Source organism: Streptomyces actinomycinicus (assembly GCF_016741775.1).
Taxonomy (GTDB): Bacteria; Actinomycetota; Actinomycetes; order Streptomycetales; family Streptomycetaceae; genus Streptomyces; species Streptomyces actinomycinicus.
Genome location: NZ_JAERRK010000031.1, coordinates 1 through 57,671 on the forward strand (window position 1 = coordinate 1; position 57,671 = coordinate 57,671).

A 57,671-nucleotide genomic window follows, 5' to 3' on the forward strand; every position below is an offset into this window, starting at 1 on the left:
GAGGTCCTGGGTCAGGCGGGGTTCCTCAAGCCGTGACCTCCGTCCGCAGGACCGACGCCGCGGCCGGCCCCCGCACGGGTGGGCCGCGGCGTCGCCCGCGGGCTCCGGTGTCAACGGGCGCTCAGTTGCACGCCGAGGTGCGGGACGTTGGCTCCTGGAGATCCACCTGGTGGACGAACACCGGGGGCTTCGGCGGTTCGCACAAGGGGCTCCTGAATTTCGCGTGACGCCTTTCGCCGGGGAGTTTCAGTCCCGGCCGTCGGCGTGCTGCCAGGGGAATGGTGCGAGGTCGGGCTCGACCCAGCCGGTCCTGGCCGGGGCGCCGGCCAGTGTCGAGGGCCGGTAGAAGCGAGTGAGCAGCCTCTTGTCGAGCAGCGCAGGGTGCTGGTCGGCGAAGGCGTCGAAGTCGGCGGTGTCCCCCTCGGCCGCGTGGTGGCCCACCAGCTCGACCCATGCCCGGCTGACCGTGGCGTTGTACTTCTGCGGGACGCCTGCGTAGCGGGCGGTGCGCCGGATGCCGTCGGCGATCAGGTTCACCGCCGCGCCGGTCCCGTAGCGCCCAACGGCCAGCCAGGTCAGGTGGACGTGCTGGCGGTGCCCGAAGCGTTCGGCAGCGGCCATCACCTCCTCCATCAGCCCCGTGAACTCCGGAGTCTGCTCATGCGCGTCGTGTTCGTTCCCGCTCATGCGCCCTCCTCGATCAGCGCGTCCAGTACGGCGTGGAAGCCCGCGATCGCTCCGGCGGGCAGTCCGGCCAGCGCGCGGCTCTCGAGATCGGCCAGCGCCTGCCGGATCAGGGCCGCTGTGGCGCGTCCGGAGTCGGTGAGCTGGATCAGCACCGAGCGGCGGTCGCCGATGCGCGCGCCCCGGGTGATGTGACCGCGTCGCTCCAACCGGTCCAGCACGCCGGTGAGTGTGGTGGGGCGGGCGCCCACGGCGGCGCCCAGCTGGGACACGGTACGGCCCTTGCCGTCAGCGAGGTTGGCCAGTGCGTTGATCTCGGACGCGGTCAGATCGAGGTCGACGAGTTCGGCGGCGATCAGCTGCAAGGTGGCATGGGTGGCACGCTGCAAGGTCAGCAGCACGGACCGGTCAGGTGATACGGATTCGGACTTCACGGTTTCGGATATTACGGAATCGTATTAATGACTGGCAAGCGTCCGATGGCATCCTTCACCCATGGCCAGGCGTGTCAAAAGGGATAAACCACACAGGGAGGGGCACTCGGGGGGGCGCACATCACTACTCCCCGAGGAGCGTGCGCCCATGAGCACGGGAACGCTTCTGGCGATCATCATTCCCGTCGTGGTGGTGATCGCTCTTGCCGCTGTGGCGGTCTTCATGCTGACGCGACGCCGTCGCCTCCGTGAACGCTTCGGACCGGAGTACGAACGGACGGTCGAGGGATCCGACAGCCGGCTCGCCGCCGAGCGTGAGCTGAGGGAACGCGAGAAGCGTCACGACTCGCTGGACATCAAACCACTGCCCCCCGTCTCCCGGGACCGCTACACGCGCGAGTGGAGCAGCGTCCAGGAAGAGTTCGTCGACCGGCCGGAGGATGCGGTGCATGACGCGGACCGGCTGGTGACCTCCCTGATGCACGAGCGCGGCTACCCCACCGAGGGGTACGAGCAGCAGATGAAGGACCTCTCGGTGGAACACGGCGCCACGCTGGAGCACTACCGGGCCGCGCACGAGGTGGAGACCCTCTCCACCCGCACACAGGCGACCACCGAACAGCTGCGGGGTGCCATGGTGCACTACCGCGCCCTGTTCGAAGAATTGATCGCCGACGGCGGCGGCCGGGCACGGCCCGCCCGCACCTGACCGCGATCACGACCGGCAGAGGAACGCCATGCACACGAACGAGGACGCGGACCGCACGACCGGCGGTCTGTCCACCGAGGACCTGGCACAACCGGCCGGCACCGGCGCGCCGGCGGAGGCGGACTCCCCCAGAGCCCCCGTCTACCCCGGTGAGAGCACAGAGCCGGAGGCCGCCGAGGGCACTCCCGCCACCTCGGACGACGAAGTCCCACAGTTGCTGACGGACGAGGAGGAGCAGTCCTTCCGCGAGCGCTGGCAGAACACACAGAGCAAGTTCGTGGACGACCCCCGTGAGGCCGTTCACGACGCCGACGCCCTCGTGGCGGACGTCATGCAGACCTTGGCCGCCACCTTCGCCCAGCACAAGAAGGACCTCGAGGGCCAGTGGAGCCAGGGCGAGCAGGTGGACACGGAGGCACTGCGCGGGGCACTGCGCCGCTACCGCTCCTTCTTCAACCGGCTGCTCAGCACCTGATCACCGCCGGCACCTCGGCCCGGCAGGCAGCGGATCGTCCGTGCCTGCCGGGCCGAGAGCCGTACCGGAAAAGGAAACCGTCCCTTCCCCCGGGTCCGTCATAAGGAAGCCGTCCCTTCCCGCAGGTCCGTCATAAGGAAGCCGTCCTTTCGCCCAGGTCCGTCATGCGGGGTGTTCTGCGTGTTTCGCGGAGGTGTGGTCCGCGGTGCGCGACCATACGGAAGCGGCAGAAGGAACACCGAGACACAGGAAAACCGAGACAGGAAGAAGGACGGGCATGTCCGGCAGTGAAAGCGAGAACCCAGCAATCCCTTCACCGACGCCCACGCCGGCTCGGCGGCCCAGGACGAACCGGGACTGGTGGCCGAATCAGCTGGACCTCCAGGTTCTCCACCAGCACTCGCCACAGTCCAACCCGATGGACGAGGACTTCGACTACGCGAAAGAGTTCGCGACCCTCGACGTCGACGCGCTCAAGCGTGACGTCTTCGAGGTGATGACGGCGTCCCAGGACTGGTGGCCTGCCGACTACGGCCACTACGGGCCGCTCTTCATCCGGATGAGCTGGCACGCTGCGGGAACGTACCGCATCGCGGACGGCCGCGGCGGTGGCGGCAGCGGCGCTCAGCGCTTCGCCCCCCTCAACAGCTGGCCGGACAACGCGAGCCTGGACAAGGCGCGCCGTCTGCTCTGGCCGGTCAAACAGAAGTACGGACGGAAGATCTCCTGGGCCGATCTCCTGGTCTTCGCCGGAAACTGCGCCATGGAATCCATGGGGTTCAAGACGTTCGGATTCGGTTTCGGGCGGGAGGACATCTGGGAACCCGAGGAGATCTTCTGGGGGCCCGAGGACACATGGCTCGGAGATGAGCGCTACAGCGGCGACAGGGAACTCACCGGTCCTTTCGGCGCCGTCCAGATGGGACTGATCTACGTCAATCCGGAGGGGCCCAACGGAAACCCGGACCCGTTGGCCGCCGCGCGGGACATTCGTGAGACGTTCGGGCGCATGGCGATGAACGACGAGGAGACGGTCGCACTCATCGTCGGCGGCCACACCTTCGGCAAGTGTCACGGCGCGGTCGACGCCAGTTACATCGGCCCGGAACCCGAGGCCGCCTCCATCGAGCAGCAGGGCCTCGGCTGGCGGAACACGTACGGCAGCGGCGTGGGCCCGCACGCGCTCACCAGTGGTCTGGAGGGCGCATGGACCACCGAGCCGACCCGCTGGGACAACGGCTACCTGGACAACCTCTACGGGTACGAGTGGGAGCTGACGACCAGTCCCGCCGGCGCCCACCAGTGGACGCCCTCGGACCCGGCGGCCAGGAACTCCGTGCCCGACGCCCATGATCCGTCGAAACGGCACGCCCCCATGATGCTGACGACGGACCTCGCGCTGAAGGTGGACCCGGTCTACGGCCCGATCACGAAGAGGTTCCACGAGAACCCGGACGAGCTGGCGGTGGCGTTCGCCAAGGCGTGGTACAAACTGCTGCACCGCGACATGGGACCCCTCTCGCGTTACCTCGGCCCGTGGATCCCCGAGCCACAGCTGTGGCAGGATCCCGTCCCCGCCGTCGAGCACGAACTGGTCGGGGAGGAGGACATCGCCGCCCTCAAGTCCACGATCCTCGCCTCGGGCCTCTCCGTCTCCCAGCTGGTCACCACCGCCTGGGCGTCGGCGGCGAGCTTCCGCGGCACCGACAAGCGCGGCGGGGCGAACGGGGCACGGATCCGGCTCGCACCGCAGAAGGACTGGGAACTCAACGCCCTCCCCGAGGTGAGCGAGGTACTGGGCACGCTCGAGCGGATCCAGCAGGACTTCAACCAGTCCCAGGCCGGCGGGACAAGGGTCTCCCTCGCCGACCTGATCGTCCTCGGCGGGTGCGCGGCCGTCGAGCAGGCCGCGAGGACCGCCGGGCACGACGTCGCGGTCCCCTTCGCACCGGGGCGTACGGACGCCTCGCAGGAGCAGACCGACCCGGAGTCGTTCGCCGTGCTGGAGCCCAAGGCGGACGCCTTCCGCAACTACCTTCCCGGGGGCGAGAAGCTGTCACCGGAGACCCTGATGCTGGACCGCGCCAACCTTCTCACGCTGACCGCTCCCGAGATGACCGTGCTGATCGGCGGGATGCGGGCCCTGAACACCGGCTTCAAGGGGTCCCCGCACGGTCTCCTCACGCACCGGCCGGGCACCTTGACCAACGACTTCTTCGTCAACCTGCTCGACATGAGCACGGAGTGGAAGGCGTCGGCCACGGACGAGAACGTGTTCGAAGGCCGGGACCGCGCCACCGGAGAGGTCAGGTGGACCGCCACCGCCGTCGACCTGATCTTCGGTGCGCACTCCCAGCTCCGAGCCGTCTCGGAGGTCTACGCGTCCCAGGACGCGGGAGAGAAGTTCGTACGCGACTTCGTGGGGGCGTGGGACAAGGTGATGAATCTCGACCGGTTCGACCTCGCCTGAGCCCGACGATCCGGCCGGCCCTCCGCAGTACCTGCGCTGACGGCCGGCCCTCCGCAGTACCTGCGCTGACGGCCGGCCCTCCGCAGAGCCTGCGCTGGCGGCCGGCCCTCCGCAGAGCCTGCGCTGACGGGGGGCCGGCCGTTCCGGCGTGTCATCGGGCCGGGACCGGTCCGCCGCCGCACGGCACCTGCCTCCAGTTGCCCGCCTCTGTACTGCCTTGGGCTGAGTACCCGTGCGGCGGCGGGGATTCCACGATGCGAGGAGCCACAATCCTGATCACGGCCGTTTCGGTGGCGGTGCCCAGAAAGGACAGGTCATGGATGCCAGGCTCGCCCTCCGGATCCGGACGTTCCGGGACACCGGTCAAGTAAGCCCGCAGGTGGCCGACTTCGTCACCACCGAGCTTGAGGCGCTGGCGGCCGAGGGTGCCACCGTCACCGAGGACACCGCCGGCATGCTGACCAGCCATCTCATGATGGCCCTCACCCGGTTGCTGGACGGCCGGCCGGTCGAGCGGTTCCCCACCGACCGGCAGGTCGCCGCCGAGCTGGACCGTCACCCCGAGGCGGCCTCCCGCGCCCGCTCCGTGTCGGAACGGGCGAAGCTCACGCTCGGCGCCGCGCTCCCGGAAACCGAGATCAACTTCCTGGGCATGCACCTCGCCGTCCTGGCGCAGCACTCGCCCGCTTCCTGAGGGCCCTCCGCATCCCGTCCCCGCCCCACCCTCTCCCCATCCGCTTCAGCGCACGAGAACAGGACACACCATGGCGAAGATCCTCACCGGTGGCGTCGGCAAGGTCGAGGTCGCCCGGACCGCCCATGAGCTGGCCCTGGGTGGCGTCGAAGTCAGCGTCTCCAACGACATGGACGCGGCCGTGAAGCTGCGCTCCGGCCAGGCCGACTACTTCCTCGGGACCTGCCACACCGGAGCCGGCGCCTCCTTGGGTGTGCTCGTCGGCCTCATGGGCCAGCAGACCTGCCACACCTTCGGGCGCTCCGTCCCCACCGCCGACGAGGTGCAGGACCTGCTCGCCGGCGGCAAGAAGGTCTTCGGGTTCGCCGTGGACCAGATCGATCTGATCGCGCCCGTCCTCATCCACGCCATCGCGGCGAGGACCGCATAGCCGCCCACGGGCGCACACCCCTCACGAAGGCCCGTCACCGTGCACCCATCGGCGTCCCCCGTCACCGGCGGCCCCGGTTCCCTCCACCTCACGCCGCTTCAGATCGCGCTCGTCGTCGCGGTCTGCGCCCTGTCCGCGCTGCTGGTCAACATGGCGGTCGCCGTGTTCCACGACGGCGTGCGCCCCTTCATGCTCGACCACCGGCAAGGGCGGATGAAGCGGCGGGAGATCACCCCCCTGGCGTTCAGTCTCTCCGCGGGGTTCGTCTTCGGCCTCGGTGCGCCGATGGCCTTCTCCACCGGCGTGCTCAACCCGTGGATCCTCTTCCTTCCCACCGACGTCCTCGGCCTGCTGGCGGCCAGGCGATGGCTGGCAGTCGTGCTGGGCGCGGTGTGGGCGTTGCTGGTGGTGTTCGGTCTCTCCCGAGCGACGCAGGCGGCGCAGTCACTGCCCGTGGATTTCCTCACGGCGATGCAGTCGCTGTCCGACCCGGTGATGTACCTGTTCGCGTTCTTCCCGGCGGTCGCCGTCGCCTACCAGTTCGGCAGGGCGCGTGGGGCGATCGCCTTCGCCGTCGAGGGCGTTCTCATGCTCGCCTCCGCGCACGTCTGGAAGGGTGTCTTCCCCGGTGCGCTCTCCATGGCCGTCGGGATGCTGCTGCTCGTGGGCCTCGCCCTCCACCACGACCTGGTGAAGCGGCGCGCGGCACGCGAGGAGGCACGGGCCCGGGGCGCTCGGCCGCCGGTTCCGGACACGTCCGCCGACTCCCTCTTCGGCGCCAACGCCAAACGCCTGCGCACCCACCTGCCCTGGCTGATGGCGCTGGGCGGGCTGGTCGGAACACTGTGCGCGACCGGCGCTTTCGCGGGCGGTGAGGCCACCAGCTACCTCGTGCAGCACGGTGACATGGTCAATGCGGCCCAGGTCGACTTCTACCGCACGTTCGGCTTCGTCCCGCTGATCGGCCTGACCTCCCTCGCCTCCGGTACCTTCGCGACCAATGGCGTCAACTTCGTGTACGCCGTGGGGTACATCGCACCGAACGTGGCCGTCGCCGCGCTGGCCGGAGCCGCCGTCTTCACCGTCGAAGTGCTGGCCCTGACGCAGCTGGGAAAGCTCTTCGCCCACGTTCCCTCGGTCCAGGACGCCGCCGACCACATCCGCCATGCGATCAACCAGGTGCTGGAGCTGGGGATTCTGTTCGGCTCGGTCCTCGCGGGGATGCGGATGGCCGGAGGGACGGGGATCGCCCTGGTCGGAGGCATGTACGTACTGAACGAGGCCATGGGCCGGCCCGTGATCCGGCTGGCCGCCGCGCCCGTCGCCGTCATCTGCACGGGACTCCTCCTCAACGTCGCGTACTGGTCCCACCTGTTCACGCCGCTCAAGGGCTGAGGGATGCCGGCCACCGAGAACCTCCACCCCACGACGGCACGGGGACGCCCCTCCACCGGCCACGTCCGTACCGTCACCGGACCGGTCCCCCTGTCCCGCATCCGCGGCCCGGTGCTCGCGCACGAACACCTGGCCCTCGACCTCGGCCGCGACACCGACCCGGACGCGGTGCTGCTCCCCGCCACGCACGGCCCGCACGTCGTCGCCGAACTCGCGGCACTCCGGGAGGAGTTCGGCCTCGCCCTCGTCATCGAGCTGACCTGCCGGGGCATGGGGCGCGACGCGCGCGCACTGGCCCGGATGTCCGCCGCGTCGGGAGTCGCGGTGGTCGCCGGCACCGGCTGGTACTACGGACGGTTCCACCCGGACGGTCTCGGCCGTGCCGGCGTCGGGGAACTCACCGACGTGCTGGTGCGGGACATCGAGCACGGGATCGGGCCGCTCGCCGTCCGGCCCGGCGTCATCGGCGAGGTCGGCAGCCACGGCGAACGGCCCGCCGCGGGCGAGGCGCGGGTCCTCGTCGCGGCTGCCCGCGCTGCCGTGTCGACGGGGCTGTCGGTGGCCACCCACGCGCAACTGGGCGTGGGCGGTCCGGGCCAGCTCGAGCTGCTCATCGGCGCGGGTCTGCCCGCCCACCGGGTGAGCATCGGACACCAGGACCTGCTCGACGACCCCTGCGTCCACCGCCGATTGGCAGCCTCCGGCGCCTACGTCGCCTTCGACACCATCGGGAAGCGGACCTACCGGAGCGACGAGACCCGGCTCCGGCTGGTGCTCGCCCTGCTGGAGGCCGGGCACGCCGACCGGGTGCTGCTCAGCTGCGACATCTCCCGGCACCGCTACCTCCTGAACGAAGGAGGCCACGGGTACGGGCACCTGTTCCGCTCCTTCCTGCCCGCTCTGCGCGCGAGAGGCGTGGACGACGAGCTGATCGACCTGATGACCCGCCGCAATCCGCTGCGCTTCCTGACCGGCGCGGCGAAGGGAGGTGCCTGATCCGGTGGACGCGGACGAGCTGACACGAGGGACGGACAGAGCTGGGATGCAGCGCACCCACGTCGGTCTGCCGCAGACCTCCCCCCTGCCCACGGTGCCGTTGCCGGACGCGACGGCCACACAGTTCCGGCTGCTGGAATGCACCGCACGCCACTTCGAGGGACAGCAGCTCTTCGCGGCCGACTCGGGCGTGGTACCGGGTCTGGGCCGGCCCCGCACCACCGCGAAGGTGGAAGCCGTCCTGGCCGATTTCTTCCGCTGCGATGCGGCGGCCCTCGTCCAGGGCGCCGGCACCGGTGCCATCCGCGCCGCCCTCGGCGCCGCGGTCCGGCCCGGGGATCCGCTGCTCGTCCACCGCGCACCGGTCTACCGCAGTACCGGGGTCACGCTCCGCGGGCTGGGCGTGGAGACGGTCGAGGTCGACTTCAACGACCGGCAGGCGCTGACCGCGGCCCTCGCTTCGGCGCGGTTCTCCTGGGCGTACGTCCAGCACACGCGTCAGCGCCTGGCCGACTCCTACGATCCGGCCGCGGTGCTGGCCGCCTGCCGGACGAGGGGCGTGCGGACCGTCGTCGACGACAACTACGCGGTGCTGCGGGTTCCCGCCTGCGGTGTCGAACTCGGCGCCGACGTCTCGTGCTTCTCGCTCTTCAAGCTGCACGGCCCGGAGGGCATCGGCGTGGTGGCCGGCGCCCAGGACGTCGTCGACCGGGTCCGCGCCGACAACTACTCCGGGGGCGGACAGGTCCAGGGCCACCAGGCACTCGACGCTCTGCGGGCGCTCACCCACGTCCCCGTCCTGTGGTCGGTGCAGTCCCAGGTCGTCACCGATGCCGCGCGGCGGCTGGCCGCGGGCGAAGTGCCGGGCGTCGCCGAGGTCCGCATCGCCAACGCGCAGGACCGCTGCCTGCTCGTACGCCTCGACCGGCCCGTCGCCCGTCGCCTTCCCGCGACCGCGGCCCGCTACGGTGCGGCGCCCTATCCGGTCGGCTCCAACTCCCGCTACGAGGTGGCCCCGCTGTTCTACCGGCTGTCCGGTTCCGTGCTCGACGACGCCCCGGCACTCGCCGACACGACCGTGCGGATCAACCCCATGCGGGCCGGCGCCGACCTGGTCCTGGACATCCTCCGCCGCTCACTGACCGACCTGCACCAGGGCAAGGACGACTGACCGTGTTCCTCGACACCGTACTCAGCCGCAACCCCCGGCTCGTCCGCACCGCAGCCGCGCTGCACCGGCGTGGCACGATCCCGCCGAACACGTACGTCATCGACCTCGACGCCGTCGAAGCCAACGCGCGCCTGCTCGCCGCGGAGGCCGGACGGCTGGGTCTGACCCTGTGGTTCGTGGTCAAGCACGTCGGACGCAACCCCGAACTGATCAAGGCCGTCGCCCGGCACATCCCCAAGTACGCGGCCATCGACCCCCCGGAGGCACGTGTGCTGCACGCGGCCGGGGCGGCGGCCGGGAACGTCGGCCACCTGGTCCAGATCCCGGGCCGCGCCCTGGACGAGGTCCTCGCATGGCGTCCGGAGGCCGTCACGGTCTACGACGCGGCCAACGCCCGCGCCGTGTCCGCGGCGGCCGGGCGGCTCGGCATCGTCCAGGACGTGCTCGTCCGCCTGGAGGGCTCCCCCGGGGTGGTCCACCCCGGGCAGGAAGGCGGAGTCCCGCTGAGCGGGCTGACCGCCTTCGCCGCGGAGGTGGAACGGATGCCCGGCGTGCGCATCGCCGGTGTCACCGCGTTTCCCTGCCTGCTGTGCGACCCGGCCTCAGGCGTCCCACGGCCCACGCCCAACTTCGACCTCGCGCTGACCGCCCGCGAACTGCTCGCCGCCCGCGGCCACACCCGCCTCAAGCTCAGCGCCCCCAGCGCGACGTCGATGGCCTCCCTGCCGCTGCTCGCACGGCTCGGCGCCACCCACGCGGAACCCGGCCACAGTCTCACCGGCACCACGCCCCTGCACGCGGTGGACCAGGGGCAGCCGGAGCAGCCGGCGTACGTCTACGTCAGCGAGGTCGCCCACACCCTCGCCGACGGCCGCCCGGCCCTGCACGGCGGCGGCTTCTACGCCCGGTCCGGCGTCAAGGACGCCCTGATCCCCCGTACGGGCGTGCGGTTGCCCGTGCAGGCCGCGCCCCCCGGGAACATCGACTACTACCGGACGCTCGGCGCCCCCGCGGACCCCCGGGAGGCACGGCTGGGCGACACCGCCGTCCTCGCCTTCCGTACCCAGATGTTCGTCACGCGCAGCCACGTCGCCGTCGTGTCCGGACTGTCCCACGGCAGCCCGCGGACCGTCGGCCTGTACGACGCGCTCGGCCGGGCCGTCTGAGGAGCACGCTTCATGACCAGGACCGTCATCGTCGTCGTCGACGGCTTCGGCGTCGGCGCCATGCCCGACGCGGGCACCCTGCGCCCGGGCGATCAGGGAGCCGACACCTGCGGGCACGTCCTCGGCCACTGCCGGAGCGCGAACGGCCGCCCCCTGCGGCTGCCGGCGTTCGGTGCCCTCGGGCTCGGCCTGATCCACCCCCACCCGGATCTTCCGGACCGGACCGGTCTGCCCGTGGCCGTGGGCCTCGCTCCCCTCGGCTACCCGGGCGCCGACACCTACGCCGGCCATCAGACCATGATGGGGGCCGACCTCAGCGAGGTGACCGTGGCCCCGCTGAGTCAGCATCTCGACGAGGTCGCCGGTGCCCTGCGTGCCGCCGGGCACTCGGTGGAGCCGCTGGACGGCGAGCCGCTGCTGCTGGTGGACGGAGCAGCACTCGTCCACGACAACCTGGAGGCCGACCCCGGTGTCAACTGGAACGTCTCGGGCCGCCTGGAGGACGTGCCCTTCCACCGGATCCTGGCCGTCGCCCGGACGGTACGGGCCGTCGCCCCCGTCGCGCGGGTCATCGCGGTCGGAGGCCGCACGGATGGCCCGCTGACCGCCTTCGTGCGTTCCGGGGACGGCGGAACCGTCGGACTCGACACCCCCGCGTCCGGCTTCTACCGCAACGGCGGCCTGGAGGTGCGCCACCTGGGCGCGCCGCTCGACCACACCCGGCAGCTGCCGGACGTGGCCGCCCGCGCCGGGGTGCCCGTCACCCTGGTCGGCAAGGCCGCGGACATCCTCGCCTGCGAGGCGGCGGTGCGCCGCCCGGCGGTGACCACCGCCGACGTGCTCGCGCACACCCTCGGCGCCGCCCGCGCCACCGGGGACGCCCTGGTCGTCGCCAACGTCCAGGAGACGGACCTGGCGGGACACCAGCAGGACGCCGCGCGCTACGGTGCCGTCCTGGAACAGGCCGACACGGGACTGGGGGAACTCCTCGCCCTCCTCGACCGCCCCGGTGACCGCCTCCTCGTCACGGGTGACCACGGCAACGATCCCACCATCGGGCACGCCCACCACACGCGCGAGTTCGTGCCCGTGCTGATGCACCGCCCGGAGTGCGCCGGCCCGGAGTTCCTGCCCGACGCGGCCGGCCTGGCCGACGTGGGCGCCACGGCCGCCGTGTCGCTGGGCCTGGACCCGGCCGGACTGGCGAACGGGGCGGCACTGTGGCCGGCCGCGCGTACCGCCTCCCCCGCTCAGGGCGGGGTGCGGACCGTGGCCGCCTCGCCGGTCGACGGGTCCGCCGCCAGGAACTCCACCACCGCCAGCAGGAACAGCAGACACAGGGCGATGCCCACGACCACCCAGCCGGTGGGGTACGACCACAGCAGGTAGACCAGCAGGGACAGGAGCACGAGGATCCAGGTGATCCAGGTACGCCGGCGGCGTACGAAGGGGCCGACCGGGCCGGTGCGCAGGCCGGCGCGGTCGGCGGTGCCGCGGACCGCGCCGATGCCCGAGGCCCACAGGTGCCGTACGAGCCCGGCGTGCCGGCCCGGGCCGCTGAGCCAGGCGCCGAGGGCGATGACGACGCCGAGGGCGACGACCATGCGCACGCTGGTCACCAGGAAGTGGGTGAGGGCGGAGTAGACGGCGCCGGCCGCGGCCGGGGAGACGTCGGCGGGCAGCCGGTCGAGGTACAGGGCGCGGAACACGCGCAGTCCGATGCCGAGGACGCCGACGGCGAAGGCGACTCCGAGACAGCCGGCGACCAGGGCCCGGCGCCGGCGGACGGACAGGAGCACACCCGCGGCGATCAGCAGCACGGCCAGCACCGGCAGCCAGTTCCCGGCGAGCTGCAGCAGCCGGACGTACGTCTTGACCTTGCCGATCTCGTCCGATCTGACCAGGGTGAAGTCGGTGTGGACCGAGGGGATGCGCTCGGCGACGGTCATGCCCGAGTCCACGAGGCGCTGCTTGACCCGGTCCACGAGAGGGCCGATGTCCAGGGTCACCGAGTCGTTGTTCAGCTGCACGGCGCCGCCGCCACTGCCGGTGAGGGCCTTGTCCAGGGAGCTGTGGATCTGCCGGTTGGCGTCGGTCCAGACGGTCTTGAAGGCGTCCGACGCGGCGATCTTCCGCGCCTGGTCGTGCACGAAGCTGCGTACGGCACCTTCGAGGGCGTCGCCCAGCCTGCCGCCCAGGGCCTGCTGCAGACCCGGCCGGTCGTGCGGTGCCAGGTCCGCGAGCAGGGCAGGCAGGTCGATGTGGGCCATGAGCGCGTCCGTGGCCCGGTTCGCGACCGCGTCCTGCACGGCCGGGTCGGAGGCGAGCGGGGCGACGGTGGCCACGTAGCGGTCCGTGTCGTCGATCTGGTCGGCCGCCCAGGCGGCGATCACGGAGAGCGGGGCGAGGACGCATCCGATGACGATGAGCACCGCGGCGACGAAGGATCTGACGTGATGCCGGGGCGGTCCGGGGCGCCCGCTCTCGAGGGCTGCCACCCGTGCCCGGAGTTCGTGCAGTTCGGACCGGTCCGTGGGGTCGTCCCCGCGTGCGTTGCCGTCCGCCACTCGTGCCTCCCGCGTCGATCCGCTCCTTCTGCCAGCGGACCGGCAGTCGGGCGGGGGCGCGAGCAGGAGGGATCCGTTCGGGTCACGCGGCACGGACGGCCGCGCCACGGGGCCTGCCGGGAGGAATCCGGGCCGCCCCGTGGCGCAACATGGCTCAAACCAGCTCGGGCTGCGGCTCCGGCTGCGGCACGAGCGCGGTCCTGGGTTCCCACGTTCTGGTGGTCCGTACGTAGGCGTGGATCACCGAGGCCATCGCCAGAATGACGAGCGGTCCGAACAGCCACGGATATGCGGCCATCCGCACCGGCAGAAAGCGGTACGACACCAGGAGCGCCACGAAGACCGTCGCGCCGTGAGCGACCAACTGCATTCCGGACCGGTCCCAGCCGCGTGCCTGCGCACGCAGAGCGCCTTCGATCGTGAGCGTGAACACCACGCCGGCGACGATGTCCGCGCCGTAGTGATAGCCGAAGCCCAGCGTCGCGCCGAGCGTGGCGATCAGCCAGAACGTACCCAGGTAACGCAGAGCGCGGGGGCCCCTGCGGGAATGGACGAATATCGCGGTGGCCCACGCCGTGTGCAGGCTGGGCATGCAGTTGCGCGGGGTGATCTCGTCGAACGGCATGGAGTGCGGAACGGTGCCCGGCGGGGTGTTCGGCCACAGGTCGGCCACCGCCCAGTGCCCGCCGTCGGCGCCGTAGGCGAAGATCGGCCCGACCACCGGGAAGATCATGTAGATTCCCGGCCCGAGCAGGCCGATCACGAGGAAGGTGCGCACCAGGTGGTGGCGCGGGAACCGGCGCTCCACGGCCACGTCGCGCAGCTGGTACAGCGCGATGACCACCGCGGCCACCGCGAGCTGGATGTAGACGTAGTCCAGCACATGGGCGCCGACGGAACCGGTGGCCCGGACGATGCGCCCCGCGATCCACGACGGGTTGCCCAGCGCGTGGTCGGCGGTCGCCACGTACTGGTCGAGCACCGTGGGGCGGGTCCTCGAGGTGATGAGCAGCCAGGTGTCGCCGGTCTTGCGGCCGGCCACCAGCAGCAGGCCCAGCCCGACGCCCTTGAGGAGCAGGATGCGCTCCCGGCCGGTGCGGCGCGTGACGGCGATGACCGCGCAGCCCAGCAGCACCCACAACGCGCCGTTGCCGAAGGGGTGGCCGTAGCCGTGCGGGATCTTGGCGTCGACCGCCCATCGCACGGCCGCGAACACGAGGTCGATGCCGATCGCGACGCCGATCGCGATGAATCTCTGTCTCCAGGTGAGCACCACCATCATCAGCGCCATGCTGGCGTACAGCAGTGGTCCTGATTTAGGAGCAAAAATCACCTCTTTCGCCTGGTTGGTGATCGGGCCCGGCAGTCCGTACCGCCGTGCTGCGATCTCCAGCGCGACGAGGAATCCCAGGGTCACCACACCCGCCGCGCCCCACAGAATCACCCGCGGTTCACGCCAGGCAATCGATGCGATTTTTTCCTTTGTTCGCGAAAAAACCCGCGATGCTATAGATGTCAATTTTTTGGCCGATGTGTTTTATTTAGCTGACCAGGTCACTGTTGTGCTGGACGGTATTCCGGTGGAGACGGCGATGAGGTGATCATCGCGAGATCGAACATGCTATCGGAGTGGTGTCGGCGAAGTGTCTCGGGGATGACTATCAGGTACCGGCACCCCATGGACAGCGGGAACACCTCGCGGGTGACGGCCCCACGGGTCCCGCGCGCCGGATCGAGCCACGGAACGCTCGGAATCACCCGGCCGCCACGCGGTCGTCCGCTAGGGTGACCGGACCGTCCGCGGCCGGCGGACCGGCCCGGCCGGCCGGGGTTCCTCCCCCGAAAGGCTCCGATGTCGATCTTCCCCGCCGGCTCTCCCGCCGATGAGGTGCTGTCGCGCACGGTGACCACACTGCGCGGCGCCGGATGCGTGTTCGCCGAGGAAGAGGCGCGACTGCTCCTCGACGCCGCCGCGTCACCCGCTGAGCTGGCCGCGCTGGTGCACCGCCGCGTCGCCGGCGAACCCCTGGAGGTCATCCTCGGCTGGGCCGAGTTCTGCGGCCTGCGAGTCCGTGTGGACGCCGGTGTCTTCGTGCCGCGTCAGCGCACCCGCTTCCTGGTCGGCCTGGCGGCGGAGCTGGCCCGGCCGGGCGCCGTCGTCGTCGACCTGTGCTGCGGTACCGGGGCGATCGGCGCCGCCGTCGCCGCACGGGTCCCCGGGATCGAGCTGTCGTGCGCCGACGTCGACCCGGCCGCGGTCCGCTGCGCCCGGCTGAACGTCGGTCCCGACGCGCAGGTCTACAAGGGCGACCTGTACGACGCACTGCCGGACGCGCTGCGCGGCCGTGTGGACGTCCTGGTCGTCAACGCCCCGTACGTGCCGACGGACGAGATGGCGATGATGCCGCCGGAGGCCCGCGACCACGAACCGAAGCATGCGCTCGACGGCGGCGCGGACGGTGTCGAGGTGCACCGGCGGGTCGCCGCCGGCGCACCGGAGTGGCTGGCGCCGGGCGGCAGCCTGCTCATCGAGACCAGCGAGGAGCAGGCACCGCTCACCGCGCGGGCGATGGCGGACCACGGACTCGTGCCGCGCGTGTCGACGGACGAGGACGTGTACTGCACGGTCGTCACCGGGACCCGCACGGCCGGTTAGCGCCCCGCAGCCACACCCGCCGACCGCGACCCGCACGGCCGGTTGGCGCCCCGCAGCCACGCCCGCCGACCGCGACCCGCACGGCCGGTTAGCGCCCCGCACCCGCCCGGGCACGGGCCGGCCGGACCGTACGGCCTCGAGGGGCGCCGGTCACCGCCCTTGCCGGCCGGCGGCCGGTGCCGGTTCCCGGCGCGGGACGCGGTAGCGGTCGGGGTCGACCACGGTGGTCAGGCCGTTGAGCAGGAGCCGGGTGCCGCCGCGCAGGTGGTCGAGGTCCTGGCTGCCGTCGCCGGTGGGCACCAGCCAGGTGTACTGCTCGGTCCAGGTCAGCCGGGATCCTGCGGCCTCGTCGGCCAGGTCGACGGTGACGAGGGAGATCCAGCGGCGGCGTCCGTCGACCTCCGCCTCGTAGACGTGGACGATCCGGGTGTCCGGCACGATGTCGAGGAACCGGGACCGGTAGGCGAGGCGCTCCTCGGTCTCACCGGATACGAACACGTTGCGGGCGGTCTCGCCACCGCCGACCCGGAAGTCCAGCTCGTGCTCGGCGCGGGCGGAGCTGCCGGGGAGCCGGAACCAGCGCCGGCGCAGGGCCGGGTCGGCGAAGCCCCGGAAGACCTGGGCCCGCGGCACCGTGAAGTCCCGGCCGAGCGAGAAGGAGCCGTGCAGCACGGGCGGCACGGCGTGACCGGCAGGACCGCCCGTGGCCCCTCCGGCGCCCGCGGCTTCCGCCCCTCCGGCTCCCGTGGGGTGCGCAGCCCCACCGGCTCCCGTGAGGTGCGCCGACCCGGCTTCCGCAGCTGCCGCCTGCCCGGGTTCCCCGGTTACCGCCTGTCCGGGTTCCACGGCCCGTGCCTGACCCGTTTCCCCGGATTCCGACTGGGTGGCGCGACCAGCAGCGTCCATGGGCTCAACGTAACACAGGCCGTGTGCAAGCCGGTTGGGGTTCAGGAGCGGCCCGCGCGGACGGCCAGCAGGTCGCGCAGTTCGCGGGCGTTGCGGCGGCTGACGGCAAGGATCCGGTCGCCGATCCGGACGGTCAGATTGCCTCCGTCCACGCGGAGTTCCTCGATCCTGCCGAGGGCGACGAGACGGCTGCGGTGGATCCGTACGAAGCCGCGCGAGCGCCACTGCTCCTCCAGGGTGGACAGCGGGATGCGCACCAGGTGGCTTCCCCGGCCGGTGTGCAGCCGCGCATAGTCGCCCTGTGCCTCGACGTAGGTGATGTCGGCGACGGGGACGAACCGGGTCACCCCGCCCAGTTCCACCGGGACTTGGTCGCCGTGGACGGGCACCACGGCGGGCCCGGCCGCCGCGGTGGCGGCCGGGCGGGGCCCCTGCCCGGCCCTGACCAGCTCGGCGACCCGTCGTACGGCCTCGGCGAAGCGCTCCTTGCGGAGGGGCTTGAGGAGGTAGTCGACGGCCTTGAGGTCGAAGGCGCGTACGGCGAAGTCCTCGTGGGCGGTGACGAAGACGATCAGGGGCGGGTCGGCGAACCCGCCCAGCAGCCGGGCCAGTTCGAGGCCGCTGAGCCCGGGCATGTTGATGTCGAGGAAGACGACGTCGAAACCCTCAGTGCCGTCCGGGCGCTCCTCCATGGCCCGGCTCAGCCTGCGCAGCGCCTCGGTGGCCTCCTGGGCGGGCACGACGGTACCGACGCGCGGGTCCTCGCCCAGCAGGTACAGCAGCTCTTCGAGCGCGGGCTCCTCGTCGTCCACGGCCAGGACGCGCAAGGGCACGTCGGTCACCCCCATGTCCGGCAGCTCCTCTCGCCCTCGGCCGCTCCCCCGCCCCGGGCGCGGTGCGGGGGGACGGCGGGATCATCACTGTGCGGGCGACGCGGGGATCCGGGCAAGAGCCGCACACCGACCGGCCGTCCGGACGCCGGGGCCCGTCGCGTCGGCCGGCCGGGAAGCCGCGAGGGCTCGTCAGGCAGCTCCGAGGCGACCGCCTACGGCGCCACCGGGTCGCCGTCCCCCAGTTGCAGCCACCACACGTCGTCGTGATCGCGGCTGAGCCCGAGCGTCTGCCGCTGCCCGTCGCCGAAGCGCAGCTCGACGCTGGCCAGGTTCGGCACGGCGGGGTCCTGCACGACCGCCTGGACCGCGTCGCCCGCGTGCGCGCCGTAACGGGTGATCAGCTTCCGTGCGGCCGCGTCCCGTCCGGTGTACCAGGGAGCGCCCAGCTCGGACAGCTCGGCGGTGTCACCCGCCTCCAGACGCTGGACGTACACCTTGAGGAGCAGGTCGACCTGGCCGGCGACCTCCCCGGCCTCGGGATAGCGGGACTTCACGGGGCGCACGGTGACCTCGACCTCCGGAGTCCGGCTCAGCGCGTAGGGAGCGGGGACGCGCAGCAGCCACCAGACGAGCGCCGAGGCCGCCAGGACGAGCACCGCGACCACGGACAGGGCCGGAGCCGACGCCTTCTTCATGTACAGGAACCCCGATTTACACGTACGCGACATTACACATGCTCGACAAAGTCCAGAGGATCTTCACAGGTGCGGGCCATCATGTCCATGCCCTGTGCTGGAGAGTCATGGCACACGCCGCGGCGCACCCCGTCGGCAGGTCATTGCTAAATTCCGCGACATGCCAGTAAATTTCGGGCAATCGCTTCGCTTCGAGATGTCACCGGCAGACGGGGCCCCACGGATGAGCACGGACGACCGCGTCGCGGTGACGACCGGTATCGCGCGGCTGCACGCGTCGCCCGGGCTCGCCGGGCCCGGCCGGCTCGGGCTGGTGACCAACCACACCGGCGTCCTCCCCGACCTGCGTCCGGCCGCGCCCGCGCTGCTGGAGGCCGGTGCGCGGCTGGTCGCCCTGTTCGGCCCGGAACACGGGCTGCACGGCACCGGCCAGGCCGGTGAGAGCGAGGCCGCTCGGGCCGACCCCGCCACCGGCCTGCCGGTCCACGACACCTACCGGATCAGCGGCGAACGCCTCGACAAACTGCTGATCGACAGCGGTGTCGACGCGCTGGTGTACGACCTCCAGGACATCGGGGCCAGGTTCTACACCTACGTGTGGACCATGTTCGACCTGATGGCCTCCGCGGCTCGCACCGGCGTACGGTTCGTGGTCGCCGACCGGCCCAATCCCCTCGGTGGGCTCGTCAGCGAGGGCCCGCTGCTCGACCCGGCGTGGGCCAGCTTCGTCGGGCGTGCCCCGATCCCCGTCCGGCACGGCCTCACCTGCGGTGAACTCGCCCGGCACCTCAACTCCACGGCCGTTCCCCACGTCGCGGACACACCCGCCGAGTTGACGGTCGTCGAAGCCGTCGGCTGGCGGCGCGCGATGGACGCGCACGCCACCGGCCTGCCCTGGGTCGCGCCCTCGCCGAACATCCCGACACCGGCCACGGCCGCCGTCTACCCCGGCACCTGCCTGTTCGAGGGCACCGATCTGTCGGAGGGCCGTGGCACCACGCAGCCCTTCGAGATCGTCGGGGCCCCCTACATCGACGCGCGGTTCGTGCCCGCCCTCACCGAACTCGCCCTGCCCGGAGTGCACTTCCGTGATCTGCGGTACGTACCTACCTTCCACAAGCACGCCGGACGGCCGCTGCGCGGAGTCCAGCTCCACGTCACCGACCGCACGGCGTTCGCTCCCGTACGCACCGCCGTCGCGATGCTCGCCACGCTACGGCGCCTCTACCCGGACGACTTCGCCTGGCACACCGGTGACGGCGGAGCGGAGGGAACCGGCCACCGGCACTTCATCGACCTGCTGTGGGGCTCCGACCGGTTGCGGCGCACACTCGACGCGGGCGACGACCCGCTGCCGCTGTGCGCTCCCCCGGCGCCGCCCGGCCGGTGGGCCGGCGACGACGTGCTGCTCTACCGCTGAGACCGCCGGGCCGCGTGGTCCGCGCATGGAAGGACGACCGCGTCGATGACCGAGCGCACCACGACGACGTCCCGGGCAGCGGTGCGTGGCTTCCGCCCGGGCGACGGCCCGCAGCTGGTGGAGGCGTGGCGGCGGAGTGCACCGGCCGACCCGATCAGCGCGGACCGCTTCCGCTCCCTGGTGCTGCTCGACGCCAATTTCGATCCGGAGGGCCTGCGGGTCGCCGTCGACGCCGGCCGCGTCGTCGGCGCCGCCTACGCGGTGCGGCGGCTGACCCCGGTCACGGGCACCGACCTGGAACCGGAGCAGGGCTGGCTCCCGTTCTTCTTCGTCGACCCGGCCGCCCGCGGGCGCGGTCTGGGGCGCCGGCTGCTGACCGACGCCCTCGACTGGCTGCACGGCCACGGCCGCACCCGGGTGGACTTCTCCTCGTACACCCCGAACTACCTCCTTCCCGGCCTGGACGCCGCGGCCTACCCGGAGGCTGCCGCGCTCCTCGGTTCCCTGGGCTTCCGCACGCTGTACGAGGCGGCGGCGATGGACCGCGGCCTGGTCGGCTACCGCTTCCCGGACGACGTCGCGTGCCGGAGGGACGAACTGGCGGCGCAGGGTCACCGGTTCGGCACGCCGACCGACGACGACCTCGTGGACCTCGTCGCGCTCGCCGGGAACCACTTCACCCCGGACTGGGCGCGCGCGATCCGGGAGTGTCTGACCGCGGGCACGCCGCTCGACCGTATCGTCGTCGCCCGGGCACCATCGGGCCGTCTGGTCGGCTGGGCGATGCACGGCGCGTACGAGTCGGCGGTCGAGCGGTTCGGCCCGTTCGGCGTGCTGGAGGAGATGCGCGGCACCGGGCTCGGGAAGGTCCTGCTGCACCTGGTCCTGGAGCGGATGAGGGCCCGCGGGGCGCACTCCGCGTGGTTCCTGTGGACCGGCGAGCGCTCTCCCGCGGGCCACCTGTACCGCAAGGCCGGTTTCAGCACGACCCGGGTGTTCCGCGTCCTGCGCCGGGAGGCCGCCCGGTGACGCCGGCCCGCCGCACGGTCCGCGACGGCCACCGCCACGAGGGGCCGCTGAGCCGCCGCCGCTTCACCCTCGCGCTGCCCTCCGCCCTGCTCGCCTCCGGGTGCGCCGCACCGCACCAGGGCACCGGGCGGCCCGGGGACCCGATCGTCCTCACCCTGCTCTCGCACTACGCGAGCGGGGAACTCAAGGCCGCCCTGCAGGGCCCGGTGGACGAGTGGAACGCCGCCCACGACCGGGTGAAGGTGCGGACGAAGGCCGTGGAGTTCTCCGACCTGCTCACCACCTTCATGGTCCGGCAGGCCGCCGGCCTGGGCGCCGACATCATCCACCCGTACTGCCTGTGGAACGGCCAGCTCGTCCGGGCCGGCGTCCTGCGGCCCGCTCCTCCCGAGCACGCCGAGGAGATCCGGCGCGGCTACAGCGAGGCCGCGGTGCGCGCCGCGTCGGTGGGCGGCACGGTGTACGGCTATCCCACCGAGGTGCAGACGTACGCCCTCTACTACAACAAGCGGCTGCTGCGCGAGACGGGCTTCCCCGGACCTCCGCGGACCTGGCGGGAGCTGGAGGAGGCGGCGTACCGCACCAGCAAGCGGGACCGGTACGGCAACACGCTGGTCCAGGGGTTCGGGCTGTCGACCTACGACGACTCCACCACCGTCGGTCAGACACTGGCCCTGCTGAACGCCGCCGGCGGACGGTTCGTCTCCGCGGACGGCAGGAGCACCGCCATCGACTCGCCGGCCGGGCGGGCCGTGTTCGACCTGGAACGGCGTCTCGTCACCGCGGGTGCCAGCGCCCCAGGCGTCAACGTCTACCGGGCGTTCCCGTCCGGGCAGGTGGCCATGGTGGTGAGCGCCGGCTGGTGGACCGGGAGCCTGAAGTCCCTGATGGGCGGCGACTACCGCGAGGTCGGCGTCGCGCCCGTGCCCGTCCCCGAGACGGACGACGAGCCCGCCACCCTCTCCACCGGTTTCATGCTGGGGGTCGGCACGGCCAGCCGGCACCCGCGCGAGGCGTGGGAGTTCCTGCGCTGGCTCAACACCGAGAAGACGGGCGCCCGGGGCGCGAAGGCGACCCGGATGAGCCGCCTCCAGGTGTCGGTGGGCACCCTGACCGGCCGCGCCGACGACATGCGGACGCTGCTGGGCAGGGGCGGCGATCCCAACCTGCGTCCGTTCCTGGAGGCGCTGGCGTACGCCGTGCCGGAGCCGAACGTACCGGGCGCGCAGCAGGCCAAGTCGCTGCTGCGCAAGAACATCGAGGCCGTGTGGACCGGGCAGCGGTCGGTCGAGGAAGCCCTGCGCACCACCCGCCGCCAGGTCGACCAGGAGGTGTCGCGCTCATGGTGAACGTGCTGGCGCCGGGGACGACCGGACGGGCCCGCGCCCCGGAGACCGCCGGACGCCGCGCGGCCGACGCGCGCGGCAGGGCACGGCGCCGCCAGGCGGTCGTCGCCTACCTCTTCCTGGCGCCGGCACTGCTGTTCTTCGCGGTGTTCCTGGTGCTGCCGCTCGGCTTCGCCCTGCTGCTGTCGATGTCCCGCTGGGCCGGGTTCGACCTGGGCGGCATCGACCCGGTCGGCCTGGACAACTTCGCCCGCCTCTTCGCGGACGGATCGACGTTCCTGGCGCCGGTCCTCACCAACACGCTGCTGTTCGCCCTGGGCACCGTGGCCCTCGCGCTCGCCGGCTCGCTGCTGGTCGCCACCTGCATCGACAAACTGCGGTTCCAGGGGCTGTGGCGCACCCTGTACTTCCTGCCGATCGTCACCACCGTCGTCGCCGTCGGCAACGTGTGGAAGTACATGTACGAGCCGGGCGGACTCGTCAACGGGGTCCTCAACGCCGCCGGTCTCGGTTCCGTGGCCTTCCTCCAGGATCCGGACACGGCGCTGCCCGCGGTCGTGGTCGTACAGGCCTGGGCCTCCGTCGGCTCCGCCGTCCTCATCCTGACCGCCGGGCTGAAGTCGGTCCCCGGGTCGTACTACGAGGCCGCCGCGCTCGACGGCGCCGGGCCCCTCACCGTCTTCGTCAGGATCACGCTGCCGTTGCTGCGGCCGTCCCTGCTGTTCGTGTGCATCACCCAGTTCCTCACCGGGCTCCAGTCGTTCGCGCTGATCGTCGTGATGACCAAGGGCGGCCCGGGGGACGCGACCGACGTGGCCGCGCTGGAGATGTACCGGCAGGCGTTCAGCTACGGCGACTGGGGCACGGCGAGCGCTGCCGCGTTCGTGCTGTTCGTGGTGGTCCTCGCGGTCACCCTCGTGCAGTTGTGGATCTTCCGTCGCAAGGGGGAGGACGCGTGAGGCGCCGCCGGTTCCCGTGGGTCTCGTACCTGGTGGTCGTGGCCGGTGCCGTGCTCACGGTGGTGCCGTTCCTCGACATGGTGATGACGTCCTTCAAGGGGCCGGGCGAGGCCGGCAGGCTGCCCTACCGGTTCCTGCCCGAGGCCTTCGGCCTGGCCAACTACCGTGCGGCGATCGGCCAGCTGAACCTGCCGGTGCTCTTCCGCAACAGCCTCGTCGCCACCGCCCTGATCACCGGGTCGGTGCTGCTGACGTCGTCCCTCGCCGGCTACGCCCTCGCCAAACTCCGCTTCCGGGGGCGGGACTTCGTCTTCCGTCTCGTGCTGTCGACGATGATGTTCCCGCCGTTCCTGTTCTTCGTGCCGCACTTCCTGATCCTGGTGCACTGGCCGCTGGCCGGCGGCAACGACCTGTTCGGGCGCGGCGGCGCCGGACTGACCGTCAGCATCGTGGCCCTCACCATGCCGTTCCTCGTCAGCGGTTTCGGGATCTTCCTGATGCGCCAGTTCGTGGTCGCGATCCCCGACGAGGTCCTGGAGGCCGCCCGCATCGACGGGGCCGGCGAGTTCACCGTGTGGTGGCGGATCGTGGTGCCGCAGACCAAGCCGGTGCTGGTGACACTCGGGCTGCTCACCTTCGTCGACGCCTGGAACGAGTACATCTGGGCGCTGCTCGTCTCGACTGCCGACCCGGACGTGATGACCCTGCCCGTCGGCATCCAGCTCCTGCAGGACTACGTCGACCCGGCGCGCACCATGCCCGTCGTCATGGCCGGCCTCGTGCTGAGCATCCTGCCGGTGCTGGTCCTCTTCCTGCTGCTGCAGAAGCACTACGTCCGCGGGGTCATGCTCAGCGGCCTGAAGTGACGACGCCCCGGGGCGCCCTCGCGTCAGTCCGGCAGCACCAGCCGGGCCGTCTCCCCCGGCCGCACCGGCACCACACGGTCCCGCAGCCGCACGTCGATGGGCGGCTGGTCGGAGTCCGGTACGGCGATCTCCAGCAGGCCGCTGCGCAGGCGCAGGTGGACGCCCCAGTGGCCGTGGTAGCGCAGGGAGAAGCCGTAGGAGGAGAGTTCCGGCAGCGGGACCGGGTCGAAGCACAGGCCGCCGCCCCGGGCCTCCAGACCGGTCAGTCCGCGCTGGACGAGGTCGAGGGTGCCGGCCATCGCGCCGAGGTGGATCCCCTCGCCGGTGGTGCCGCCCTGGAGGTCGGCGATGTCGCCGCGCAGCGCCTCCTGGACGAAGGCCCAGGCGTCCGCGCGGCGGGCGCGGGTCAGGATCCAGCCGTGGACCAGGCCGCTGAGGGTGGAGCCGTGGCTGGTGCGGTGGAGGTAGTGGTCCACGGTCGCGGACCAGGTGTGCTCGTCGAGCGGATGACCCAGCTGCTCGAACAGACGACGCAGTTCGTAGGGCGAGAAGAGGTAGCCGAGCATCAGTACGTCGGCCTGCTTGGACGCCTTGTACCGGTTGACGGTGTCGCCCTCGGCCTCCAGGATCCGGTCCAGGCGCCGGATGTCGTCGTACCGCTCGCGGTAGCCCTTCCAGTTCAGCTCGGCGAGGTCGCCGTAGCCGTCGAACTGGCTGATCACCCCGTCGTGGAAGGGGATGTGCAGCTTGCGGGAGACCTCCTCCCAGCGGGCGGGCTCGTCCTCCGCCAGGCCGGTGTGCTCGGTGAGTTCGCGGCGTCGCGGCTCGGGCAGACTGTCCATCAGTTCCAGGGTGCGGCTGAGCACCCAGGCGGCGGTGACGTTGGTGTACGCGTTGTCGTCCAGGCCCGGCAGGGCGGCGCCGGGGTAGGCGTCGTGGTACTCGTCGGGGCCGACCACGCCCCGGATGCGGTACCGGCCGAGGTGGTCGTCCCAGACCGCCGAGTCGGCCCAGAAGCGGGCGATCTGCAGGAGCATCTCGGCGCCCTCGCCGTGCCGGAACTCGGTGTCGCCGGTCGCCTCGCAGTACTCCCAGACGTTGTACGCCACGGCCGAGCCGACGTGGTGCTGGAGCCGGGTGTGATCAGGCAGCCAGCGGCCGGAGCGCGGGTTGAGGTGCAGCTGCTGGGTCTCCTCGCGGCCGTCGCTGCCGCTCTGCCAGGGGTAGAGCGCGCCGCGCCGGCCCATGCCGTGGGCGGCGTGGCAGGCGGCGTCCAGGCGGCGGTGGCGGTAGCGGAGCAGGGCGCGGGAGACCTCGGGCAGGTGCAGGTTGAGGTAGGGCAGGACGAACAGTTCGTCCCAGAAGACGTGGCCCCGGTAGGCCTCGCCGTGCAGTCCGCGGGCGGGGACGCCGACGTCCAGGTCGGCGGTGTGCGGCGAGAGGGTCTGCAGCACGTGGAAGAGGTGCAGGCGCAGGATGCTGCCCGCCTCGCCGGGCACCTCGAGCGCGGTGCGCCGCCACAGCTGTTCCCAGGCAGCGTGGTGTGTCCGGAGCAGCTCGTCGAATCCGGGTGCGGCGCGGACCCGGTCGACTGCGGCGCGCAGCGGGTCGCTGATGGCCGGGTCGCGGGAGGTGTGCAGGGCGACGGTCTTGTCGACGGTGACGGTCCCGCCGGGCGGCAGGTGCAGGCGCAGGCGCTGTACGGCGCGGTGGGTCTCGTTGGCGTGCGTCAGCGTGCCCTCCGCGGTGAGCCGGGCGGCCAGGCCGAGGCTGAGGTCGGAGGTGCGGGTACGGCAGCGCAGCCACACCGTGCCGGGCGCGGCGGTGCCGGTGTGCACGTGGATGAGGTGCCTGCCGTCCAGGTCCCGGTAGCGGGCCACTCCCGAGTTGGTGACGGTGCCGTCGAGGGCGGCCTCCACCTCCAGGTCGACCGGGTGGTCCGGAGCGGTGAACTCGGTGCGCAGCGCGGCGAGGTGGGGGTCGTCCAGGTGGACGAGGCGCAGCTGCCGGACGAGGAGTGTGCCGTCGCCGAGTGGGTAGCGGGTACGGCGCTCCAGCAGTCCGGGGTCGAGGTGGAGGATCTGGTGGTGCTCGGTGACGGCGGTGGTGTCCGGGGTGAGCCAGTCCCCGCCGGCGGTCCGGAAGCGCAGCGGCAGCCAGTTGGGCAGGTTGACGTTGTCCTCGTTCTCGACCCGGCGTCCGGCGACCTCGGAGGTGAGCCGGTTGTAGCCGCCGGCCGCGTAGGTGCCCGGGTAGTGGACGTCGTCGGCGGTGCACTCGGGCAGCGCCCCGCGTGTGGCGAAGTAGCCGTTGCCCAGGGTGCACAGGGACTCCCGCAGGCGTTCCTCGGCGGGCCGGTAGCCGTCGTACTCCCAGGTGGGTCCGGTCACCGTCGTCTCTCGGACAGCAGGCCGGCGAGGATCCGGTCGGGGGTGAGGGGGAGTTCCCGGAAGCGGATGCCGGTGGCGTGGTGGACGGCGTTGCCGAGGGCGGCCGCGGTGCCGACGATGCCGATCTCGCCGATGCCCTTGCTGCCCATGGGGTTGAGGTGGGTGTCGTGCTCGTCGATCCAGTCGGCCTCGATGTCCGGGATGTCGGCGTGGACGGGCACGTGGTAGGAGGCGAGGTCGGCCTCGGGGAAGTCGCCGAACGCGGGGTCCAGGGTGCTGCTCTCGGTGAGGGCCATGCCGAGGCCCATGATCATGGCGCCGGTGAACTGGGAGTGTGCGGTGCGGGCGTTGAGGATCCGGCCGGCGGCGAAGATCCCGAGGAGCCGGCGGACCCGGATCTCGCCGGTGACGGTGTCGACGGCGGCCTCGGCGAAGTGCGCGCCGAACGCGTGCCGTGCGTAGGGGCTGTCGGCGTCGGCCTTTCCGGTGGTGTCCGCGCGGACCGTCGGGCCCTCTTCGGGGTGGGCGGCGAGCCGGGTGCACGCCTCGTGCACGGCCCAGCCCCAGGAGGCGGTGCCGGAGGAGTCCGCGGCCATCGGCGCGGGCGGCAGATCGGTGTGACCGACCTCGGTGCGCACCCGGTCCAGGGGCACGCCGAGGGCGTCGGCGGCGATCTGTGCGAGGACGGTACGCGCCCCGGTGCCGATGTCGGCCGCGTTGACCCGGACGACGAAGGTGCCGTCGGGCCGGGCCTCGGCGCTGGCGGTGGACGGGGAGACCATGGCCGGGTAGGTGGCGGCGGCCACGCCGGTGCCGATCAGCAGCGGGCCCTCGCGGCGGACGCCGGGGCTCGGGTCGCGGCCGGCCCAGCCGAAGCGGCGGGCGCCCTCGCGCAGGCACTCCACGACGTGCCGGCTGCTGAACGGTCTGCCGCTGACCGGTTCCCGTTCCGGTTCGTTGCGCAGACGCAGCTCCACCGGGTCCATGCCGAGCGCGTGGGCGAGTTCGTCCACGGCGGACTCCAGGGCGTACATGCCGGACGCGTGGCCGGGTGCCCGCATCCAGGACGGGGTGGGCACGTCCAGCGGCACCACGTGGTGGGAGCTGAGCAGGTTCGGGGTGGCGTACATGACCCGGGAGACACCCGCGGCGTGCTCGACGTACTCCTTCACGCGCGAGGTGTGGGTGGTCACCTCGTGCAGCAGGGCGGTGAGCCGGCCGTCCGGGTGTGCGCCGAGCCGCAGCCGCTGCACGGTGGGGGCGCGGTGGCCGACGACGGTGGGCAGTGACCGGCGGGGGTGGGCCAGGGTGACGGGCCGGCCGGTGTGCCGGGCGGCCATCGCGGCGAGCACGACGTCGGAGCGCGGGGTGCCCTTCGAGCCGAAGCCGCCGCCGACGTGCTCGGCGACGACGGTGACGTCCTCCTCGGGCAGCCGGAACAGCCGGGCGAGCACGGACCGCACGGTCGTTCCGCCCTGGGTGGAGGTGTACAGGGTCAGCCGGTCCCCGTCCCACTGGGCCGTGGTGGCGTGCGGCTCCATGGCGTGGTTGTGCAGCGGCGGGATCCGGTAGGTGACGTCGACGCGGACCTCGGCCCCGGCGAAGGCGGCCACCGGGTCGCCGTACTCGGCGCGGCCGGGCTGGCCGCCGGCCTGCTCCGGCTCGTAGCCGGCCGGGTGGTCCTCGGTGAGTTCGGCGTCGTGGGGTGCGGTGTCGTACGTGACCCGGACGGCCCGGGCGGCGGCGCGGGCCTGCTCCGGGGTCTCGGCGACGGCCAGGGCGGCGCACCAGCCGCGGTGCGGTACGGCGGGGCCCTGCAGGACGGCGAGGGTGCCGTCCTCGGGCTCGGCGAGCCGGGGCGCGTCGGTGTGGGTGAGGACGGCGAGGACGCCGGGCAGGGCGAGGGCCGCCGAGGTGTCGACGGCGGTGATCCGGCCGCGGGCGACGGCGGCGGGAACGGGCCAGGCGTGGGTGCGGCCGGGCAGTGCGTACTCGGCGGCGTAGCGGGCGGCGCCGGTGACCTTCTGGCGGCCTTCCCGGCGCTCGGCGGGTGCGCCCAGGGCGGTGCCGGTCGTGGTGCCGGTCATGGGTCCTCCTGTGGCGGCTCAGGCCGGTGCGGGGGCCGGGGCGAGGCGGTTCAGGACGTCGAGGGCGAGGTTGCGGGCGAGGGACACCTTGTAGGCGTTGTCCCGCAGTGGCTCGGCGTGGGCGAGTTCGAGCGCCACGGCGCCTTCGAAGGCGTCGGGGCCGGCTGGGCCGCCGAGCAGGGCCAGCTCGGTGTGCCGGGCCCGCCAGGGGCGGTGGGCGAGCCCGCCGAAGGCTATTCCGACCTGGTCGACGATGCCGTCCGTGACCCGCAGGGCGACGGCCACGGAGGCGAGGGCGAAGGCGTACGAGGCCCGGTCGCGGGCCTTGCGGTAGGCGGACGGCACTCTGGCGGTGGCGGCCGGGAGCAGCACCCCGGTGATCAGCTCGCCGGGGCGGATCCAGGTGTCCCGGTCGGGGTGCTCGCCCGGCAGCCGGTGGAAGTCGGCCACCGGCATGCTCCGGGTGCCCTCGGTGCCGTACAGCTCGACCCTGGCGTCCAGGGCGGCGAGGGCGACGGCCATGTCGGAGGGGTGGGTGGCGATGCACTGCTCGGAGTGGCCGAGGACGGCGTGGTCGCGGTGGACGCCCGCCCGGGCGGCGCAGCCGGTGCCCGGCTCCCGTTTGTTGCAGGGTTTGTCCACGTCCTGGAAGTAGGGGCAGCGGGTGCGCTGGAGGAGGTTGCCGCCGGTGGTGGCGGCGTTGCGCAGTTGCGCGGAGGCGCCGGACAGCAGCGCCTGGGAGAGGGCCGGCCAGCGGTCGCGGACGCGCGGGTCGGCGGCGAGGTCGCTGTTGCGGACGGTCGCGCCGACCCGCAGGGAGCCGTCGGGCAGCTCCTCCAGGGCGTCCAGGGGCAGCCGGCCGATGTCGATCAGCAGGGCGGGGCGCTCCACGCCGAGTTTCATCAGGTCGACCAGGTTGGTGCCGCCGGCGAGGTAGCGGGCGCCGGGGTGGGCGGCGTACGCCTCGGCGGCCTCCTGGACGCTGCCGGGCCTGAGGTATCCGAAGCCGTTCACTCAGATCACGTCCTCGATCGCCTCGACGATGCGCGGGTAGGCGCCGCAGCGGCACAGGTTGCCGCTCATCCGCTCGCGGATCTCGGGCCGGTCCAGGGCCACGGGCCGGCCGGAGGGTGCCGCGGGGTCGGTGACGTGCGAGGGGTGGCCGGCCGCGGCCTCGGCGAGCATGCCCACGGCGGAGCAGAGCTGGCCCGGGGTGCAGTAGCCGCACTGGAAGGCGTCGCGGTCCAGGAAGGCCCGCTGGAGCGGGTGCGGCTCCTCGCCGTCCCCGCCGAGGCCCTCGACGGTGGTGATCTCGCTGCCGTCGAGGGTGACCGCGAGCAGCAGACAGCTGTTGAGGCGGCGCCCGTCGACCAGCACGGTGCAGGCACCGCACTGGCCGTGGTCGCAGCCCTTCTTGGACCCGGTGAGGTCCAGGTCCTCACGCAGCAGGTCCAGCAGGACGCGCCGGTGGTCGACGAGCAGGGTGTGGGGTTTGCCGTTGACCCGGAGGGTGACCTCGGAGTGCTGGCCGGGTTCGTGTGCGCTGGTCATGGCAGGGATGACCTTCCGGACGGGCGGTGCTGCCGTGCTGACCGCGTATCCAGGTCGGCACGGCTCACACGTCCGGGAGGTCATCCCCCGGGCTCACGGGTAGCGGACCAGGTTCGCGACGTTGGTCGTCGCGTTCGAGGGGCCTCCGGTGTTGTTGACGACGTGACTGATGGTGCCGGTGCCGCCGAGGGAGACGGTGACCATGCTGGTGAAGCGGACGTTCGGATTGTCCGGTGCCTCCAGGGCGCGGTCGGCGGTGACGCTCGGGTTGACGTTGAAGTAGCAGTAGCTGCCGAGGCCGTACGCCTGGTGGCTGGTGACCGAGTCGGCGACCTTGTAGGCGGCGTAGCCGCGGGTGGAGCCGTTCATCCAGGAGGACTGGCTGGGCGGGTCGTAGGGCATCTCGTTCTGGAAGAAGTAGGTACGGCCGCCGTTGCCGTTCCAGACGGTCTGGTACTTCTGGAAGTGCTCCACGAACAGCCCGTACATGGTCACGTCGTCCCCGTTGACCACGAGGCCGGTGTCCGCGGTGTTGCTGGTCCAGCCGACGCCGCTGCCGTGGTCGGCGCGCCAGATCCACATGTGGTCGCCGATGACGTTCTTGCTGTTGACGACGAGGCCGGTGGCCGCCTTGCCGACGCCGGCGCCGCCGACGCGGAAGTAGACGTCGTGCAGGGAGGTCGGGTCGGCCGCGTGGGAGGCGGTGGAGCCGGCCGGCCCGACCTCGACGAGGGTCTTCGAGCTGGTGGTGCCGGCGTCGAAGAGCACGCCCGCGACCTTGACGCCGTCGACGTCGGCGACGGTCATCGCGGTGACGCCGTTGTCCGGGACGAAGGTGGCGAGGCCGAGACCGAGGACGACCGTGTCGGGGCGGGTCACCTTCAGGGTCTGGTCCAGGTGGTAGACGCCGGGGGTGACGAGCAGGTTCTGCCCGGCCGCGAGGGCGGCGTTGATCTGGGCGGCGGTGGCACCCGGCTTGACGACGTAGAACCGGCTCAGCGGCAGCGAGGTGCCGGCCGGGGTGCCGTTCGCCCAGCTGGTGCCCGTGGAGTCGGTGCGGGTGCCCGGCACGAACACCTGGTACTTCCCGGAGCCGTCGATGTACAGGAACGGCTTCTCCCGGCTGACCGGGCTCTTCGCGACGGTGGTGTGCGGCGGGTTCGGGAAGCTGGTGGCAGGGACGCCCTGGCTGCCGACGAAGACCATGTTCCAGTTCGAGCCGGTCCAGCTGCCGAGCTGGGAGTTGCGGGTCAGCCACTGCTGCTGGCTGCCCGAGTTCACCTGTCCGTCGATCCTGCTGTCGGCGAGGTAGCCGCCGGAGGACCAGCCGCCGTCGTCGAGGGCGAGGTTGCCGCGCAGGTGCATGCGCCGGTACGCCGCCGCCTGCGAGACCGCCCAGCGGTCGCCGCCGTTCTTCGGGGTGACGGACAGGTTCTCGGCGCCGCGCCAGAAGTTCTGGGTGGCGTTGCCCTGGAACCAGTCGGCCTCCGCGTGCACCGCCCCGTTGACGTTGACGGCGTCCGGGGTCAGGCCGAGGCCGAGGACCTGGGTGTAGAAGCCGACGTTGACGTCGGCGTTGTAGGTGCCGGGCTTGAACAGCACGGCGTAGCGCTGGGAGCCGAACTGGTTGGTCTCCTGCTGCCTGAAGACCGAGTCCAGTCTGCTCTGGACGGTGGCGGAGGACATCGACGGGTCGAGCAGGAGCACGTTCGGGCCGAGGTCCGGGTCGTCGGGATTCTGGGACACCGGGGTCACCTGGAAGCGCTGGGCGGCGGTGCCGTTGCAGGTGTACTGCACGAACTGCACGCTGTCGGCCGTCGAGGCGCCGGGGTCGTCCAGGCACTTGCCGCTGCCCCGGTTGACGAAGTGGAAGGCACCGCCGCCCTCGTCGACGGGGAGCCACTGCTGGTTGGCGCCGCCGCCGTAGGTCCACAGGTGGACCGGGGCGTTGTCGGCCGTGGACACGTCGGCGACGTCGGCCACCTGGTCGGTGTCGTTGCGGCTGTTGATGCGGACGTAACCGCCGCCCGCGTCGGTGAAGCTCCACTGCTGGGCCGTGGTGCCGTTGCACGTGTACTGCTGCACGACGGTGCCGTTGGCGGTGGCGGCGCCCCTGGCGTCCAGGCACTTGCCGCTCGCGGCGTCGACAACGGTGGCGAGGCCCGTGGGCAGGACGGTGGCAGCGGTGGCGGCGGGCGCGGGGGCCGCCGTGAGCAGCGCGGCGGCGAGGGACAGCGCGGCGAGCGAGCCCGCGGCGGGGAGGGGTCTGGCCATGGACGCGGGTGGCCTTTCACGTGGGGGGTGGGCGCGGGCCCAACGGCCGGGGGATCGACGGCCGTTGGGCCCGCGAGGCTTTGTTTAAGGCGTGAAACTAAAGGTCCGGACCACTGGCGTCAAGAGGCGCGGGAGGAAAGCGGACGAGCCGGGGCACAGATGCGGCGGGCGGCCCTCACCCCGCCGCCGCGTCCGCCGGCACAGATGCGGCGGGCGGCCCTCACCCCGCCGCCGCGTCCGCCGGCACCGGCCCGGGTGCCGCGCCGTCCCGCTGGGCGAACTGGGTCCGGTGCAGCTCGGCGTACCGGCCGGCCGCCGCCAGGAGCTCCTCGTGCGTGCCCCTCTCCACGATCCGGCCGGCCTCCACGACCAGGATCTGGTCGGCGGCACGGACCGTGGACAGCCGGTGGGCGATCACCACGGCGGTACGGCCCGCCAGGGCCTCGGTCAGCGCCTCCTGGACGGCCGCCTCGGAGGTGTTGTCCAGGTGGGCGGTGGCCTCGTCCAGGATGACGACGCGCTGGCGGGCCAGCAGCAGCCGGGCGATGGTCATGCGCTGACGCTCGCCGCCGGAGAGCCGGTAGCCGCGCTCGCCGACGACCGTGTCCAGGCCGTCGGGCAGGGACCGCACGACCTCGGCGAGGCGGGCGCGGCCCAGGACGTCCCACAGCTCCTCGTCCGAGGCCTCGGGCCGGGCCAGCAGCAGGTTGGCGCGCACGGTGTCGTGGAACAGGTGGCCGTCCTGGGTGACCATGCCGAGGGTGGCCCGCAGGGACGCGGCGGTCAGCTCCCGGACGTCGACGCCGCCGATGCGCACCGCACCCTCGTCGACGTCGTACAGGCGCGGCAGGAGTTGCGCGATGGTCGACTTGCCGGCGCCGGAGGAGCCGACGAGGGCGACGGTCTGGCCGGGTTCGGCGCGGAAGGAGATGCCGTGCAGCACCTCGGTGCCTCCGCGGGTGTCGAGCGCGGCGACCTCCTCCAGGGAGGCGAGCGAGACCTGGTCGGCGGAGGGGTAGGCGAAGCGGACGCCGTCGAACTCCACGGCCACCGGACCCTCGGGGACCTCGCGGGCGTCCGGCTTCTGCTCGATGAGCGGCTTCAGGTCCAGCACCTCGAAGACCCGCTCGAAGCTGACGAGCGCGCTCATCACCTCGACCCGGGCGCCGGCGAGCGCGGTCAGCGGGGCGTACAGGCGGGTCAGCAGCAGGGCCAGGGCGACCACGGCACCGGGCTCCAGGCTGCCGCGCAGGGCGAACCAGCCGCCGAGGCCGTAGACGAGGGCCAGGGCGAGGGCGGAGACCAGGGTGAGGGAGGTGATGAAGACCGACTGGGCGGTGGCCGTGCGCACGCCGATGTCCCGCACCCGGGCGGCCCGTGCCGCGAACTCCGCGGACTCCTCCTCCGGCCGGCCGAACAGCTTGACCAGGGTGGCGCCGGGAGCGGAGAAGCGCTCGGTCATACGGGTGCCCATGGCCGCGTTCAGCGCCGCCGCCTCCCGCTGCATACCGGCCATCCGGCTGCCCATCCGTCGGGCGGGCAGCACGAACACCGGCAGCAGGACCAGTGCGAGCAGGGTGATCTGCCAGGACAGGGTGAGCATCACGGCGAGGGTGAGCAGCAGGGTGACCAGGTTGCTGACGACTCCGGAGAGGGTGTTGGCGAAGGCCCGCTGGGCGCCGATCACGTCGTTGTTGAGCCGGCTGACCAGCGCGCCCGTACGCGTACGTGTGAAGAACGCGACAGGCATGCGCTGCACATGATCGAACACAGCCGTTCTGAGGTCGAGGATGAGTCCCTCCCCGAGCGTCGCCGACAGGCGCCGGGCGAGGACGCCGAGCCCTGCCTCCACGAGGGCGACCAGCGCGATGAGCAGGGAGAGCCGGACCACTGCGCCGGTGTCGTGCCCCGCCACGATCGCGTCGACGACGCGGCCGGCGAGCACCGGGGTCGCCACGGCGAGCAGGGCCGTCACCACCCCGAGCAGCACGAACCGGAGGAGGCCGGAGCGGTGGGGGCGGGCGAAGGCGGCGATGCGGCGCAGCGTGGCGCGCGCGAAGGGGCGGTGCTCGGACTGCGCGTTCATGACGCTGTGCAGCTGCATCCATGCGGTGGTTTCCATGCTCATGCGACAGAACGTAGAACCTCAAGCTTCGTTGAGGTCAATGTCCGCGCCATTTCACCCGCACCGGCTTCGTCCGCACCGGCGCCACTCCGCCCGAAGGCCCCGATGACCTCACTCTGTAAGCCGCCGTCCCCGATTCCGTCACCTGCGGTTGGCGCGGCCCGGCGACCCTGTGCCGATGTGACCGCCGTCCCGCTCCCCCCGTTTCCCCGCGGACGCCTTCCCCGGCGACTCCCCCGTCGCGTCCCGGTCCGCCAGGTGCTCTGCCTGGTGCCGCTCGTGCTCGTGGCCGTGGCCGCCCTGCGGCACCGCTCGGTGCTCGCCGAGGGCTTCGGCCAGCTGCGCACCGCTTCCTGGCCCTGGCTGCTCGCCGCGGCCGGGGCCACCTGCCTGACCTGGGTGGCCGCCGCGTTCACCCGGCAGGGAGCGGTCGTGCAGCCACTGCCGAAGGCGCGGCTGCTGGCCACCCAGTTCGCCGCCGGTGCGGCCAACCATCTGCTGCCGACCGGTCTCGGCGCGGGCGCCGTGAACCTGCGCTTCATGACCGTGTGCGGGGTACCGCTCGCCCGTTCCTCGGCCGCGCTGGCCCTGTACCTGCTGGCCGAGTGCGTGGGCCGGCTCGGCCTGCTCGCGGCCCTGCTGATCGTCTTCCCGGACGCGCTGCGGCTCGGGCCCCTGCTGCCGGACGGCTCGGTGCTCCCGCTGCTGCTCGGCGCGGCCGGCCTGCTGGTCGCGGCGGTGGCCGTGGTGGCGCTCGTACGACGGCTGCGCACGCGCGTGGTCGCGTTCCTGCGGGACGCCCTCGGCGAGGCGCGGTCGGTGCACACCCGGCCGGCTCGCGCCCTGGCCCTGTGGGGCGGCTCGCTGGCCTTCCCGGCGCTCCAGGCGGCGGGGCTCGTCGCGGTCGGGCAGGCGCTGCGGCTGCCGGTGCCGCCCGCGCACATGGTGCTGGCCTACCTCGCCGCGACGGTGGCGGTGGCCCTGGTGCCCACGCCGGGCGGGCTGGGGTCCGTGGAGGCGGCGCTGATCGTGACGCTGGTCGCGGTGGGCGGCCCCGCCGCGGTGGCCACGGCGGTGGTCCTGGCGTACCGGATCATCACCGTGTGGGTGCCGCTCGTGCCGGGGGCGCTGACGCTGGGGGCGCTGGTGCGGCTGAAGGTCATCTGAGGCAGAGTGGGGCCTTCGAGCCGCCGCCCGAGAAGGAGCACGCACCGTGCCGGTCCGCGTGGAACGCCAGGAGTACGTCACCACGGTCGTCCTCTCCCGGCCGGAGGCCCGCAACGCGGTGGACGGCCCCACGGCCGCCGGTCTCGCCGCCGCGTTCCGGGCGTTCGAGGCGGACGACGACGCCCGCGTGGCGGTCCTGTGGGGCGAGGGCGGCACGTTCTGCGCGGGCGCGGACCTGAAGGCCATCGGCACGGAACGCGGCAACCGGGTGGCGGAGGACGGCGACGGACCGATGGGGCCGACGCGGATGCGGCTGTCCAAGCCGGTGATCGCGGCGGTGTCCGGGCACGCGGTCGCGGGCGGCCTCGAACTCGCCCTCTGGTGCGATCTGCGGGTCGCCGAGGAGGACGCGGTCTTCGGGGTGTTCTGCCGTCGCTGGGGCGTGCCCCTGATCGACGGCGGCACGGTACGGCTGCCCCGGCTGATCGGCGGCAGCCGGGCCATGGACATGATCCTCACCGGCCGCCCGGTCCCGGCCCCGGAGGCCTACGGGATGGGCCTCGTCAACCGTCTGGTGCCGAGCGGGCGCGCCCGTGCCGAGGCCGAGGCGCTCGCGGCGCAGATCGCCCGCTTCCCGCAGGCCTGCCTGCGCAGTGACCGTGCGTCGGTCCTCGACCAGGAGGGGCTCACGGAGGAGGCGGCACTGCTCGGTGAACTCCGGCACGGGGCGGGCGTGCTGGCCGCGAGCGCGGAGGGCGCCGCCCGCTTCGCCGCGGGCTCTGGACGCCACGGCTCGTTCACCGGCCTGTGAGCCGCTCGGGGCCCCCGCGGTGCCTTCGCCGCCGCTTCCCCCGGACCTCCGTGGCCGCGCGGGTCAGGTGGTGCTCACCCGGATCTCTCCGCCCTCGGGGTCGACATGGTCGTGCCAGCGGGCGGAGAGCGGGAGGGGGCGGTTGGGGAGGACCGTTGCGGGGCGCGGCCGCTCGCGGTGCAGCAGACGGCCGTCCTGGCGGACGTACAGGACCGGGCGGGTCAGCGGAGTGCCGGTGCGCAGGACGTGGCGGGTGGCCCGGGCCCCGGGTGTGACGCGGTTCGGGGCGATCCAGCGCAGCGGCGCCTCGACGGTGACGGGTACGCCGGGGCCGGGCCAGGGCGCGCCCGCCAGGAAGTCCAGGACGGCACGGGCCGCCCGGGCACCCTCGTGGGCCGCGGTGCCGGCGGGCTCCACGGCGTGCAGGAGGTTGCCGGCGGCGAAGACGCCGGGCCGCGAGGTGTGCAGGGAGCCGGCGACGGCGGGTCCGCGGGTGCCGGGGTCCAGGGTGAGGCCGCCGCGCCGGGCGAGTTCGTGGTCGGGGACGAAGTCGCCGGTGAACACCACGGTGTCGCAGGACAGCACGGCCGTACGGCCGTCCCGGTGGCGGACACGGACCCCGGACAGCCTGGCCCTGCCGAGCAGTTCGGTGACCGTGGTGCCGGTCAGCAGCGGGATGCCGTGGACCAGCCGGGCCGCCTGGGCTCTGGTGCGGCCGGTCTGGGCCCGCGGGTGCTCCGTGACCAGGGCGACGACCTCGGCGCCGGCGGCGCGGACGGTGCCGGCTGCGGCATAGGAGACGTCCTCCGCCCCGGCGACGACCACACGGGTGCCGATGTGCTGCCCGAACAGGTGGACCGCCTGCTGGAGTTCGCCGGTGGTGCAGACGCCGGCGGGGCGGGTGCCGGGCACCAGCCGGGCGGTGCGCGGGCGCTCGCGGGCACCGGTGGCGAGGACGACCGCACGGGCCTCGATCGTCTCCGGACCGCCGGGGCCGACGGCGGTGAGCACGGGCCCGGTGCCCCAGTCCAGCGCTGTCGTCCCGGTCCGCAGCGTGGCGCCCGCCCGTTCGGCGGCGTCCGTGAGCAGGGCGGCGTAGCCGGGACCGGTGAGCGGGCGGGTCCAGGTGCCGAAGCCGCCGTGCGCGCAGTGCCGGGGCACTCCGCCGGGCTGCGTCTCCCGCTCCAGCACCTCCACGCGTCCGGCACCGGCGGCGGCCAGCCGCGCGGCTGCGGCGAGCCCGGCGGGTCCGGCACCGACGACGAGGACGTCGGTGCGGCGCACTGTCGTCATGGCGTGTCCCCTCCGGTCTGCCCCCGCTCGAACAGCTCGCGCACGGCCGCCCCGCAGTAGAAGCCCTGGCAGCGGCCGGCCCGGGCGCGGGTTCGGCGGCGCAGGCCGTCCAGGGTGCGGGGCGGGACCGTACTGCGCAGGGCGTCGCGGATCTCCCCGCGGGAGACGCGCTCGCAGTGGCAGACCAGGGTGCCGTACGCGGGGTCGGCGGCGATGAGGTCGGGCCGTTGGTAGGGGCGTGGGAAGGCCTCGCCGAGGTTGGGCATGGTCAGCGGATCCAGGTCCGCCGCCGGGCCGAGGTCGAGGCCGGTGCCGGCGAGGAGTCGGGTGACGTGGGCGGCGATGGCCAGGGACGCGGTGAGGCCGGTGGAGCGGATGCCGCCGACGGTGACGTACGCCTGCCCGGGGTGAGCGGCGATCCGGTAGTCCTCGTGCTCGGTGGCCGCCCGCAGCCCGGCGTAGACGGCGGTGACGTCCTCGTCCAGCAGGGCGGGCAGGATGCGCCGGCCCTGCTCCCGCAGCGCGGCGAGTCCTTCGGCGGTGGAGCCGGTGGCCCGCTTGTCGTGCAGGTCCTCGGCGGTGGGGCCGAGCAGGACGTTGCCGTAGACGGTGGGGGCGACCAGCACGCCCTTGCCGAGGGCGGTCGGCACGGGCAGCAGGATGTGCCGCACGAGCGGGCGGGCGAGCTTGTCGTGAACGAGGAGCTGGCCGCGCCGCGGTGTCACGGTGAAGTCCCGGTGACCGAGGACGCGGTCCAGGGTGTCGGCGTGCAGTCCGGCCGCGTTGACGAGCCGGCGGGCGTGCAGGGTGCCGCGGCTCGTGCTCAGCCGGTGCCCGTCCGCCCGTGCCACGTGCCGCACCGCCGTGTTGAGATGCAGGTCGGCGCCGGCGCGGACCGCCTGGGTGGCGTAGGCCAGGGTGGTCGTCCAGGGGCAGATGATGCTCTCGCCGGGGATGTGCAGGGCGCCGCGCGCGCCGGCACCCAGGTGCGGTTCGCGGGCGTACAGTTCCGCGGTGCCCAGCAGGCGGGTCTCGGTGTACCCGTTGTGCCCGGCCTTCGCGGCCAGCCCGGGCAGCGCGGCGAGCTGTTCCTCGTCCCAGGCGACCAGCAGTGCTCCGACCCGTTCCACGGGGATGCCGGTCTCGGCGGCGTAGGCGCCGAGCAGTCGGTACCCCTCGCGGACCAGCCGGGCCTCCTGGGTGCCGGGGGTCGCGTCGAATCCGGTGTGCAGGATCGCGGTGTTGGCCTTGGAGGTGCCCTGGCCGACGTCGTCCTGGGCCTCGACGAGAGCCACGCTCAGCCGTGGGTGGCGGGCGAGTTCGCGGGCGATGGCGCAGCCGACCACGCCGGCGCCGACGATCGCCACGTCGTACGTCTGCTCCGGGAGCGGGCCGTCCGCCGTGACCGTCACGGGCCGAGGAGAGCCGTGACGGCGCTGCGGAAGCCGGCACGGCGCTCGGCGGCCAGGTCGGCCGGGATGCGGGGCTCGTACACGGCGGCGGGTGCCCAGTGGGGCAGGGCCGCTTCGACGCCCAGGCCGGGATCGGCGCCGAGGCGGGCCAGGGCGGCGGCGCCGAGCGCGGTGGCGTCGGGCAGCGCGGAGACCTCGACCGGGCGTTGCAGCAGGTCGGCCTGGGTCTGCATGAGGAGCGCGGAGCGGGTGAGGCCGCCGTCGACGCGGAGCGTGTCCAGGGGGGTGCCGAGGTCGGTGGCGGCGGCCTCGGCGAGTTCGGCGACCTGCGCGGCTATGCCCTCGCACAGCGCGCGCACCAGGTGTCCGGCGGTGGTGTCGAGGCCCAGTCCGGTGAGGGAGCCGCGCAGGTCGCCGCGCCACCAGGGGGCCGCGAGACCGGCGAGGGCCGGCACGAAGGTGACGCCGCCGCTGTCGGGGACGGCTCCGCCGACGGGATCGAAGTCGGCGGCGGAGGAGATGACGCCCAGGTCGGTGAGCCAGCGGACGGCTGAGGCGGCGGTGTATACCTGCCCGTCCAGGCAGTAGCCGGTGCGTCCGGCGAGCCGCCAGGCCACACAGCCGACCAGGCCAGAGGTGCTGCGCCGGGGACGGTCGCCGGAGTGAGCGAGCAGGAACGCACCCGTGCCGTAGGTGCACTTGGCGGCGCCGGGTCCGGTGACGCGCTGCGCGAACAGGGCGGCCTGCTGGTCGACGATCAGCCCGGTCACCGGGATCTCGCGGCCGAACGCCTTCGTCGTGCCGACGGGTTGGGCCGCGTCGGTCACCTCGGGGAGTCGCTCGCCGGCCAGTCCGTACAGGTCGAGGGCGCGCGGGGACCACTCGACGCGGTCCAGGTCCAGCAGCTGGGTACGGCCCGCGGTGGCGGCGTCGGTGACGAAGGCACCGGTGAGGCGGTGGACCAGCCAGGCGTCGGAGGTGGTGACGACTCCCTCGCCGGTGCGGTGACGGCGAATCCAGGCCATCTTGGGCGCGGCGAAGTACGGATCGAGGGGCAGCCCGGTCAGCTGCCTCAACTCCTCGGCGTGGTCGCCGAGTTCGGCGCAGACGGTCTCGGCGCGCCGGTCCTGCCAGACCAGGGCGTCGGTGAGCGGCCGTCCGGTGGCGGGGTCCCAGGCCAGGACGGTCTCGCCCTGGTTGGCCAGGCCGAGCGCGACGACCTCCGCACCGGCCTCGGCGAGCGCGCGGCCTCCGGCCTCGACCACCGAGCCGTACAGTGCGGCCGGGTCGACCTCGACCAGCCCACCGGGCAGGTACCGCGGCCTGACCTCGGCGAACCCGGTGCCGATGACGCCGCGTTCCGGGCAGACGACGAGTGCCTTGGTGCCGGACGTGCCCTGGTCGACGGCGAGCACCGGCCCCGTCATCGTGCGTCCTCCGCTCCGGACCTGAAGATCACCGCGCCAGCCTGCCGCCGCACCGGGCCCGGCGTCAAGGTCCTCCGGTGGTCGGCCAACTCGCGCCGCGGATGGTTGACTTGGCAACAATGGTACGTCGGTACCTCCACCTCTATAGTGTCCGCCGACCACACGCGAGATCTCCATGACCGCCCAGGGGAGGGCTGTTGCCACGTCACCCCGCCAGCACGCCCCTGCGCCCGTGGACCGGGGCGGGCGGCTGATGGCCAGAGACGGAGCCCGTCCCTCCTACGACCCCGCCGGTCCCGACCACGCGCTGCGCGCCGCCCTCCAGGACCTGCGTACCGGTCGCTGGATGGCCATGCGCACCCTGCTCGCGGACACCACGGACCGGGGGCAGTGGACCCAGCGCACCCAGGTGCTCGCGGCGGCCGCGGCCGGCACCGACGTGGTGCGGGCCTGGCTCGCCGAGGAACCGGGGAACGCGCACGCGACGGTGATGCACGCCCGGGTCGGCGTGGAACGGGCGCTGCGGGCCCGGCGCGAACGGCACCGCCGGACGCACGAGTTGTGGATCGAGGCGTGGGACGTCGCCCAGTCCGCCACGGCGGCCGCCCCGCACGATCCCGTGCCCTGGGTGTGCCTGCTGGCGCTCGCGCAGCTCGATCCGGAGCAGCGCTGGGAGGAGCACCGGGCGGCGGCGCCGGAGCCGATGCTGCCGCCGGGGCCCTGGGGGCTGCTGGCCGAGGCGGGCAAGCGGGACCCGTTCAACCGCGAGGCCCACCACCGGATGCTGCAGTTCCTCTACGCGCGTGGCGGTTCGGGCCGGCTGGCGGAGGCGGCCGGGTACGCGCAGTGGGCCGCCGGTCAGGCCCCGCCCGGGTCCGCGCTGCACCTGCTCCCGCTGTACGTCCGGGTGGAGCGCTACCGCCGGGAGAGCGGGCACGACGCGGCGCTGGACCTGCACTGGGTGGTGGAGGAGGCGGCCCGCGAGGCGCGGCGCGCCCTGCACTCGTGGTTCGCGCACACGCAGGGCGCCGAACGCTCCGTGCTGGACCTCAACCACCTGGCCCACGCCCTGTGGGGGTCGCTCCAGTTCCCCGACGCGGCCCGGGTCTTCGAGGCGATCGGCCCGTACTTCACACCGCCGCCCTGGATGTACCGCACCCCGGACCGGGACCGCGCTGTGGCGGTCTTCGTCCAGGCCCGGGAACGCTGCCGGGCAGCCGGGGAGGGCTCACATACCTGACCGTCCCGGCCCCGGCCCGGAATTCCCCCGCCCGCAGCCACCCGACCGGCCCTCCGCGCCACCCCCGCACGACCGCCACCCCGGACCACCCTGTGCGACACCCTGCGCACCGCCTGGTTCCACCCGCACGCCCCCCGGCACCACCCGCACCCCGCACGGCCCTCCGCACCACCCCTGAACGTGCCCGTTCGACAACCCGTTGATCCCGGAGGTCTCCACGTGTCCCCCACCCCCGATCCCTCGATCGCCCCCGCGCCGGGGATGCCGCAGCAGGACGAGGAGCAGCGTCTGCGCGAACTCGGTTACCGGCCGGTGCTGGCCCGCCGCATGGGCGGGTTCGGCAACTTCGCGATCAGCTTCTCGGTGATCTCGATCCTGTCCGGCTGCATGACCCTGTACGGCTTCGGCCTGAACACCGGCGGTCCCGCCGTGATGCTGTGGGGCTGGGCGGGCGTCGGCCTGTTCGTGCTGTGCGTCGGTCTCGCGCTCGCCGAGGTCACCAGCGCCTACCCGACGTCCGGTGCCCTGTACTACATGGCCGACCGGCTCGGTGGCCGGCGCTGGGGCTGGTACACGGGCTGGCTGAACCTGCTCGGTCTGCTCGGCGCTATCGCCGGCATCGACTACGGCGCGGCCCTGTTCACCGGCGCGTTCGCCAACCTCCAGTGGGGCTTCGAGCCGACGCCCGGCAAGACCATGCTGATCTTCTGCGCGATCCTGCTGCTGCACGCGGTGCTGAACCTGTTCGGGGTCCGCCTGGTCAGCGTGCTCAACTCGATCAGCGTGTGGTGGCACCTGGCGGGCGTCGCGCTGATCGTCGGCGCGCTGGCGATCGTCCCCGACCACCACCAGTCGCCGTCCTTCGTGTTCACCGAGTTCGTCAACGAGACCGGCTGGGACAATCCGCTGTACGTGGCGGCGATCGGCCTGCTCCTCGCGCAGTACACCTTCTCCGGCTACGACGCCTCGGCCCACCTGTCCGAGGAGACCTCGCACGCCTCGGTGGCCGCCTCCCGCGGCATCGTCCGCGCCATCTGGGTGTCCTGGCTCGCCGGCTTCGTGCTGCTGGCCGGCCTGACCTTCGCCATCCAGGACTACGACGCCACGCGCACCACAGGCACCAACGTACCGCCCGCCCAGATCCTGCTCGACGGTCTCGGCACCGACGCCGCGAGCGCGCTGCTGCTCGTCGTGATCACCGCTCAGCTGTTCTGCGGGAACGCCGAGGTCGCCGCCGCCAGCCGGATGGTGTTCGCGTTCAGCCGGGACGGGGCGCTGCCCGGCTCGCACCTGTGGCGCAAGGTGAGCGGCCGTACCCAGACCCCGGTCGCCGCCGTCTGGCTGTCCGTCGTGGTGGCCTGTGTCCTCGCCCTGCCGTCGCTGTACTCGGCGACGGCGTACAACGCGGTGACCGCCATCAACGTCATCGGCATCACGCCCGCCTACGCCATCCCCGTGTACCTGCGGCTGCGCGCGGGTGACCGGTTCCAGCCGGGACCGTGGCAACTGGGCCGCTGGAGCAAGCCGATCGGCTGGATCGCGGTCGTGTGGGTGGCCTGCGTGACGGTCCTGTTCTGCCTGCCGCAGGCGTCACCGGTCACCGTCGACACCATGAACTACGCGTCGGTGGCACTCGCCGTGGTCCTGGTCCTCGCCAGCGTCTGGTGGTACGTCGCCCGCCGGTCGTACGGAACTCCCACCACCGCGGCCTACGGCAGCGACCGCGACCAGGCCGAATTCGCCGAGGGCATCGTCTGAGCCGTCCGCGGAACGCCGGTCCCGGTACGAACTGGAGTGCCGGATACGGCAGGATGAACGAGCGCGCCGGTCGCCGGAGTTCCGGGGCCGGCGCGGTCGCACATCCCGGACATCGAGCAGGTGGCAACGTGACGAGACTTCACAACTGGCTCTCCGCGGCAGTTCCGCACCCCGGAGGTGACCGGTGAACCGCGCCCTGACCCTGGACGACCTGGTCCTCGCCGGTATCGCCCTGGCGGCGGGCCTGGTCCTCGCCCTCATGTCGCGCACCCTGCTGCGCTGGCTGGCCAAGCACGCCAAGCGGACCCGCTGGAGCGGCGACGACGTCATCGTGGACGCACTGCGCTCGGTCGTCCCCTGGGCGGCGATCGCGGGCGGCGCGTCGGCGGCAGCGGCCGTGCTGCCGCTCACCCGGTCCGTCCAGCACCACGTCAACCAGGTGCTCCAGGTCTGGCTGATCGTCGTGGTGACGTTCTCCGCGGCCCGGGTCGTCGCCGGCCTGGTCCGCACGGTCACCCAGTCCCGCTCGGGCGTCGCGGGCTCGGCGACCATCTTCGTCAACATCACCCGCGTCCTGGTCCTGGCGATCGGCTTCCTGGTCGTCCTGCAGACCCTCGGCATCTCCATAGCGCCGCTGCTCACCGCCCTGGGCGTCGGCGGTCTGGCCGTGGCCCTCGCCCTGCAGGACACGCTCGCCAACCTCTTCGCGGGCGTCCACATCCTCGCCTCCAAGACGGTCCAGCCGGGCGACTACATCCGGCTGAGCAGCGGTGAGGAGGGCTATGTCGTCGACATCAACTGGCGCCAGACGACGGTCCGTCAGCTCTCCAACAACCTGGTGGTCATCCCCAACGGCCAGCTCGCCAAGGCAAACATGACCAACTACACGCGGCCCGAGCAGGAGCTGACCGTGCTGGTGCAGGTCGGCGTGAGCTACGACTCGGACCTGGAGCACGTCGAGCGGGTGACCGCGGACGTGGTCACGGACGTCATGACGGACGTCACCGGCGCCGTCCCTGAGCACGAGCCGGCCATCCGTTTCCACACCTTCGGCGACTCCCGGATCGGCTTCACGGTGATCCTCGGCGTGGGCGAGTTCAGCGACCAGTACCGGATCAAGCACGAGTTCATCAAGCGCCTGCACCGCCGCTACCGCGAGGAGGGCATCCGCATCCCGGCCCCCACCCGCACGGTGGCCCTGCAGCAGGGCTCGGTGGTGATCCCGCATCAGCGCAGCGGTGAGGACGTGGCGCCGGAACCCACCCGGGCCGACTAGCGCCGGCCGCTGCCGGGCAGTGCTCTGGGCCCGGCTCCGGCTCACCCGTCACGGACCCTCGACGGCCTCGTCCGGCTGGACCACGCACAGGGCCCAGATGATGAAGCCGGACAACGCGATCATCACGACCGACCACACCGGGTAGTACGGCAGGGAGAGGAAGTTGGCGATGATGACTAGTGCGGCGATGCCCACACCGGCGACGCGAGCCCACATCGCCAGCGAGAACAGGCCGCAGCCGACGATCACGGCGATCACGCCCAGGACCAGGTGGATCCAGCCCCAGCTGGTGAGGTCGAACTTGAAGACGTAGTTGGGCGTCGTGACGAAGACGTCGTCGTGGGCGATCGCCATGATGCCCCGGAACACGCCGAGGATCCCGGCGACGAGCAGCATCACGCCGGCGAAGGCCGTCAGGCCGCCCGTCCACTGCTGTTGGGCGGAGCTGGGGTGGGTGGAGTGTGTCGCGGACATACGAGAGCCTCGATTCACGGGTCGGAGGGCACGGCTCAGCTGCCGGTGGCGCTGTGCAGGTCGGAACGATCGGCCGGCCCGGTCTCAGCGAGGACCAGGGCCTTCGCCCTGCGGAACTCGTCGTCGGTGATGTCACCGCGGGAGCGCATGTCGGACAGCTTGGCGAGTTCCTCGGCGCTGCTGGGCCTGGCCGGGCCGCTGACCGCGGTCTGCCTGATGTAGGAGTCGAACGCCTCCTGGCGGGCACGCGCCTCCGCCACCTCCCGCTTCCCCATGCCCTTCCCGCGGGCGATCAGGTAGACGAAGACGCCCAGGAAGGGCAGCACGACGACGAAGAGCGTCCAGCCGGCCTTGGCCCAGCCGCTCAGGTCGTCGTCGCGGAAGATGTCGACGATGATCCGGAACAGCAGGACGAACCACAGGATCCACAGGAAGAAGACCAGCATGCTCCAGAACACGCTCAGCAGCGGGTAGTCGTACGCGAGGTAGGTCTGCGCGCTCATCTCTCTCCTCCGTCCGGGTACCGGCCCGCCGGATTCGGCGAGCCGGACTCTGCCCCAGTCACCATGCGCACGCCGGAGGCGGGTCGTCCTCACCCGGTGCGGGTGAGCCTGCGCCCGGGTCAGACCGTGGGACCCGGTCCGCGGGACTGCGGACCGCTCCCGCGCAGCGCGGCCCGCCAGGCGAAGGCGACGCCCAGCTCGACCAGCCCGAGCAGCACCAGCCACAGACCCAGCAGCCGGGTCAGGACCCGGGCCGACTCGGTGGGCAGCGCCAGTACGACGATCCCGGCGACGATGCCGAGCAGCGCGGCGCCCAGGACCACGGCGCGGTGCGGCAGGTCCCCGGCCGCCAGGGCCGTGTACAGCGTGAGGAGGCCGGACACCAGCCACGTCAGCCCCACGATCAGGGACAGCGCGGCGACCGTCTGCACCGGGTTGCGCAGGCACAGCACGCCGGCCAGGACGTAGAGCACGGCGATGAGCAGTGCGGGCAGCCGTTCGCCGTGGCTCTCCCGCGCGAACGCGGTGACGAACCGGAGCGCGCCGGCGAGCAGCAGGTAGAGGCCGACGAGGACCGCGAGGACGTGCAGGGTCTCGTCCGGCCAGACGAGGATCAGCAGGCCCGCCGCCAGGGTCACGAGCGCCGACCCCAGGATCCAGGTCCAGGAGCGTGCGATCGCGGTCACGGTCCCCACGGGGCCGGGGGCCGCCCCGCCGGTCGGGTACGACGGTCCGGCCTGCGGCGCCTGTCCACGCGGCTCGGTCATGGCTCCTCCTCGCGTGAGGGGACCAGACCGCTCGCGGACCGCCGGCGGGGCGGCACGCGACCCCTCGTCACGACACCCTCCCAGCACGGTCGAGGCGCCGGATCACCCGCCGCGGGTGATGCCCGCGCCCGGCGCGGCCGGTGGGGCGGCACCGGCTACTCGGGCGGTCACTCCGGGAGCTGCCGCAGCTCCACGACCCGTAGGCCAAGGGACTGGCAGCGGTTGAGCAGCCCGTACAGGTGCGCCTCGTCGATGACGGGGCCGAACAGCACCGTCTGTCCGGACATGATCACGTGCTCCAGCTCCGGGAACGCCTCGGTCAGCGTCTCCGACATGTGTCCGTCGACACGGATCTCGTAGCGCATCGGCCGTTCTCCCGCCGCGGGCCTGCTGCGGTCTCGCTCGCGATACTGCTCCGGCCCGCCGCCCGGGGCCTCACCCGGCGCAGGTGATCCGGCACCCGGCATCAGTGCGACACGACCGCTTTGAACGAGATGATCGCCAGACCGAGCAGCGCATTGACCGCGGCGCTGCCCGCCACTACCCGGGCCGGGGCCCCCGCCTGCCGTGCCCCGACCGCGGACCAGCCCACCTGGCCGGCCACGGCCACCGCGACCGCCAGCCAGCCGGCGCCCACGACGCCCAGTCCGAGCAGCGGACTGACGGCGACGGCGAGGGCCGGCGGAACGGCCGCCTCGACGATCGGCCACTCCTCGCGGCACACCCGCAGGACGGCCGACGGGTCCGGTCGCCGCTCGGCGAGGTGGGCCCCGAACAGCTTGGCGTGAACGTGCCCGATCCAGAAGACGAGGGAGGTGAGCAACAGCAGGAGCACCAGCTCGAGGCGGGGGTGCTCACCCAGGCCGGACGCGCCGACCACCACCGACGCGGCGAGCATCGAGCCGTACACGGCGCCCGTGTAGTCGGCGTGGGCGCGACGCTCGGTCCGGCGCTCCCGGGCCCTGGCCCGACCGCTCGCAGGCATCGTCGCGCCTTCCGCGTCACTCGCCGTGCGGCATCGGCCGGGCCGGCCGGCGCGCCGTCCCCGGCCGGTCGCGGAGCGTCGGCCCGGCCGGCAGGCCGGGGGTGACGAGGAAGCTCGCCACGGTGATCCCGCCGGTCGCCAGGATCGCCGCCTTCAGGCCGTCGAGCTGTGCCGACGCGTACGAGTCCGTGAGGGCGTCGACCTCGGCCGGCGGCAGTCCTGCGCTTCGTGCCGCGGAGCGCACCTGGTCGGTCGGCACGAAGCTGATCCCGGCTTGCAGCGCCACCCCGGTCTGCTTCCGGGCCTGGTCCGAGATGCGCGGGTCGTCCTCCACCTGAGCGGTGAACGCATGCGCCAGCGCGCCGATGAGTATCGAGCCGATGAGCGCGGTACCCAGCGCCGAGCCCAGGTTCTGCGCCGTGTACTGCAGGCCGCCGGCCTCGCTGCGCTCCTCGTCGCCCACGCTGGACTGGACGACGTTGCCCAGTTGGGAGGCGAGCAGCCCCATGCCGATGCCGAGCACCGCCATGGCCCCGGCGAACTGGGCGTCGTCGATGGCCGGGTCGATGGTGGCCAGCAGCCACACGACGGCTCCGGTCAGCGCCACCAGGGCCAGGCGGACGACCCGGCGCGGCCCGAGTCTGCGGCCCGCTCCGGCGGCGGTCAGGGAGGTGAGCAGCATGGTGACGGACACCGGCAGCAGCCGCAGGCCCGTCTGGAAGGCGTCGAACCCCTGCACCACCTGGAGGTAGAGCGGGATGGTGAAGAACAGTCCCAGGAGGATCATGTTCTGGCTCAGCAGGGTGAGCAGTCCGGACCGCAGGGGTGGCAGGGCGAACAGGGACATGTGCACGAGGGGGTCGGCGCCCGCCTCCTCGCGTCTGCGGTCCCAGTGGCCGAAGAGGGCCAGGACTGCCAGCCCGGCACCGACGACGAACAGGGTGGGCGCGAAGCCGAGGACGGTGAAGGGCGGGTTGCGCGGTTGCACCCAGCCCCAGGTGCTGCTCTGGAGCACCCCGAGCACGCCCAGGCCCAGCCCGGCGGCCGAGAGCACCGCGCCGACCGTGTCCAGCCGGGGCGGCGGTCCGGTCCGCGCGGGCTCTCTGATCACCCGGTGGCAGCAGAGGATGACGACGACGGCCACGACCTCGCCGGCGAAGACGAGCCGCCAGGTCAGGTAGGCCGTGACCCAGCCGCCCAGCAGCGGACCGACCGCGATGCCCGCTCCGGCCAGCCCGCCGATGACACCGTAGGCGACCGCCCGGTCCCTGCCCTGGTACATCTCGGCGACCAGGGCCGCCATGGCGGGCAGCACCATCGCGGCGCCGAGTCCCTCGATGGCGGACCAGCCCAGCGCGAGCATCCACAGCGTGGGCGCCAGGGCGGTCACGGCCGAACCGGCTCCGTAGACCACCAGGCCGGTCAGGAACAGACGGCGGCGGCCGTGGATGTCGCCGAGCCGGCCCCCGATGATCATGAATGCCGCCATGACCAGCGCGTACAGCGTGATGACGGCCTGGATGGCGGTGACCTCGGTGTGGAAGTCCTCGACCAGTTGGCTGATGGAGACGTTCATGACGGAGGTGTCCAGCACCATGAGGAACTGAGCCGCCCCGAGCACCGCCAGTGCCCGCCAGTGCCCCATGGTGCTCACCTCGCCGAGTTCGCCGGGCGCCCGCACGGTCCGCCGGCGGCCGGGCCTGCGCCACCTCCATGGCAGCGCCGGAGCCCGGTGCCCGCCTCACCCGTCACGGGCGAGCCGTCCGGACGGAGGTCAGGGCAGTCCGTGCTCGCGGGACCGGAGCAGTCCGTGGTCGCGGGCCCGGCGCACCGCCTCGGCGCGCCCGTTCACGCCGAGTTTGCGGTAGATGCTCTTGAGGTGTGTCTTCACCGTGTTGACCGAGACGTACAGGTCGGCGGCGATCTCCTCCGTGGTCATCATGTCGGCCAGGCCGGCCACGACGTCGCGCTCGCGGCCGCTCAGTTCCTCCACGACCGGCGGCGAGGGGTCCGCGGCCGTGCTCGGGGGGCCGCCGCGCCGGGAGTCCGGGCTGAGCCAGTCGGCGGCCAGGCCCTGCAGGAAGGGCGTGCGCAGGAGGTGTCCGATGCCGGGCCCGGCTTCCAGGAAGGGCGACCGCAGCCGCTCGCGCCGGGCCTCCACCAGGGCACGGGCGAGCAGTCTGCGGGCCTCGGCGACGTCCCCCGCCTCCTGGGCGGCCCGGGCACGCACCAGCGCGGCACGGACGGTCGCCCGCGGGCCGCAGCGGGTCCCGGTCCGCATGTGGTCGAGCAGTTCGATCGCCGCCTCCCGGTTCCCGGCGGCGAGCCGGGCCCAGGCCAGCTCCGCCGCGCACGCGGGCTCTTCCGCGCAGGTGACGGCGCCGAGCACCTGCGCGGCGCTGTCCGGGCGGCCTTCGGCGAGACGGGCCGCGGATCCGGCGAGCGCCGCCTGGGTCCGCGCCCATGGAGAGGCCACCACGGCCGGCAGGGCCGGTTCGGCGGCCGCCGCGGCGGCGCGCGGATCGCCCCGCGCCAGCAGCAGCCGTGCCGTCACGAGGGACCGGCCGGCGGCCGTCACCGGGTCGCCGGGCGCCCCGGAAGCGGCCGCCTCGTCGAGGAGTGCCTGGGCCCGCCCGAGTTCGCCGCGGTCGACGGCCACGGCCGCCAGCACCAGCCGGCCCAGCTCCGCGCCGGCCGAGCGACGGCCGCCCACACCGTACTTCTCCGTTTCGCCCAGGGCCGCCAGCGCTGTGCGCTCCGCCCGGCAGAGCCGGCCGTCCAGGTAGTCGATCAGCGCCAGCTGGCCGAGGGAGTCCTCCCGCGGCGGCGCGGTCAGGACGCCGCTCGGACATGCGGTGACCTGGGACAGAGCGGCGCGGGCGTCGTCGAAACGGCCGGCCCACAGCCGTGCCGCCCCCAGGTGGGTCAGCATCAGGGCGGTCAGTTCGGGGTGTTTCTCCAGCAACTCTGCCGAGACCTTGCCCAGCGGTTCCCCGGCCGCTGCCACGGCCCGCTCGGCCATGCCCGGCGCACCGGACAGCCGGGCCGCCAGGGACTCCAGCAGCAGACAGCTCAGCCGGACCGCGGCGGGGGGCGGCTGCGCGGCCAGCCGGTCCTCTGCCCGGCGCAGGTGGAACAGGCCGCGTTCCACGTCCCGCTCGGCCAGGTCGCGGGCGGAGCGCACCAGGTCCGCCGCCGGGCCGGTGGCCTCGGGCCCCATCGGTGCGAACAGCCCGGCGAGGTCGCTCGCGCGCAGACCGGTGAAGAGCCGGCCGATCGCCAGGTCGTCGACGAGAGCCCGGGCGGTGAAGTCCCAGTCCCCGGCGGCGGCGCCGTGGGCCAGCGCCTCGGGCAGGCAGCCGGAGGCGTGCAGCCACCGTGCGGCGCAGCGGTGGAGTTCCGGTTCTAGCCCCGGCGAACGGATCCGCAGATGGGCCCGGAGGATCTCCCGGAACAGCGGGTGCAGCCGGTACCAGGAGTGCCCGAGGTCCTCCACGAACGCGTTCTGGCCGTGCAGTGCGGCGAGGAGCGGTTCGGCACCGCCGCGGCCGGTCAGCTCAGCCGCCAGGCCGGGACAGAACCGCTCGACGACGCTCACGCGCAGCAGGAGGTCCTGCGAGCGGGCGGGCTGGCGTTTCAGGACCTCGGCGAGGAGGAAGTCCGCGATCGTGCTCCGGCCCGCCTCGAAGTCCTTCAGGTACGCCTCGGGGTCGGGGCTCTGCTGGGCGGCCAGCGCGCACAGGCGCAGCCCGGCGGCCCAGCCCCGGGTGCGTTCCACCAGGGCACGGACGGCCTCCGTGGGCAGCCGCAGTCCGTGCAGCTCCAGCAGTGCCGCGGTCTCGTCGGCGGTGAAGGCCAGCTCGGCGTCCCGGATCTCGGTCATGATCCCGGCCGCCCGGTAGCGGTGCAGCGGCAGCAGCGGTTCGGTGCGGGCGACGAGGATCAGGTGCAGACCCTGTCCTGCGTGGTGCAGGACGAACTCCAGCTGCTCGGTGATCCGCGCGGAGGCCACCCGGTCGAACTCGTCCAGCACGAGGAGGACGGGCCGCTCACGCCCGTTCAGTTCGCCGGCGAGACGGGCCAGCAGCCTGCGGTCCACGCTTCGGGGGTCGCCGGGGCAGCCGACCGCGGGCGAGAGCGGTACGCCGGCGGAACGCAGGGCTTGGAGCACATGGGCCCAGAACATTCCGCAGCCCTGGTCCCCGGACTCGGCCGTGAACCAGGCGACCGGTTGTCCGAGCCGGGCGGCCCAGTCCGCGACCAGCAGCGTCTTGCCCGCACCGGCGCAGCCGTCGACCAGGGTCAGCCGGGTCGAGAGGGCCTGGTCGAGGTGCGCGGCGAGCCGAGGGCGGAGCAGGAAGGTGGCCGGTCTGGCCGGCAGCGCGAATCTGGTCCGCAGGAAGGGTTCTCCCCGGGGGTCCAGGTCCATGACGGCCGGCTCCCGCGTGCTTCCGGGCTTCTCTGCCACAGGGTCACCACCACCCTGTCCATCGGCTCGGTGGAAGGATTCCACTCGTACGTGGAAGGGACTCCACTCGCTCAGGATCCCAGTCTTCCGGGCCCGGCGCAGTCCGCACGGGACGGGCCGGCCCGGCCGAAGGTCCCGCGCCGTGCCCCGGATCACCGCACCCGGCTCCACCGGTCCGGCGTGCGGGAGCGGGCGGCATGACGGACGGCACGTTTTCCGGCCAGGACCCCTGTCGAGCAGACCCCGGTCACGAGATATCTTGATGTCGAGCAATGTTGCAGACGTGGAGCGGAGCACCCGGTGACTGACTCGACCATCATCTACACCTACACAGACGAGGCCCCGGCCCTGGCGACGCATTCGTTCCTGCCGGTGATCCAGGCGTACGCCTCGCAGGCCGGTGTGCCCGTGACGACCCGGGACATCTCGCTGGCCGGGCGCATCATCGCCGTCTTCCCGGAGTACCTGAACGAGGACCAGCGCATCCCGGACGCGCTGACCGAGCTGGGCGAGCTGGCCAAGACCCCCGCGGCCAACATCATCAAGCTGCCGAACATCTCGGCGTCCATCCCGCAGCTGAAGGCCGCCGTCGCCGAGCTGCAGGCCAAGGGCTACGCGCTGCCGGACTACCCGGACGACCCGAAGACCGACGAGGAGCGCGAGATCCGCGCCCGCTACGACAAGGTCAAGGGCTCCGCCGTCAACCCGGTGCTGCGCGAGGGCAACTCCGACCGCCGGGCCCCGGCGTCGGTGAAGAACTACGCCAAGACCCACCCGCACCGCATGGGCGCCTGGACCTCCGAGTCCAAGACCGACGTGGCGACCATGGGTGAGAACGACTTCCGCTCCACCGAGAAGTCCGTGGTGATCTCCGAGGCCGGCAAGCTGAAGATCGAGCTGGTCGCCGAGGACGGCACCACCACCGTGCTGAAGGAGTCGGTACCGGTCCTCGCGGGCGAGGTCGTCGACGCCTCCGTCATGCACGTCGCCGAGCTGGAGCAGTTCCTCGCCGCGCAGGTCGCCCGGGCCAAGCAGGAGGGCGTCCTGTTCTCCGTGCACCTGAAGGCCACGATGATGAAGGTCTCCGACCCGATCATCTTCGGTCACGTGGTGCGCGCCTTCTTCCCGAAGACGTTCGCGAAGTACGGCCAGACGCTCAAGGCGGCCGGCCTCACCCCGAACGACGGCCTCGGCGGCATCCTCAAGGGCCTGGAGGGCCTGCCCGAGGGCGCCGAGATCAAGGCCTCCTTCGACGCCGAGATCGCCGAGGGCCCGGCCCTCGCCATGGTCGACTCCGACAAGGGCATCACCAACCTGCACGTCCCGTCGGACGTCATCATCGACGCCTCGATGCCGGCGATGATCCGCACCTCCGGCCACATGTGGGGCCCGGACGGCCAGGAGCACGACGCCCTCGCGGTGATCCCGGACTCCTCCTACGCCGGTGTCTACCAGGCCGTCATCGACGACTGCCGGGCCAACGGCGCCTACGACCCGTCGACCATGGGCTCCGTCCCGAACGTCGGCCTCATGGCGCAGAAGGCCGAGGAGTACGGCTCCCACGACAAGACCTTCGAGCTGGCCACGGCCGGCACCGTCCGGGTGGTCGACGCCGCGGGCAACGTGCTGATCGAGCAGCCGGTCGCCGCCGGTGACATCTTCCGCGCCTGCCAGACCAAGGACGACCCGATCCGCGACTGGGTCAAGCTGGCCGTCACCCGCGCCCGCGCCACCGGCGACCCGGCGGTGTTCTGGCTGGACGAGAACCGCGCCCACGACGCGCAGCTCATCGCCAAGGTCCGGCAGTACCTGCCGGAGCACGACACCGAGGGCCTGGACATCAGGATCCTGTCCCCGGTCGAGGCCACCAAGCTGTCGGTGGAGCGCATCCGCCGCGGCGAGAACACCATCTCGGTGACCGGCAACGTGCTGCGTGACTACCTCACCGACCTGTTCCCCATCCTGGAGCTGGGCACCAGCGCCAAGATGCTGTCGGTCGTCCCGCTGATGGCGGGCGGCGGCCTGTTCGAGACGGGCGCCGGCGGCTCCGCGCCGAAGCACGTCCAGCAGCTGGTCAAGGAGAACTACCTGCGCTGGGACTCCCTCGGTGAGTTCTTCGCGCTCGTCCCGTCCTTCGAGCAGTACGCGGCGGCCACCGGCAACACCCGCGCCAAGGTCCTCGCCGACACCCTGGACCGCGCCACGGCGACCTTCCTCAACGAGGACAAGTCCCCGACCCGCCGTGTCGGCGGCATCGACAACCGCGGCAGCCACTTCTACCTGTCCCTGTACTGGGCGCAGGAGCTGGCGGGGCAGACCGACGACGCCGACCTGGCGAAGGCGTTCGCGCCGTTCGCCGAGACGCTCGCCGCGAACGAGCAGAAGATCGTGGACGAGCTGATCGCCGTCCAGGGCAAGCCGGCCGACATCGGCGGCTACTACCAGGTCGACAAGGCCAAGGCGGACGCGGTCATGCGCCCGTCGGCCACCTGGAACGAGGTCCTCGGCTCCCTGAGCTGACGCCCGCGGCCCCGACGGTCCCCGCGACCCGACGGTCCCCGACGACTCCGCCCCGGTCGGCACTGCCCGGCCGGGGCGCGGTCGTTCCCGCCGTGCCGCTCGTGCGGTGCCGGGCGGGAGCCCCGTCGTCAGTGCCGTATGACACCTGTCGGTGCGGTACGACGCCTTGTCAGTGCCGTATGCCACCTTGTCAGCGCGGTATGACACCTTGATCGCGTACGCCGCCACCGACGACACCTGTGGAGCAGCCCGTGACCGAGCCCGCCGTCTCCTTCGAACTCCTCCCCGGTGCCGCCGAGTCGCCCGTACTGCTGCACGTGCCGCACTCGTCGCGGGCCGTACCCGCGGACGTCCGGGACGGCATCGTGCTGGACGACGCGGCGCTGGAGCGGGAGCTGGACCACATCACGGACGCACACACCGCCGAGATGGCCCTGCGGGCCACCGAGCGGGCGGCGCTCGCCCCGTGGCGGTTCGTGAACCGGCTGTCGCGGCTGGTCGTGGACCCCGAGCGGTTCCCGGACGAGCGGGAGGAGATGGCGGCCGTCGGCATGGGGGCCGTGTACACGCGGACCACGCACCGCGACGCGCTGCGGCGCGCGGGCACCGACCCCGAACCGCTGCTGGCCCGCTGGTTCCGTCCGTACGCCGCCGCCATGAGGGAGGCGGTGGCCGGACGGCTGGCCGCGACCGGGCGCGCCGTGATCATCGACGTGCATTCGTACCCCTCCGAGCCGCTCCCCTACGAGCTGCACGGGTCCGGGCCGCGTCCGCCGGTGTGTCTGGGCACGGACGCCTTCCACACCCCGCCGGAGCTGACCGAGGCCGCCCGCAAGGCGTTCGCGGGGTGCGGGGAGACGGGGCTGGACAGCCCCTTCGCGGGCACCTACGTGCCGCTGGAGTTCTACGGCACGGACGCCAGGGTCCGGGCGCTGATGGTGGAGATCCGCCGGGACACCTACATGTCCGAGCCGGGCGGACCCGCCGGAGCGGGACTGGACCGGCTGGCCGGCGCGCTGGCCGCGCTCGTCGACGCGGTGTAGGGCCGGGCCGGCCGGCCCGGGAGCCCCGGGCGCGCGGCGGTCACGTGTGCGTGCGGCCGTCCGGGCGGGCGCCGGCCCCGGGCCGGACGGCACGCATCGTCCGCAGGGTCCAGGCGCGGGTACGCGGCCCGCGCCTGCCTCGTGGCGCGGGCCGGTCCCCTCGCTGTACCCGGAAGTGGCCGGCGGGGGACGGGTCTCAGGCCCGCAGCCACTCCGTGACGATCACCTCCGCGCCGGTGCTGAGCCGCAGGGCGAACGGGCCGGCCGGCGGGGTCTCGCTGGTGAACCGGCCGAGGGTGTCGGCGGTGACCGGGCGGACGCTCTGCGGGCCGCCGAGCACCTCGATCCGCGCCGGCTGCGGCGGCAGCACCTGGCCGATCAGCCCGTCCGGGGTGACCTCCACGTCGACGGTCGTCTCGCCCGCGCGGAACGTCAGCATGCGCGACACGTCCACGACGCCCCTGACCGGCAGGGCGTCCACGAGCGAGTCGAAGGTCAGCTCGGCGAGCCGGGCGTCCAGATCATGCAACGCGAAGGCCTCCAGAGCCGATTGCAGCAGTTCGGCCGGTACGGGGTCGAGGACGGCGGCGGCCTGGCGCAGCTCCTCCTCCAGCAGCGCGTCCGCGAACGCGTCCGGGTCCGTACCGGGCCGGCCGGGCACCGGGTTCTCGTCGTTCACAGCGCACCCCGCGCATCCATCCGGGCCCGCAGCCGGCGCAGACAGCGCTGGCGCAGCGGACCGATACTGCCGACCGCGATGCCGAGCGCGGCCGAGATCTCCCCGTAACTGGGCGGCGGCGACGCCATGAGCACGCGCAGCAGCTGCCGGCAGCGCTCGCCCAGTCCGTCCAGCTCCTGCCAGAGCCGGCGGACCCGCTCGGCCCGGTCCGCCGCCTCCTCCGACTCGATCAGCGTCTCTTCCGGCGTCCGCTCCTGGCTGGCCCGGTCGAGCACCTGCGGATCGTCGGTCAGGGTCAGCCGCGCCAGTCCTCTGAGCACCTTCAGGCACTCGTGGCGGGCCGTACTGGCCAGCCAGGCACCGGCCTTGTCGGGTTCCCGGATCCGGCCCAGGTGCTGGGCGAAGCGGAACCACACGGTCTGGAAGACCTCGTGCCCGTCGGCGTCCGACAGCCGGTGGGCGCGCACCACCGACCACACCAGCGGACTCATCCCTTCCACCAGCGCCTTCCAGGCCGCCGCGTCCCCGTCGACGGCGGACTGGACCAACGCGCCGACCTCTGTTCGGTCCACGGTTCCACCCCTCGTGTACGGCACGTCATCGTACGCCGTGGAGCGGAGGGTTCCGGCCCTCATGCGGGCAGAGCCGGGACCACGACCGGGACGGGGCGCCAGGTCGGTGGAAAGAGCGCCGGGACGTGCGCCCCGCGCACCTGGGCCCGGTCCGTGGTGGCCGCGAGCAGCCGGGCGCCGGCGGTGCGCGGGTCGCGCTCCCCGTACGCCGTCATCCGGGCGGCGACGAGTCCGGCGGCGACCGGGGTGGCGAAGGACGTGCCGCTCCACTGGGCGAGGCCGTCGAACATCACCTGGTCCGGCTTGGCGCCGGTGCTCTCGCGGCCCTCGCTCAGCACGCCGGTGTGCCGCGGGTACTGGCAGGTGCAGGCGTAGTCGGCGCCGAACCGGCAGCTGTCGTAGCTTGAGTGCTGGTAGACGTACGGCACGGGGCCGGTGAAGCCGGTGAGGGCGCTGGTGAGGCGCTCACCGGGGGCGTGGACGCGCACCCAGGGGCCGTGGTTGCTGAAGCAGGCCTCGGACTCGCCGTCCGTGCGCAGGGCGCCCACCGACAGGACGGTGTCGGCGTACTCGGGCAGGGCGGCGTAGGCGGCGGGCCAGAACGGGATGTCGCTGCCGTTGTTGCCGGCGGCGGCCACCAGCAGCGTGCGCTGGGCGCTCAGTTCCCGCATGAAGGCGTCCAGGCCGATCAGCCCGTCGGTGTCCTCGCTGGCGGCGCCCGCGGAGAGGCTGATGATGTCGGGCCAGCCGTCCCGGTCGACCGCTTCGAAGAGCTTGCCTGCGAAGTCGGACTCGAGGACGGCGCCGGCGTCCTCGAGCGTGCCGCGGACGGTGATGTCGGTGTTGGGCGCCACGGCGGCGAGGATGCCGGCGATGAACGTGCCGTGTCCGACGTACTGGTGGAGCACGCCGTCGCCGTCGGTCTCGGTCAGCTGGGCGTCGCCGCTG

At 72.8% G+C, this 57,671-nt stretch carries 48 protein-coding genes (1 of these 48 running past the window's edge); 23 read left to right on the forward strand and 25 right to left on the reverse strand.

The genetic code is table 11. The features are described from left to right. Positions 1-246: 246 nt before the first annotated feature. Both JK359_RS36100 and JK359_RS36105 read right to left on the reverse strand, forming a co-directional pair. Positions 247-687 carry a hypothetical protein gene (locus JK359_RS36100; protein WP_201843856.1) on the reverse strand — a complete coding sequence of 147 codons (441 nt, stop codon included), beginning with the start codon at positions 685-687 and terminating at the stop codon, positions 247-249. Then, positions 684-1,118, reverse strand: a complete 435-nt coding sequence (locus JK359_RS36105) for a MarR family winged helix-turn-helix transcriptional regulator (RefSeq protein ID WP_201843857.1) — start codon at positions 1,116-1,118, stop codon at positions 684-686. The genes JK359_RS36100 and JK359_RS36105 overlap by 4 nt, the downstream gene beginning before the upstream one ends. 148 nt (positions 1,119-1,266) lie before the next feature. Between JK359_RS36105 and JK359_RS36110 the strand changes: the two genes are divergently transcribed. From JK359_RS36110 to JK359_RS36155, 10 genes are all read left to right on the forward strand, one after another. Beyond that, complete coding sequence (locus JK359_RS36110) at positions 1,267-1,827, forward strand: hypothetical protein (protein ID WP_201843858.1); 561 nt, start codon at positions 1,267-1,269, stop codon at positions 1,825-1,827. 28 nt (positions 1,828-1,855) lie between these two features. Continuing rightward, positions 1,856-2,302, forward strand: a complete 447-nt coding sequence (locus tag JK359_RS36115; protein ID WP_201843859.1) for a hypothetical protein — start codon at positions 1,856-1,858, stop codon at positions 2,300-2,302. Positions 2,303-2,579: 277 nt separating this feature from the next. Beyond that, a complete protein-coding gene (gene katG, locus JK359_RS36120) occupies positions 2,580-4,772 on the forward strand; it encodes a catalase/peroxidase HPI (protein WP_201843860.1) in 2,193 nt (730 codons plus the stop codon). Between the two features lie 316 nt (positions 4,773-5,088). Continuing rightward, complete coding sequence (locus tag JK359_RS36125; protein ID WP_201843861.1) at positions 5,089-5,466, forward strand: PRD domain-containing protein; 378 nt, start codon at positions 5,089-5,091, stop codon at positions 5,464-5,466. 70 nt (positions 5,467-5,536) lie between these two features. Then, entirely contained in the window at positions 5,537-5,896 is a 360-nt protein-coding gene (locus JK359_RS36130; protein WP_201843862.1) for a DUF2620 domain-containing protein, read from the forward strand. Positions 5,897-5,935: 39 nt separating this feature from the next. Then, positions 5,936-7,291 carry a YhfT family protein gene (locus tag JK359_RS36135; protein WP_307788430.1) on the forward strand — a complete coding sequence of 452 codons (1,356 nt, stop codon included), beginning with the start codon at positions 5,936-5,938 and terminating at the stop codon, positions 7,289-7,291. 3 nt (positions 7,292-7,294) lie between these two features. Continuing rightward, on the forward strand, positions 7,295-8,287 hold the full coding sequence (locus JK359_RS36140) for a phosphotriesterase family protein (RefSeq protein WP_201843863.1): 993 nt from the start codon (positions 7,295-7,297) through the stop codon (positions 8,285-8,287). Positions 8,288-8,333: 46 nt separating this feature from the next. Further along, the gene (locus JK359_RS36145; protein WP_201843864.1) at positions 8,334-9,458 is read left to right on the forward strand and encodes an aminotransferase class I/II-fold pyridoxal phosphate-dependent enzyme; all 1,125 of its coding nucleotides are present in this window, start codon (positions 8,334-8,336) and stop codon (positions 9,456-9,458) included. 2 nt (positions 9,459-9,460) lie between these two features. After that, positions 9,461-10,624 carry an alanine racemase gene (locus tag JK359_RS36150; protein ID WP_201843865.1) on the forward strand — a complete coding sequence of 388 codons (1,164 nt, stop codon included), beginning with the start codon at positions 9,461-9,463 and terminating at the stop codon, positions 10,622-10,624. A gap of 12 nt (positions 10,625-10,636) precedes the next feature. Then, a complete protein-coding gene (locus JK359_RS36155) occupies positions 10,637-12,013 on the forward strand; it encodes a phosphopentomutase (RefSeq protein WP_201843866.1) in 1,377 nt (458 codons plus the stop codon). Positions 12,014-13,345: 1,332 nt separating this feature from the next. On the opposite strand, the gene JK359_RS36165 is transcribed toward JK359_RS36155, so the two are convergent. Then, a complete protein-coding gene (locus JK359_RS36165) occupies positions 13,346-14,632 on the reverse strand; it encodes a phosphatase PAP2 family protein (protein ID WP_307788435.1) in 1,287 nt (428 codons plus the stop codon). Between the two features lie 411 nt (positions 14,633-15,043). On the opposite strand from JK359_RS36165, the gene JK359_RS36170 reads away from it, so the two are divergent. Next, positions 15,044-15,847 carry a putative protein N(5)-glutamine methyltransferase gene (locus JK359_RS36170; protein ID WP_201843867.1) on the forward strand — a complete coding sequence of 268 codons (804 nt, stop codon included), beginning with the start codon at positions 15,044-15,046 and terminating at the stop codon, positions 15,845-15,847. Between the two features lie 150 nt (positions 15,848-15,997). Here JK359_RS36170 and JK359_RS36175 read toward each other — a convergent pair whose 3' ends face one another. The 3 genes from JK359_RS36175 to JK359_RS36185 form a co-directional block, all read right to left on the reverse strand. Further along, on the reverse strand, positions 15,998-16,519 hold the full coding sequence (locus JK359_RS36175) for an SRPBCC domain-containing protein (protein WP_307788432.1): 522 nt from the start codon (positions 16,517-16,519) through the stop codon (positions 15,998-16,000). A 275-nt stretch (positions 16,520-16,794) separates the two neighbouring features. Then, positions 16,795-17,601 (reverse strand): LytR/AlgR family response regulator transcription factor, encoded by an 807-nt coding sequence (locus JK359_RS36180; protein ID WP_201843868.1) that lies wholly within the window; start codon positions 17,599-17,601, stop codon positions 16,795-16,797. Positions 17,602-17,798: 197 nt separating this feature from the next. Further along, positions 17,799-18,281, reverse strand: a complete 483-nt coding sequence (locus tag JK359_RS36185) for a hypothetical protein (protein WP_201843869.1) — start codon at positions 18,279-18,281, stop codon at positions 17,799-17,801. A gap of 223 nt (positions 18,282-18,504) precedes the next feature. Here JK359_RS36185 and JK359_RS36190 point away from each other — a divergent pair, with 223 nt between their 5' ends. Genes JK359_RS36190 through JK359_RS36210 form a run of 5 tightly spaced genes read left to right on the forward strand, consistent with a single transcriptional unit; the run spans position 18,505 to position 23,901 of the window. Beyond that, the gene (locus JK359_RS36190; protein WP_201843870.1) at positions 18,505-19,701 is read left to right on the forward strand and encodes an exo-beta-N-acetylmuramidase NamZ family protein; all 1,197 of its coding nucleotides are present in this window, start codon (positions 18,505-18,507) and stop codon (positions 19,699-19,701) included. A gap of 45 nt (positions 19,702-19,746) precedes the next feature. Next, complete coding sequence (locus JK359_RS36195; RefSeq protein WP_201843871.1) at positions 19,747-20,730, forward strand: GNAT family N-acetyltransferase; 984 nt, start codon at positions 19,747-19,749, stop codon at positions 20,728-20,730. Continuing rightward, on the forward strand, positions 20,727-22,079 hold the full coding sequence (locus JK359_RS36200) for an ABC transporter substrate-binding protein (protein ID WP_307788433.1): 1,353 nt from the start codon (positions 20,727-20,729) through the stop codon (positions 22,077-22,079). Before JK359_RS36195 ends, JK359_RS36200 begins: the two co-directional genes overlap by 4 nt. Further along, the gene (locus tag JK359_RS36205; RefSeq protein WP_201843872.1) at positions 22,073-23,035 is read left to right on the forward strand and encodes a carbohydrate ABC transporter permease; all 963 of its coding nucleotides are present in this window, start codon (positions 22,073-22,075) and stop codon (positions 23,033-23,035) included. Before JK359_RS36200 ends, JK359_RS36205 begins: the two co-directional genes overlap by 7 nt. Beyond that, positions 23,032-23,901 (forward strand): carbohydrate ABC transporter permease, encoded by an 870-nt coding sequence (locus JK359_RS36210; RefSeq protein ID WP_201843873.1) that lies wholly within the window; start codon positions 23,032-23,034, stop codon positions 23,899-23,901. Before JK359_RS36205 ends, JK359_RS36210 begins: the two co-directional genes overlap by 4 nt. Positions 23,902-23,924: 23 nt before the next feature. Here the strand turns inward: JK359_RS36210 and JK359_RS36215 are convergent, their stop codons facing one another. From JK359_RS36215 to JK359_RS36240, 6 genes are all read right to left on the reverse strand, one after another. Then, entirely contained in the window at positions 23,925-26,291 is a 2,367-nt protein-coding gene (locus JK359_RS36215; RefSeq protein WP_201843874.1) for a glycoside hydrolase family 65 protein, read from the reverse strand. Continuing rightward, positions 26,288-28,378: a xanthine dehydrogenase family protein molybdopterin-binding subunit gene (locus tag JK359_RS36220; RefSeq protein ID WP_201843875.1), complete on the reverse strand. Its 2,091-nt coding sequence runs from the start codon at positions 28,376-28,378 to the stop codon at positions 26,288-26,290. The genes JK359_RS36215 and JK359_RS36220 overlap by 4 nt, the downstream gene beginning before the upstream one ends. 18 nt (positions 28,379-28,396) lie before the next feature. Next, positions 28,397-29,392 (reverse strand): FAD binding domain-containing protein, encoded by a 996-nt coding sequence (locus tag JK359_RS36225; RefSeq protein WP_201843876.1) that lies wholly within the window; start codon positions 29,390-29,392, stop codon positions 28,397-28,399. Continuing rightward, entirely contained in the window at positions 29,393-29,929 is a 537-nt protein-coding gene (locus JK359_RS36230) for a 2Fe-2S iron-sulfur cluster-binding protein (protein WP_201843877.1), read from the reverse strand. A gap of 93 nt (positions 29,930-30,022) precedes the next feature. Continuing rightward, on the reverse strand, positions 30,023-32,203 hold the full coding sequence (locus JK359_RS36235; RefSeq protein ID WP_201843878.1) for an RICIN domain-containing protein: 2,181 nt from the start codon (positions 32,201-32,203) through the stop codon (positions 30,023-30,025). A gap of 220 nt (positions 32,204-32,423) precedes the next feature. Continuing rightward, a complete protein-coding gene (locus JK359_RS36240; protein ID WP_201843879.1) occupies positions 32,424-34,331 on the reverse strand; it encodes an ABC transporter ATP-binding protein in 1,908 nt (635 codons plus the stop codon). Between the two features lie 177 nt (positions 34,332-34,508). On the opposite strand from JK359_RS36240, the gene JK359_RS36245 reads away from it, so the two are divergent. Beyond that, positions 34,509-35,495: a lysylphosphatidylglycerol synthase transmembrane domain-containing protein gene (locus JK359_RS36245; protein ID WP_372445525.1), complete on the forward strand. Its 987-nt coding sequence runs from the start codon at positions 34,509-34,511 to the stop codon at positions 35,493-35,495. A gap of 46 nt (positions 35,496-35,541) precedes the next feature. Then, the gene (locus JK359_RS36250) at positions 35,542-36,306 is read left to right on the forward strand and encodes a crotonase/enoyl-CoA hydratase family protein (RefSeq protein ID WP_201843881.1); all 765 of its coding nucleotides are present in this window, start codon (positions 35,542-35,544) and stop codon (positions 36,304-36,306) included. Positions 36,307-36,369: 63 nt separating this feature from the next. Here JK359_RS36250 and JK359_RS36255 read toward each other — a convergent pair whose 3' ends face one another. The 3 genes from JK359_RS36255 to JK359_RS36265 are packed head-to-tail and all read right to left on the reverse strand — an operon-like array spanning position 36,370 to position 40,438. After that, positions 36,370-37,599, reverse strand: coding sequence for an NAD(P)/FAD-dependent oxidoreductase (locus JK359_RS36255; RefSeq protein WP_201843882.1), 1,230 nt, complete (start codon positions 37,597-37,599; stop codon positions 36,370-36,372). Beyond that, positions 37,596-39,011, reverse strand: coding sequence for an NAD(P)/FAD-dependent oxidoreductase (locus JK359_RS36260; protein ID WP_201843883.1), 1,416 nt, complete (start codon positions 39,009-39,011; stop codon positions 37,596-37,598). The genes JK359_RS36255 and JK359_RS36260 overlap by 4 nt, the downstream gene beginning before the upstream one ends. Beyond that, a complete protein-coding gene (locus JK359_RS36265) occupies positions 39,008-40,438 on the reverse strand; it encodes an FGGY family carbohydrate kinase (protein WP_201843884.1) in 1,431 nt (476 codons plus the stop codon). The genes JK359_RS36260 and JK359_RS36265 overlap by 4 nt, the downstream gene beginning before the upstream one ends. Positions 40,439-40,691: 253 nt before the next feature. Here JK359_RS36265 and JK359_RS36270 point away from each other — a divergent pair, with 253 nt between their 5' ends. The 3 genes from JK359_RS36270 (at position 40,692) to JK359_RS36280 (ending at position 44,712) form a co-directional block, all read left to right on the forward strand. Next, a complete protein-coding gene (locus JK359_RS36270; protein ID WP_201843885.1) occupies positions 40,692-41,678 on the forward strand; it encodes a hypothetical protein in 987 nt (328 codons plus the stop codon). 261 nt (positions 41,679-41,939) lie between these two features. Beyond that, positions 41,940-43,436: an amino acid permease gene (locus JK359_RS36275; protein ID WP_201843916.1), complete on the forward strand. Its 1,497-nt coding sequence runs from the start codon at positions 41,940-41,942 to the stop codon at positions 43,434-43,436. Between the two features lie 184 nt (positions 43,437-43,620). Further along, on the forward strand, positions 43,621-44,712 hold the full coding sequence (locus JK359_RS36280) for a mechanosensitive ion channel family protein (protein ID WP_201843886.1): 1,092 nt from the start codon (positions 43,621-43,623) through the stop codon (positions 44,710-44,712). 48 nt (positions 44,713-44,760) lie between these two features. Here JK359_RS36280 and JK359_RS36285 read toward each other — a convergent pair whose 3' ends face one another. The 7 genes from JK359_RS36285 to JK359_RS36315 all read right to left on the reverse strand — a co-directional run bounded on the left by JK359_RS36285 (position 44,761) and on the right by JK359_RS36315 (position 51,870). Further along, positions 44,761-45,186, reverse strand: a complete 426-nt coding sequence (locus JK359_RS36285; RefSeq protein ID WP_201843887.1) for a DUF7144 family membrane protein — start codon at positions 45,184-45,186, stop codon at positions 44,761-44,763. Positions 45,187-45,221: 35 nt separating this feature from the next. Next, on the reverse strand, positions 45,222-45,689 hold the full coding sequence (locus JK359_RS36290) for an SHOCT domain-containing protein (RefSeq protein ID WP_201843888.1): 468 nt from the start codon (positions 45,687-45,689) through the stop codon (positions 45,222-45,224). 119 nt (positions 45,690-45,808) lie between these two features. Next, positions 45,809-46,456, reverse strand: a complete 648-nt coding sequence (locus tag JK359_RS36295) for an HdeD family acid-resistance protein (RefSeq protein ID WP_201843889.1) — start codon at positions 46,454-46,456, stop codon at positions 45,809-45,811. Between the two features lie 167 nt (positions 46,457-46,623). Beyond that, entirely contained in the window at positions 46,624-46,821 is a 198-nt protein-coding gene (locus JK359_RS36300; protein ID WP_201843890.1) for a DUF8691 family protein, read from the reverse strand. A gap of 101 nt (positions 46,822-46,922) precedes the next feature. After that, positions 46,923-47,441, reverse strand: coding sequence for a hypothetical protein (locus JK359_RS36305; RefSeq protein ID WP_201843891.1), 519 nt, complete (start codon positions 47,439-47,441; stop codon positions 46,923-46,925). A 16-nt stretch (positions 47,442-47,457) separates the two neighbouring features. Further along, the gene (locus JK359_RS36310) at positions 47,458-49,086 is read right to left on the reverse strand and encodes an MFS transporter (protein WP_201843892.1); all 1,629 of its coding nucleotides are present in this window, start codon (positions 49,084-49,086) and stop codon (positions 47,458-47,460) included. A gap of 129 nt (positions 49,087-49,215) precedes the next feature. Then, on the reverse strand, positions 49,216-51,870 hold the full coding sequence (locus tag JK359_RS36315) for a winged helix-turn-helix domain-containing protein (RefSeq protein WP_201843917.1): 2,655 nt from the start codon (positions 51,868-51,870) through the stop codon (positions 49,216-49,218). 339 nt (positions 51,871-52,209) lie between these two features. On the opposite strand from JK359_RS36315, the gene JK359_RS36320 reads away from it, so the two are divergent. Both JK359_RS36320 and JK359_RS36325 read left to right on the forward strand, forming a co-directional pair. Continuing rightward, positions 52,210-54,429: an NADP-dependent isocitrate dehydrogenase gene (locus JK359_RS36320; protein WP_201843893.1), complete on the forward strand. Its 2,220-nt coding sequence runs from the start codon at positions 52,210-52,212 to the stop codon at positions 54,427-54,429. Positions 54,430-54,680: 251 nt separating this feature from the next. Beyond that, positions 54,681-55,472: an N-formylglutamate amidohydrolase gene (locus tag JK359_RS36325; protein WP_201843894.1), complete on the forward strand. Its 792-nt coding sequence runs from the start codon at positions 54,681-54,683 to the stop codon at positions 55,470-55,472. A 196-nt stretch (positions 55,473-55,668) separates the two neighbouring features. On the opposite strand, the gene JK359_RS36330 is transcribed toward JK359_RS36325, so the two are convergent. The 3 genes in view from JK359_RS36330 to JK359_RS36340 are tightly spaced (each overlapping or abutting the next) and all read right to left on the reverse strand, a layout consistent with a single transcriptional unit that may run on beyond the window. After that, a complete protein-coding gene (locus JK359_RS36330; RefSeq protein WP_372445526.1) occupies positions 55,669-56,151 on the reverse strand; it encodes a hypothetical protein in 483 nt (160 codons plus the stop codon). Next, positions 56,148-56,786 carry an RNA polymerase sigma factor gene (locus tag JK359_RS36335; RefSeq protein WP_201843895.1) on the reverse strand — a complete coding sequence of 213 codons (639 nt, stop codon included), beginning with the start codon at positions 56,784-56,786 and terminating at the stop codon, positions 56,148-56,150. Before JK359_RS36335 ends, JK359_RS36330 begins: the two co-directional genes overlap by 4 nt. Then, positions 56,783-57,671, reverse strand: the 3' portion of a protein-coding gene (locus tag JK359_RS36340; RefSeq protein ID WP_201843896.1) for a S8/S53 family peptidase. The gene runs 536 nt beyond the window's last position; the window shows 889 of its 1,425 coding nt (coding positions 537-1,425); its start codon lies beyond the right edge, outside the window — the gene reads right to left on this strand; the stop codon is at positions 56,783-56,785. The genes JK359_RS36335 and JK359_RS36340 overlap by 4 nt, the downstream gene beginning before the upstream one ends.

Bases quoted from the DNA above. Each gene is read 5' to 3' on its own strand.
- JK359_RS36100 (WP_201843856.1), bottom strand. From the start codon at position 687: ATGAGCGGGAACGAACACGACGCGCATGAGCAGACTCCGGAGTTCACG.
- JK359_RS36110 (WP_201843858.1), top strand. From the start codon at position 1,267: ATGAGCACGGGAACGCTTCTGGCGATCATCATTCCCGTCGTGGTGGTG.
- JK359_RS36115 (WP_201843859.1), top strand. From the start codon at position 1,856: ATGCACACGAACGAGGACGCGGACCGCACGACCGGCGGTCTGTCCACC.
- katG (WP_201843860.1), top strand. From the start codon at position 2,580: ATGTCCGGCAGTGAAAGCGAGAACCCAGCAATCCCTTCACCGACGCCC.
- JK359_RS36125 (WP_201843861.1), top strand. From the start codon at position 5,089: ATGGATGCCAGGCTCGCCCTCCGGATCCGGACGTTCCGGGACACCGGT.
- JK359_RS36130 (WP_201843862.1), top strand. From the start codon at position 5,537: ATGGCGAAGATCCTCACCGGTGGCGTCGGCAAGGTCGAGGTCGCCCGG.
- JK359_RS36140 (WP_201843863.1), top strand. From the start codon at position 7,295: ATGCCGGCCACCGAGAACCTCCACCCCACGACGGCACGGGGACGCCCC.
- JK359_RS36145 (WP_201843864.1), top strand. From the start codon at position 8,334: ATGCAGCGCACCCACGTCGGTCTGCCGCAGACCTCCCCCCTGCCCACG.
- JK359_RS36155 (WP_201843866.1), top strand. From the start codon at position 10,637: ATGACCAGGACCGTCATCGTCGTCGTCGACGGCTTCGGCGTCGGCGCC.
- JK359_RS36170 (WP_201843867.1), top strand. From the start codon at position 15,044: ATGTCGATCTTCCCCGCCGGCTCTCCCGCCGATGAGGTGCTGTCGCGC.
- JK359_RS36180 (WP_201843868.1), bottom strand. From the start codon at position 17,601: ATGGGGGTGACCGACGTGCCCTTGCGCGTCCTGGCCGTGGACGACGAG.
- JK359_RS36185 (WP_201843869.1), bottom strand. From the start codon at position 18,281: ATGAAGAAGGCGTCGGCTCCGGCCCTGTCCGTGGTCGCGGTGCTCGTC.
- JK359_RS36190 (WP_201843870.1), top strand. From the start codon at position 18,505: ATGAGCACGGACGACCGCGTCGCGGTGACGACCGGTATCGCGCGGCTG.
- JK359_RS36195 (WP_201843871.1), top strand. From the start codon at position 19,747: ATGACCGAGCGCACCACGACGACGTCCCGGGCAGCGGTGCGTGGCTTC.
- JK359_RS36205 (WP_201843872.1), top strand. From the start codon at position 22,073: ATGGTGAACGTGCTGGCGCCGGGGACGACCGGACGGGCCCGCGCCCCG.
- JK359_RS36220 (WP_201843875.1), bottom strand. From the start codon at position 28,378: ATGACCGGCACCACGACCGGCACCGCCCTGGGCGCACCCGCCGAGCGC.
- JK359_RS36230 (WP_201843877.1), bottom strand. From the start codon at position 29,929: ATGACCAGCGCACACGAACCCGGCCAGCACTCCGAGGTCACCCTCCGG.
- JK359_RS36235 (WP_201843878.1), bottom strand. From the start codon at position 32,203: ATGGCCAGACCCCTCCCCGCCGCGGGCTCGCTCGCCGCGCTGTCCCTC.
- JK359_RS36240 (WP_201843879.1), bottom strand. From the start codon at position 34,331: ATGAGCATGGAAACCACCGCATGGATGCAGCTGCACAGCGTCATGAAC.
- JK359_RS36255 (WP_201843882.1), bottom strand. From the start codon at position 37,599: ATGACGACAGTGCGCCGCACCGACGTCCTCGTCGTCGGTGCCGGACCC.
- JK359_RS36265 (WP_201843884.1), bottom strand. From the start codon at position 40,438: ATGACGGGGCCGGTGCTCGCCGTCGACCAGGGCACGTCCGGCACCAAG.
- JK359_RS36270 (WP_201843885.1), top strand. From the start codon at position 40,692: ATGGCCAGAGACGGAGCCCGTCCCTCCTACGACCCCGCCGGTCCCGAC.
- JK359_RS36275 (WP_201843916.1), top strand. From the start codon at position 41,940: ATGCCGCAGCAGGACGAGGAGCAGCGTCTGCGCGAACTCGGTTACCGG.
- JK359_RS36285 (WP_201843887.1), bottom strand. From the start codon at position 45,186: ATGTCCGCGACACACTCCACCCACCCCAGCTCCGCCCAACAGCAGTGG.
- JK359_RS36290 (WP_201843888.1), bottom strand. From the start codon at position 45,689: ATGAGCGCGCAGACCTACCTCGCGTACGACTACCCGCTGCTGAGCGTG.
- JK359_RS36295 (WP_201843889.1), bottom strand. From the start codon at position 46,456: ATGACCGAGCCGCGTGGACAGGCGCCGCAGGCCGGACCGTCGTACCCG.
- JK359_RS36300 (WP_201843890.1), bottom strand. From the start codon at position 46,821: ATGCGCTACGAGATCCGTGTCGACGGACACATGTCGGAGACGCTGACC.
- JK359_RS36305 (WP_201843891.1), bottom strand. From the start codon at position 47,441: ATGCCTGCGAGCGGTCGGGCCAGGGCCCGGGAGCGCCGGACCGAGCGT.
- JK359_RS36310 (WP_201843892.1), bottom strand. From the start codon at position 49,086: ATGGGGCACTGGCGGGCACTGGCGGTGCTCGGGGCGGCTCAGTTCCTC.
- JK359_RS36315 (WP_201843917.1), bottom strand. From the start codon at position 51,870: ATGGACCTGGACCCCCGGGGAGAACCCTTCCTGCGGACCAGATTCGCG.
- JK359_RS36335 (WP_201843895.1), bottom strand. From the start codon at position 56,786: ATGAGGGCCGGAACCCTCCGCTCCACGGCGTACGATGACGTGCCGTAC.